Here is a 57671-nt window from a genome sequence, read left to right as displayed (position 1 = left end):
GGCCCGGCGTGCCGCCGCCTCGGCGTCCTTGGCCCGCGGCGCAGTGAGCACCACGCCGCACAGCAGTCCGCGGCCGCGGACGTGGTCGACCAGCGGGTGGGCAAGCGCCTCGATGCCGTGGCGCAATGACTTGCCCAGCACCTCGGCGTGCCGAATCAGGTTCTGCTCGGAAAGCACCCGCAACACAGCGAGCGCCGCGGCGGCACAGATCGGGTTGCCGCCGAAGGTGCTGCCGTGCAGGCCGGGGGTCATCAGGTCGGCGGCCGGTCCGATGGCCAGGCACGCGCCGATGGGCAGGCCGCCGCCGAGCCCTTTGGCCAGGGTCACCACGTCCGGGGTGATGCCGTCCTGCTGGTGGGCGAAAAACGTTCCGGTGCGGCCCATCCCGGTCTGCACCTCATCCAGCACCAACAGCGCACCGTGCCGCGAGGTGATATCGCGTGCCGCGACCAGATAACCCTCGGACGGGACCACGACACCGCTCTCCCCCATGATCGGCTCCAAAAACACCGCGGCGGTTGCGTCGTCGACGGCGGCGGCCAGCGCGTCGGTGTCACCGTAGGGCACATGCGTGACGTCGCCAGGCAGCGGCGCGAACGGCGCCTGCTTGCTCGGCTGACCGGTCAGCGCGAGCGACCCCATGGTCCGGCCGTGGAACGCCTCTTGTGCGGCAACCAGTTTGGTGCGTCCGGTGAGCCGCGACAGCTTGAACGCCACCTCGTTGGCCTCGGTTCCGGAGTTGCAGAAGAAGGCCCGCGCCGGAGCATCGGTGCCCAACAGGTTCACCAGTTCTTCGGCCAGTGCCAGGCTCGGTTCGGTCGCATACAGGTTGGAGGTGTGGCCCAGCGTCGTCATCTGCCGGGTGACGGCGTCGATGATCGCGGGGTGGCGATGACCCAATACGTTGACCGCGATGCCGCCGAGCAGGTCCAGATAGGCCTTCCCGTCCACGTCGGTGACCACGGCGCCGTCGCCGCTGGCCAGGGCCATCGTCGGGGTGCCGTAGTTGTTCATCATCACGGCTTCCCACCGCTGCTTGACGGCATCGGTGTTCGTCACGCGCTCACCACCTTGGTGCCGGTGCCTTCGTCGGTGAAAAGCTCGACCAGCACGCAGTGTTCGACCCGCCCGTCGATGACGTGCGCACTCGGCACCCCAGCGTTCACTGCCCGCAGACAGGCTTCGACTTTGGGAATCATGCCCGCCTCCAGCGTGGGTAGCAGTTGTGACAATGTGGCGGTGTCGATTTCGCTGACCAGCGAGTCGCGGTTCGGCCAGCTCGTGTACAGGCCTTCGACATCGGTGAGCATCAACAGCTTCTCGGCGTGCAGCGCCTCGGCCAGCGCCGCCGCGGCAGTGTCGGCGTTGATGTTGTGCACCACGCCTTCGGCGTCCGGCGCCAGCGTCGACACCACCGGAATCCGCCGTGCGGCAATCAAATCCAGTACTGCGGCGGTGTTCACCCGTTCCACGTCTCCTACCAGGCCGATGTCGGTGGCCACGCCGTCCACCGTGACGCTGCGCCGCACCGCGGTGAACAACTGGGCGTCCTCGCCGGTGATGCCCACGGCATAGGGTCCGTGTGCGTTGATCAGGTTGACCAGTTCGCGGCCGACTTGGCCGAACAGCACCATTCGCGCCACGTCGAGCACTTCCGGTGTGGTGACCCGGAATCCGCCCTTGAAGTCGCCCGCGATGCCGAGCCGGCGCAGCATGGCGGTGATCTGTGGGCCGCCGCCGTGCACGACGACGGGATGGATACCGCAGTTACGCAGAAACGCCATGTCGGCGGCGAAGGCGTGCCGCAACGTGTCGTCGGTCATGGCGTTGCCGCCGTACTTGATGACGACGATCTTGCCGTGCAGTTGCTTGAGCCAGGGCAGGGCCTCGGCGAGCACCTGCGCTTTGACGTCGGTGGGCAGGGCTTCGGTGGCAGAGCTCATGAGCTGTAGGCCGAATTCTCTTCGACGTAACCGTGGGACAGGTCGGTGGTCCGGATGGCGGCCCGGCCATCGCCGAGCTGCAGATCGACCGTGATGTCGATGTCGGCTCCGGAGAGATCCACCTCGCGCGCACCCGGCATCCCCGCCCCACCGGCGAAGACGGCAAAACCATTGAACGACACCGTGATCCGATCGGGATCCAGGGCGATCGGCGCCATGCCGACGGCGGCGAGCACCCGGCCCCAGTTTGGGTCCGAGCCGAAAACCGCCGTCTTGACCAGGCTGTCGCGAGCGATCGTCCGGGCGGCGGCCAGCGCGTCGTCCTCGGAGGCCGCCCCTTGCACGATGACGTTGACGCGCTTGGTGACGCCCTCGGCGTCGGCTTGCAGCTGAGCGCACAGGTCGTCACACACCCGCAGCACGGCATCGTCGAGTTCGGCCTGGCTGGGCGTGATCCCGCTGGCGCCCGAAGCCAGCAGCAGCACAGTGTCATTGGTCGAGCACGCGCCGTCGATGTCGAGCCGGTCGAAGGTGCGGGCGGTGGCGTAGCGCAGCGCGGAGTCCAGCGCCGCCGCATCGACGGCCGCGTCGGTGGTGAGCACGCTCAACATCGTCGCCAGCGACGGCGCCAGCATGCCGGCACCCTTGGCCATCCCACCGACCGTCCAGTTTTCCGGATGGTGCAGCGCAATCTGTTTGGGCACGGTGTCGGTGGTCATGATCGCCTGAGCGGCCTCGTCGCCACCGGACAGGCCGCCGGCCATCTCATGCACGACGGCGCGCACCCCGGCCAGCACCTTGTCCATCGGCAACCGGTCACCGATCAACCCGGTGGAGCACACCGCCACCTCGACGGCCCCGGTCACGGTTCCCCAGTCCGACAGTGCGGCAGCGACGGCTTCGGCGGTGGCATGAGTGTCCTGGAACCCGCCCGGGCCGGTGCAGGCGTTGGCGCCGCCGGAGTTCAAGATCACCGCGCGCAGCGCGCCGGTGGTCAGCACCTGTTGGCTCCACAGCACCGGCGCGGCTTTGATCTTGTTGCGGGTGAACACTCCGGCCGCCGCATAGTCGGGCCCCTCGTTGAAGACCAGCGCCAGATCCCGGTTACCCGAGGCCTTGATCCCGGCGGCGATGCCGGCCGCCCGGAATCCGGCCGGTGCGGTGACGCCCTGTTCGCGCAGCAGCCGCGCCGTCGCGGTGGACGTCACGGCGCCACCCCGACCACCGAAAGGCCTTCCGTCTCCGGCCATCCCAGCGCCAAATTCATCGACTGCACAGCGGCGCCGGCGGTTCCCTTGACCAGGTTGTCGATCGCGGCGATCGCGACGAACGTCTCGGCCGCCTCATCCACCGCGACGGCGATGTGCGCCGCGTTGCTGCCGATCACGGCTCCGGTGCGGGGCAGCTGCCCCTCCGGCATCAAGTAGATGAAAGGCTCTGCATGATAAGCCTTTTCGTAGGCCTCCCGGAGCTGCGCCAGCGGCGAACGGGTGCGTGCGGTGCAGGTGGCCAGGATGCCGCGCGAGGTCGGGATGAGCACCGGGGTGAACGACACCGTGACATCGCGGTCGGTGACGGCCCCCAGGCCCTGAGCGATCTCGGGGGTGTGCCGGTGCGCCCCGGCGATGTTGTAGGCCCGTGCCGATCCGATGACCTCGGCGCCCAGCAGGTCGGTCTTGGCGGCGCGGCCGGCCCCCGAGGTGCCGCTGACGGCGACCACGGTGACGGCGGGCTCGATCAGGTCCTCGGCCACCGCGGGCAGCAATGCCAGCAGCGCCGCGGTCGGATAGCAGCCCGGAACCGCGATGCGGCGGGCGCCGCGCAGCCGCTCGCGCGCTCCAGGGAGTTCCGGCAGCCCGTAGGGCCAGCTGCCGGCGTGCGGGGATCCGTAGAACCGCTCCCAGGCGGCGGGGTCGGTGAGCCGGAAGTCGGCGCCGCAGTCGATGACCAGGGTGTCGGGGCCGAGCTGTTCGGCCAGCGCGGCCGAATGACCGTGCGGCAGCGCCAGGAACACCACGTCGTGGCCGGCCAGTACGGCGAGCTCGGTCGGCTCGACCACGCGCTGGGCCAGCGGCGTCAGATGCGGGTGGTGCTCACCCAGCAGGCTGCCGGCGCTGGCCGCGGCTGTCACCGCGCCGATCGTGAGGCGCCCGTGGGCATAGGCCGGATGGCCGAGCAACAGGCGTAGGACTTCACCGCCCGCGTAGCCGCTGGCACCGGCAATCGCCACCTTCATTCCGTCGGCCATTCCGCCGATTCTGCATGGTTATGCAGTGCTTTGCAAATCCATTCCACTATCCGCGCAACTCCGCACCGACCGCCTCGGCGGCACGGCGCACCGCGGCGTCACGAGCCGCGGTGGCGTCGTCCTCGGTCAGCGTGCGGTCCGGCGCCCGGAACCGCAGCGCGAAGGTCAGCGATTTGCGGTCCTCACCGATCTGCGGGCCGGTGAAGACGTCGAACAATTGAATGTCTTCCAGCAACTCCCCCGCGCCTTCGCGGACGGCGTCGGCCACCGCCTGAGCCGGTACCTGCGCGGGCACCACCAGGCTGACGTCCTGGAACACCGCCGGGAACGGCGACACCCGGGGGGCGGGCAACGCCGACGTGATGGGCATCGCGTCGAGGTTGAGCTCGAGGGCGCAGGTGCCCTTGGGCAGCCCGGAGCGCTCGATCACGGCGGGATGCAACTGGCCGGCGTAACCCACCGAAGTGTCCCCGACCAGCACTTCGGCGCAGCGCCCCGGATGCCACGGCAGGTACTGCGCCGCGCGTAACCGCACATCGATTCCGCTGGCGCGGGCGATGATTCGCACCGCCTCGAACGCGTCGGCGGCTTCGGCGCGACGGCCGGGACCCCAGGGCCCGCGGTGTTCACGCAGGCCGGTCAGCACCGCGGCGACGTGCTCGGGTTGTCGCGGTAACGACGCGTCGAGCACGGCGATCTCGGCGTCGGTGGGCCGGCGGTCGACGGGGATCAGCTGCACCGCGCGGGTTTCCGCGGTCGGCTGGACCACCTGTGCCAGGGCATACAGTGAAACGTCGACGAGGCCGCGAGATACGTTGCGCACCAAGGCTTCCAGCAGGGCGGGCAGCAGGGTGGTAGCCAGCTGCGGACGGTCTGCCTCCAGTGGATTGAGCACGTTGGTGGTGGTGCGGCGCGGGTCGTCGTCAGGCAATCCCCACAGGTCGAACACGCCCGCGGGCAAGAACGGGGTCGGCAAAATCTCGACATAACCGGACAGGGCCAGTGACTTGCCGATGGCGCGGCGACGCTGCTGCCCGGCGGACAGGCCGCGGCCCGCCGGTGCCGAGGGCAACACAGACGGGATGACTTCCAGCCCCTCGAGTCGCAGCACCTCTTCGACGAGGTCGGCGGGTTGCACCAGGTCGGGTCGCCAGCTGGGTGGCGTCACCGTCAAGGTGTCGCCCCGGTCCGCGACGTCGGCGCCGATTTGGCGGAGCCGCTTGGCGGTCGTGCCCGGGGCGTAGCTCACCCCGGCGACGCGATCCGGCAGGTCCGCGGCGATCTCGATCGGGGGTAGCGCCCAGTCGTCGCGTGGCGGGTCGCCGCGCCAATCGGTCAGACCCTCCGCCACGACGCCACCGGCGATGTCGGCGAGCAGTGCGGCGCACCGGTCCAGCGCGGCCACCGAGATCGATGGATCCACGCCCCGCTCGTAGCGGCGGGCGGCTTCGCTGGGCAGGTGGAGTCTGCGCTGGGTGCGCGAGACGGCGGCCGGGTCCCAGACCGCGGCTTCCAGCAGCACATCGGTCGAGTCGGCGCGCACCTCGGTGCTGGCCGCGCCCATCACGCCGCCGATGGCGGTGGTCGCGGTGTCGTCGACGATGAGGACGTCGACCGGCTCGAGCTTGCGCTCGATGTCGTCGAGGGTGACCACGGTTTCGCCGGGCCGGGCGAATCGCACGACGAAGCCGCCGGTGATGCGGTTGCGGTCGTGGGCGTGCATGGGGTGACCGAGCTCGAGCATCACGTAGTTGGTCACGTCGACCGCCGGCGATGTCGGCCGGATGCCGGATAACAACAGCCGGCGCTGCAGCCACCACGGTGACACGGCACCGGGATCTATGCCGGTCACCGGTCGCAGCGCGAATCGCCGCACGCCGGTGTCGGGCTGCACCGTCAGCGGCCAGGCCTCGCCGTTGACCGGCAGCGGCTTGACCACCTGGCTACTGGCGGGATCGACGAAGTCCAGGTCGTAGCCGCAGGCGATCTCGCGGGCCAACCCGCGCAACGACATGCCGTAACCGCGGTCGGGCGTGATCGCCAGGTGGAAGACGACGTCGTCGAGTCCCAATACCGCTGTGCCGCGGGCTCCGGGGTCGGCGGTGCCCGGCGGCAGTACCAGGATTCCGGAGTGGTCGACACCCAAACCGAGTTCTGCTGCCGAGCAGATCATTCCGTCGGAGGTGCGGCCGTAGGTCTTGCGGGAGGCGATTGTGAAGTCGCCGGGCAAGGTGGTGCCGGGCAGCGCCGCGACGACGAGGTCTCCCACATCGAAATTGGTTGCGCCGCAGACGATTTCGCGGTCTTCTTGGTCACCCACGTCGACGTGGCAGAACCGGATCGGTTTCTTGAAACCGGTCAGCTCTTCGATGCCGGTGACCCGGCCCACGGTCAGCGGGCCGTCGACCGGGCCAAGGGCGGCGACCTCTTCGACCTCGTGGCCGATGCGGATCAGCGTCTGCTCGAGCTCGGCGGGGGCGACGTCCCAGTCCGGGGCGCCGGCCGCCACGATCTCACGTAGCCAGCTGTACGGAACCCGCATCAGGCACCCACCCCGAACGGCAGCGAGAAGCGGATGTCGCCCTCGACCATGTCGCGCATGTCGGGAATGCCGTTGCGGAACTGCAGAGTTCGTTCCAGACCCATGCCGAATGCGAAGCCGGAGTAGATGTTCGGGTCAATTCCCGCCGCCCGCAACACGTTCGGATGCACCATTCCGCAGCCGCCCCACTCCACCCAGCCGGCGCCACCCTTCTTGCCGACGAACCAGACGTCGACCTCGGCGGACGGTTCGGTGAACGGAAAGAAATGCGGGCGGATCCGGGTGCGCGCCTGCGGGCCGAACTCGGCTCGGGCGAACGCATCCAGTGTTCCGCGCAGGTGCGCCATCGTCAGGCCGCGGTCCACCGCCAGGCCCTCGACTTGGTGGAACACCGGCGTGTGGGTGGCGTCGAGTTCGTCGGTGCGAAACGTGCGGCCGATCGAAACGATGTAGACGGGCAGTTCGCGGGCCAGCAGGGTACGCACCTGCACCGGCGAGGTATGGGTCCGCAGCAGCTGCCGGGAATCCTCGGGCGCGATGTAGAAGGTGTCCTGTTCGCTGCGCGCGGGGTGGTCGGCCGGGAAATTGAGCGCGTCGAAGTTGAACTGCTCGGTCTCGACCTCGGGGCCCTCCACCAGTTCCCAGCCCATGGCGATGAAGGTGTCGGCGATGTGTTCGGCCAGGATGGTGATCGGGTGCCGGGCGCCGGCAGGTTGCCGGGTCGACGGCAACGTGACGTCGATGCCTTCGGCGACCAGCACCGCGGCGTCGCGTTCGGCGCGCAGGACCGCGAGTCGTTCGTCGTAACCGTGCTGAGCTTCGGTACGGGCGGCGTTGACCCGCTTACCGGCGTCGGCACGCTCGTCCTTGGGGACGCTGCCCAGCGCTTGGCGCGCCAGCGCCAGCGGCGACCGGTCGCCGAGGTGTTCGGTCTTGACCCGCGCCAAGGTGTCGAGGTCGCCGGCCAGCGTGAAGGCCTCCCGGGCAGCGCTGACCGCTGCGGCCAGGGCTTCGGGCGACAGATCGACGGGTTGATCACCCACGCGGCGACACTCTCCTTGCTGACGAGGCTGTTCGGGGTTGCCCGCATCGATGGTGCTTCCGCGCGGCACGGGTCGAGTGCTGATCATAGTGATCGGACGCGTGGCGTCCGGCGGGCGCTTGGTAGTTGAGAGGCCGGGTGGCCGCGCAAGGCCGCCGACCGCCGCGGCGCGGCTCAGCCGGCGACGACTGGCTGCGGACCGGTCAGCGGGTCGGCACCCTCAACGGTCAGCGCAGCCGCGCCACGGTCACGGGCGCACTTCGCCACCCGGTAGGCGACAACAGCACCCAGCAGACCGAACACCGGGGTGGCCGCCATGGTCCCCCAGTGGTGGGCGAGCATCAGGAAGCCGAAGCCCGAGGAGGCCGCCAGCATCAGGTACCGCGCCGGCGTCCAGTGGATCGGCTGCCGGAATCGGGCCGAGACCAGCACGCCCAGGATCACGGCGACGGTGTGGCCGGCGTCGGTGAAGTCGCCGCCGACGATCGCCGACGCGATGCCCGCCGACACCCACCAGCCGACCCAGGCGGCCCGCCAGCGGGAAGGAATCACCGCAGTCATGGCGCCGAGCACGGCCAGCGCGCCATAGCTCATGCCGACATCGCTGGCCCGGGTGATCGACAAGGGCAGCCAGCCGAACTCGACCGACGCGGCCAGCGCGGCGGCCACCAGCAGCGTGGCGCCGATGTGGCCGACCACGAAGGCCACCACCAGCCGGATGGTGCGCAAATGCAGTTCGGCCAGCGCCAGCAAGCAGGTCAGGAACGGGAGCCAGAAGTAGAGCGGACCGGCGTCGACGACCAGGGCGCTGCCCAGCAGCGTTCCCACATGGCCGTGGGACAGGTTGTGCACGTTGGTGCTGGCGCGCTGAACGATGACGTCATGCGCGTGTGGGCCGAGGACCAGGATGGCGCAGCTGATGGCAAGCAGCAGCGCCGCATACCCCACTGTGAATCGGATCCGGGCGAGCCGGGAAATGATGCCCCCTAGCATTGCCATCCATTATGGCTGCGATTTCGTCTCGGCTGCGTCATCAGGGCCTGACAACTCCTTAAGAGTCTTGAGGCGATATATCGCCAAATCTGCCGGAACACCGGTGGGCTTCGCCCCGAAAACCGGCTTCCTGGTGCGTTTGGCCTCGACGCCCAACGCGTCCAACTCGCTTTGCGGTATGAGATCTAACGTTGAACTCGACACCATGATTCCACCCTTGGTGGCTCTTTCCATAACTCGTGCGGCGATATTCACATCGACGCCGAGCCAATCGGCGGCCAGCCGCTGCGGGCGCCCGGTGTGGATGCCCACCCGCATGCGGGGTGTGTAGCCCTCCACCTCGACCGATTTCAGCGCCTGCTTGGCGGCCAGCACGGCCCGCACGGCGACCATCGGATCGCCGAACACCGCCATGAGACCGTCGCCCATCCGCTTGACGATGTGTCCTCCCGCATCGAGCAAGGGTGGCTCGAGGGCCCGCGCCACCTGCCGGAGCAGCGCCAGCGCTGCGTCGTCGCCGGCTTGCAGGGACCACGCCGAGAAGCCGACCAGGTCGGTGAAGACCAGCGTCACCTCGGGATTGGCCGGGCGACGGGACACCCCCTCGGTGAGCGCCTGCCACACCTGCAGCACCCCGAGGCTGACCTCACGAGACACCGCGTCGCGGTCGCCCAGCAGCCGGTCGGCCGCGCGGGCCGCCGCACGGGGGCCTCCATCGCCCGCCGTGGACAGTGGGTCGCCGAACTCGGGGTCGCCTGGCAGCAGCCGGCGCGCACGCCGAATGAGGGCAACCGCCCCGGGGCTGCGGTTGCGGCTGTCCAGCCATTGGGTCGCGTTGTGCACCGACAGTGGAGAACGTCGCGGAGCGGTTTGCACCGGGTGTTCTTCGGGCTCGCCCGGGTCCGGATCGCGACGCGGGAGTTCCACCTGGCCAGGTTATTTGTTTTCGCCAGAAGCGGGCAACGACAGCCGGGGACAGTTCTGCCATCTGCGTCACACCTCGCAGCCGAACAGACTGGTCACCGTGTTGCCACACCGACGTGGAAGCTCGATAACACACCTGCGAACACCACGCCGAAATCGTAGACAACACCCGTTGTCAAAGTTATCGTGAGCGCAATCGGAGCAGGAGGCAGCGATGACTGGCACTGTGAATGCGTGCGGGACTGAATCCGCCGATCCGCTCGGACCAGATTCCCTGACCTGGAAGTATTTTGGTGACCTGCGCACCGGGATGATGGGTGTGTGGATCGGCGCGATCCAGAACATGTATCCCGAACTCGGCGCGGCCGTCGAGGAACATTCCATCCTGCTGCGCGAGCCGCTGCAGCGGGTGGCTCGGTCGGTCTACCCGATCATGGGCGTGGTCTATGACGGCGACCGGGCATCGGAGACCGGCCGGCAGATCACCGGCTATCACCACACCATCAAGGGAACCGACGCCGACGGGCGGCGCTATCACGCGCTCAACCCGGAGACCTTCTACTGGGCGCACGCCACGTTCTTCATGCTGATCGTCAAGGTGGCCGAGTACTTCTGCGGCGGTTTGACCGAGGCCGAGAAACGGCAACTGTTCGACGAGCACGTGCAGTGGTACCGGATGTATGGGATGAGCATGCGGCCGGTGCCCGAATCGTGGGAAGAATTCCAGGAGTACTGGGAGCGGACCGGCCGCGAGACGCTCGAAATCAACCGGGCGACGCTGGACATCTTCCAGATGCGCATCCCGAAGCCGAAATTCGTGTTGATGCCCACGCCCGTCTGGGACCAGCTCTTCAAGCCGCTGGTCGCCGGTCAGCGCTGGATCGCCGCGGGACTCTTCGAGCCCGCAGTCCGCGAGAAGGCGGGACTGCACTGGACACCGGGCGACGAGGTGCTGTTGCGCTTGTTCGGCAAGGTCGTCGAACTGGCTTTTCTGGCCGTGCCCGACGAAATCCGGCTGCACCCGCGGGCGCTGGCCGCCTACCGTCGCGCCGAGGGACGGCTACCTAGCGACGCGCCGCTGGTCGAGGCCCCGCCGTTCATGGCGCCGCCGCGCGATCGCCGCGGGCTGCCGATGCACTACTTCCCACCAGGACCAAAGTCGCCGTTCGACCCCGCGCTGCAACCCGCCCGGGTTCTGATGGAACGCGCCGGCTCCCTGGTGCACACGACGTTGTCGTTGGCCGGCCTGCGCGCCGGGCGGGGCCGCCCGAAACGGCCGGCTAAGGCCGCGTAGGCAGGCTGAGCGCCCGCGCGCTCTGATACAGGCAGATGGCCGCGGCGGAGGCCACATTCAGGCTCTCCGCGCCGCCGGCCATCGGGATGCGGATGCGGTGGTCGGCCGCCGCCGCGATTTCGCCTGGCAGGCCATGTGATTCGGGCCCGAACAACCACGCCGTGGGTGCGCCGAGCAGTTCGGTTGCCTCGTCCAGCCGCGTCTCACCGTCCACCGTGGTGGCCAGCAGCTGCGGGCCCGCTGCGCGCACCGCGTCGACGGCGGCGAGCGCGTCCGGCGCGACGACCACCGGGACCGAGAAGATGCTGCCGGCCGAAGCGCGCAGGCATTTGCCGTTGTACGGGTCGACGCTGTGACCGCCGAGGATCACCCCGGCCGCGCCCATCGCGTCGGCGAGGCGGATGAGGGTGCCGGCATTGCCCGGTTCGCTGATTCCGACGGCGATCGCGACCAGCCGAGGTGAACCGGCCAGCACGTCCTCGAGTCGGGTGGCCGGCAGTTCGCATACCGCGATCAGGCCCGCCGGGGTGACGGTGTCCGAAAGCGCTTTCGCCGCGCGCTCGGTAATCGGGTGGACCGGGCAGCGCGCGGAATCCAACGTCGCCAGCAGCGAAGCATGCCGCTGCCGGGCGACGTCGGTGACGAATAGCTCGCGGACCAGGCCTCGGCGGGCGGCGGCCTCGATGAGGTTAGGTCCTTCGGCGAGGAGCCGGCTGGCCCGCCGACGGCCGACGTGGCGGTGCAGTTTGACCGCCGCGGCGACCCTGGCCGAACGTTCGGTCAGCACCTGGCGGTCCGCACCCGCCGCCGGTTAGGCCGCTTCCCCCGAATCCGAGGGTGCGTTGACGTCCTCGGGCAGTGCGGCCCGGGCGATGTCGACCAGCGCCGTGAAGGCGGCCGGGTCGGCGATCGCGATGTCGGCCAGGTTCTTGCGGTCGACCTCCACACCAGCGGCCTTGAGGCCCTGGATCAGCCGGTTGTAGGTGATGTCGTTGGCGCGCGCCGCCGCGTTGATGCGCGAGATCCACAGTTTGCGGAATTCGCCCTTGCGCGCCCGACGGTCGCGGTAGGCGTAGTTCAGCGAATGGAGCTGCTGCTCTTTGGCCTTGCGGTAGAGCCGGGATCGCTGGCCGCGATAGCCCTTCGAGGCCTTCAGGATGCTGCGCCTCTTCTTGTGGGCGTTGACCGCCCGCTTCACGCGTGCCATGGGATGTTCCTACTCTCGTTCAAAATGTGTGGGTCAGGTCGCCGTGCCAGCTCGCGATGCGGGTCTGGCCGGCGCGGTGGTCAGCCGTTCAGCAGGCTGTTTACTCGCTTGGTGTCGTTGGCCGACACCGTGACGCGGCCGTCGAGGCGCCGGGTTCGCTTCGACGGCTTGTGCTCGAGCAGGTGCCGGCGATTGGTCTGCTGGCGGACGATCTTGCCGGTTCCGGTGCGCCGGAACCGTTTTGACGCCCCACTGTGGGTCTTGGCTTTGGGCATGCTTCCTCTGTTCTATGAAGTGCTCGAGTCTTCTGCGAACACTCGAGCTCTCGGTAGTTCCGCGTTAAGTCAGTTCGCCGAAGGTTCGGCGTCGGGGGCCGCATCGGGATCCGATGCCGCGCCACCCCCGGGTCCTTCCGGGTGCCGCGCCTTGGCGCGAGTCTTCGCGCCGCGATGCGGTGCCAGTACCATCGTCATGTTGCGGCCGTCCTGCTTGGCGGACGTTTCCACGAAGCCGTATTCGGCGACATCCGCTCCCAGTCGCTGCAGCAATCGATAGCCCAACTCGGGCCGGGACTGCTCGCGTCCGCGGAACATGATGGTGACCTTCACCTTCGATCCCGCTTCCAGGAAGCGGATGACGTGGCCCTTTTTGGTCTCATAGTCGTGATCGTCGATCTTCGGTCGCAGCTTCTGTTCTTTGACGACGGTCTGCTGCTGGTTTCGGCGGGATTCGCGCGCCTTTTGCGCCGCTTCGTATTTGAACTTGCCGTAGTCCATGATCTTGCAGACCGGTGGTCTGGCGTTCGGGGCAACTTCGACAAGGTCGAGATCGGCGTCCGCAGCGACGCGCAGTGCGTCTTCGATGCGCACGATGCCTACCTGCTCTCCCCCTGGGCCTATCAATCGGACTTCAGGTACGCGAATGCGCTCGTTGACGCGGGTCTCAGTGCTGATGGGGCCTCCCTTGTTGGCTTCTCTGTCCTGACGACCAGTTGCCTGGGTCGGTCCGGGAATCAGCGGCGGAGACACCACACCACTAGCAAAAAAGCCCTGCACAAGCAGGGCCCAATGCCGACCGATCACGGCTGGAGCCGCCCGCGTCATTCGCGGAACAGACATACGCGATGTCTGTGACCGGACCGCTGAACCTTGGCAAGATCCGCACAGAGATCTCATCGGCTCGCGGTGGGAGTGGGACTCCACTTAACTGTTCCTGGCATTCGCCGGGATGGTCGCAGGCGCTAGTTTAGCAGCCTTGAGGTGGCTTTTAGCACTTCGGCCGGGCGACCGGGCCGCGACGGCCATTCGCGCGGCCTCAATTGCCCAAACTAGTGGCCGCCACACTTAGCGCTTCGACAAGCTTTTCACCGATTCAGGGCATATCCTCGCGGTCTGTGACACTCGCATCTCCTCGTTCGGGGTCCCGTTCGGGGCCTCGCGGCCGGTCGGACTCGCGGTATCGCTGGGTCCCGGCGGCGGCCGGGTGGACCGTGGGCGTCATCGCCACCGTCTCACTGCTGGGCAGTGTGTCCCCGCTGGTCAGGTACCTGATCAGAGTGCCGCGCGAGTTCATCAACGACTATCTGTTCAACTTTCCCGACACCAGCATCGCGTGGTCGTTCGTGCTGGCCCTGCTGGCCGCGGCGCTGACCGCGCGCAAGCGCATCGCCTGGCTGCTGTTGTTGGCCAACATGATTCTTGCCGCGGCGCTGAACGCCGCGGACATCGCCGCGGGTGACAACACCGCCGCCGAGATCTTCGGCGAGAACCTCGGGTTCGCGGTACATATCGTCGCGATCGTCCTGCTGGTGCTGGCCTACCGCGAGTTCTGGGCCAAGGTCCGCAAGGGCGCACTGGTCAAAGCGGCCGCGGTGCTGGTCGCCGGGGACGTGGTGGGGATCCTGGTGTCCTGGGGTCTGGTCGAGTTGTTCCCCGGGACGCTTGCCCGCCAGGATCGTCTGCCGTATGTGGCCAACCGGGTGGTCGGATTCGCGCTGGCGGATCCGGATTTGTTCAGCGGCCGTCCGCACGTGTTCCTCAACGCGATCTTCGGGTTGTTCGGGGCACTCGCGCTGATCCTGGCCACGATCGTGCTGTTCCAGTCCCAGCGTGCCGAGAACGCGCTGACCGGTGAGGACGAATCGGCCATCCGCGGACTGCTCGAGCTATACGGCAAGAACGACTCACTGGGCTACTTCGCCACCCGCCGCGACAAGTCGGTGGTCTTCGCCCAAAGTGGGCGCGCCGCGATCACCTACCGCGTCGAGATCGGTGTCTGCCTGGCCAGCGGCGACCCCATCGGCGATCCGCGGGCCTGGCCGCAGGCCGTCGACGCCTGGCTGAACCTGTGCCAGAGCTACGGGTGGGCTCCCGGGGTGATGGGCGCCAGCACCCAGGGCGCACGGGCATATCGGGAAAGCGGGCTCAACGCGCTCGAACTCGGCGACGAAGCCATTCTGCGGACCTCGGATTTCAAGCTGTCCGGTCCGGACATGCGCGGGGTCCGCCAGGCCGTGACCCGAGCCCGCCGGGCCGGGCTGACCGTGCGAATCCGGCGGCACCGCGACATCGGCGCCGACGAGATGGCCGACACCATCTCCCGCGCGGACGCCTGGCGCGATACCCAAACCGAACGCGGCTTTTCCATGGCGCTCGGCCGGCTCGGTGACCCTGCCGACGGGGACTGCCTGCTGGTCGAGGCGATGGACCGAAGCGACGCCGTCGTCGCGATGCTGTCGCTGGTTCCGTGGGGCACCACCGGGGTCTCCCTGGACTTGATGCGCCGCTCGCCGCAGTCCCCCAACGGCACCATCGAGCTGATGGTCAGCGAGCTTGCGCTCAACGCCGAAAGCCTTGGTATAACCCGTATTTCGCTGAACTTCGCGATGTTCCGGTCGGCCTTCGAACAGGGTGCTCAACTGGGCGCCGGTCCCGTTGCCCGGCTGTGGCGGGGGCTGTTGATGTTCTTCTCGCGGTGGTGGCAGCTGGAAACGCTGTACCGCTCGAACATGAAATACCAACCCGATTGGGTGCCGCGCTTCGCCTGTTACGAGGACGCCCGGCTGGTGCCCCGGGTCGGTGTCGCCTCGGCACTGGCCGAGGGGTTCCTGGTACTGCCGTTCGGCCGGCGCAGGCCGCACACCGGTCATCACCCGGCCGTGCCGGCCCGGCTGGCCGAGTCCGGACTGCTACATCACGACGGGAGCGCACCAGACGTCAGCGGACTGCAGCAACGTCAGCAATCCGCCGACGAAGAAGAGGCGAGATTCCGGCTGCCCGAACAGGTGCGGGTGCGTCTGGCCAAGCTGAAGACATTGCAGCGCAACGGTGTCGACGCCTATCCGGTGGGATCTCCGCCCAGCCACAGCGTCGCCAAGGCGCTCGACGCGGACGACCAGGAGAACATCACCGTCGCCGGCCGGGTGTTGCGGATCCGCGACTACGGCGGGGTGCTGTTCGCCCAGCTGCGTGACTGGTCGGGGGAATTGCAAGTGCTGCTGGACAATTCGCAACTGCAGAACGGGCGGACCGCAGACTTCACCGCAGCCATCGACCTGGGCGACCTGATCGAGGTGTCCGGGCACATGGGCTTCAGCAAGAAGGGGGCCCGCTCCCTGATCGTCGCCGACTGGCGGATGATCGGTAAGTGCTTGCGGCCGCTGCCGAACAAGTGGAAGGGGCTGACCGACCCGGAGGCGCGGGTGCGGACCCGCTACGTCGACCTGGCCGTCAACCCCGAGTCACGTGAACTGATCAAGGCACGCAGCGACGTACTGCGGTCGGTCAGGCAGACGCTGTTCGGCAAAGGATTCATCGAAGTCGAGACCCCGATCCTGCAGCAGATCCACGGCGGGGCCACCGCCCGGCCCTTCGTCACCCACATCAACACCTACGACATGGACCTTTTCCTGCGCATCGCGCCGGAGCTCTACCTGAAACGGCTGTGCGTCGGCGGCGTGGAACGCGTCTTCGAATTGGGCCGGGCCTTCCGCAACGAAGGAGTCGACTTCAGCCACAACCCCGAGTTCACCTTGCTGGAGGCCTATCAGGCCCACGCCGACTACAAGATGTGGATCGACGGATGCCGCGAGCTGATCCAGAACGCCGCCCAGGCTGCCCACGGCGAACAGATTGTGTTGCGGCACGGCACCGACGCGCCCGACGGCCGGCTGGAACCGGTCGACATCTCCGGAGTCTGGGCGGTCAAGACCGTCTATGACGCCGTGTCCGAAGCGCTCGGCGAGCACATCGACCCCACCACATCACTGTCCGTCTTGCGCAAGCTGTCCGACGCCGCGCACATCCCCTATCGAGCCCAGTGGGATGCCGGCGCGGTGGTGCTCGAACTGTACGAGCACCTGGTCGAGGACCGTACCGAGGAGCCGACCTTCTACATCGACTTTCCGACCTCGGTGTCGCCGCTGACCCGGCCGCACCGCACCGAACCCGGCGTCGCCGAGCGCTGGGACCTGGTGGCCTGGGGCGTCGAGCTGGCGACGGCCTACAGCGAGCTCACCGATCCGGTCGAGCAGCGCCGCCGTCTGCAGGAGCAATCGCTGTTGGCCGCCGGCGGGGATCCTGAAGCCATGGAGCTCGACGAGGACTTCCTGCAAGCGATGGAATACGCGATGCCGCCCACCGGCGGGCTGGGAATGGGCATCGATAGGCTCGTCATGCTCATAACGGGCCGCAGCATCCGCGAGACGCTGCCATTCCCGCTGGCCAAACCGCATTAGCGGGGGCCTCGAACGCTGCGCGAGCCCAGGGCGAACAATGGGTGAATATGTTCCAGGCCGATTACCAATAGATCACAATGAGTCACGTGACACCCCCGACGGACAGCGCTGCGGTGCAGTTCTTGGCAAGTAGCCACACCTCGCTGATGCACGGCTGGGTGCCAGTGACGGTCCAGGTACTCGCGGCGATTGTGCTGACGTCGGCCGTTGGCTGGCGATCGCGCCGCTGGCGCACGGTGTGGATGCCGGTGGCCGCGCTGGTCGGCGGGGTGGCGGCCTACCTCACGCACTGGTACATCGTCGACCGCGGGCTCTCCGATGAACCTGCCCCGGTGGCGCTGTGGCTGTGGATCACACTGACCGGCATGGCGGCGGCGGTGCTGGTGCTGGGTTGGCGCACCGCGCGGCACTGGCGGCGTGGTGCCGCCGTGCTGGCCGTACCGCTGTGCTTGCTCAGCGCGGCGCTGGTGCTCAACCTCTGGGTCGGCTACTTCCCCACCGTGCAGTCCGCGTGGAGTCAGCTGACCTCGGGTCCGCTGCCCGATCAGGCCGACCAGGCCACGATTACCGCGATGGCCGCCAAGGGAAGCCGGCCACCGCACGGCACCGTGGTGCCGGTGGCGATCCCCTCGGACGGATCGCACTTCAAACACCGCGGCGAGCTGGTCTACCTGCCGCCCGAATGGTTCGCCAGCAGCCCGCCCCCGTCGTTGCCGACCGTGATGATGATCGGTGGGCAATTCAACACACCGGCGGACTGGACACGGGCGGGCAACGCGGTCAAGACCATCGACGACTTCGCCGCCGCGCACGACGGGAAGGCGCCGGTGCTGGTGTTCGTGGACTCCGGCGGCGCATTCAACAACGACACCGAATGCGTCAACGGCGTTCGTGGTAATGCGGCCGATCACCTGACCAAAGACGTAGTGCCGTTCATGGTTTCGACGTTCGGGGTCAGCCCGCACAGGTCCAGTTGGGGAGTCGCGGGGTGGTCGATGGGCGGCACCTGTGCCGTCGATTTGACCGTCATGCATCCCGATTTGTTCAGCGCGTTCGTCGACGTCGCCGGTGATTTCTTTCCCAACGCCGGCAACAAGACCCAGACCATCGCCCGGCTGTTCGGCGGAAATGCCGATGCCTGGGCGACATTCGACCCGACCACCGTGATCAACCGGCACGGGCCATATCGCGACGTGGCCGGCTGGTTCGCGATTTCGTCCGACGGACCGCCGACGCCGCGCCGTGACCTACAGCTGACCGACACCGGCGCCATCCGTCTCGCCGGACGCGAGGCGGCCGCCAACCCGGGCAATCAGACCGCCGCTGCCTATTCGCTGTGTGCGCTCGGCCGCTCCAACGGAATCGACTGCGCGGTGGTACCGCAGCCCGGCAAGCATGACTGGCCGTTCGCCGACCGTGCGTTCGCGGCCTCGCTGCCCTGGCTGGCCGGAGCGTTGGGAACTCCGGGAATTGCGCGGACGCCGTTGCCTACCGCGTCCGCGCCCGCCGCCGGCACGCGGGTGGTGGTCCCGGCCGAACACTCCAATACCCCGCGCAGATAGCCGCGGCGTCGCCTGAAGTAGTGTCGAAGAGGGCATGTAATGCCGGTGCCAGACGAACTGTGCATTCGCTTGCCGCTGCCCCACTTTCGCGAGCTGAGGCGCTGATTCGTCGGCAAAACGATACGGACGTATGGTATTTCGATAGGTGCGTATCGCCGCACCATTCGGATGTATCGTCTAGCCATGGGATTCCCCAGCGTGTTCTCCTACGAACCGCCCCCGCCGGCCGAACCCACAGCCAAGGAGCGGATTCGCGACGCGGCCCTGAGCCGCTTCGCCGCAGACGGCATTGCCGCCACATCGCTGCGGGCGGTCGCCCAGGCCGCCGAGGTGTCGATCGGGCTTGTGCAGCACCATTTTCACACCAAGGCCAAACTCACTGCCGCAGTCGATCAGTACGTGCTGCAGGTGGTCAGTGAGGCGTTAGAACCGACGGCGCTGCCTCAGGCGCCCTCCGACGGGCTCGAAGAAGCCGGTCGCCGTTTGACCTCGGTGATGGCCGAACGTCCTGATGTGATGACCTATCTCGGCCGCTCACTGGCCGAGGGCAGCGCAATCGGATCGGTCATCTTCGCCGGAATCCTGGGCATCAGCACAGCCCAGCGCGACCATTTCGTCCGACAGGGCAAGACCCGGCCCGACGTCGATCCCGATTGGGCTGCACTCAACCCGTTGATTCTTCGGGTCGGCGCCATCATTCTGCATCCCTACATCGAGCTACACCTGGGAAAGTCGTTCTTCACCGAGCCACAGTTAAGACGCTGGGACGCCGCCGTCACCAACCTGATACGGCATGGCCAATTCCTCGACGAAGCGACACCCTAGCGCTCAGATCGCTCCACTCAAACCGGGTCAAACCCGGTCCGGCGTGCCGCCCAGGTGCTATACACGAAGCACCATGGATGAGCCTGGCGTAATCGCCTACACCGCGCAGATTCTCGACGCCGACAAGGCGGACGACGATGCGCTGCTGCGGCGGCTACGAGCCGATCCCAGCATCGAGTTCATCGACCGGCTCGACGCACAGACGGCCAACCTGCGTAGCCTTCGGCCCACCCCGCATCCTGACCTTCTGGCAGAGCCGGCCCGCTGGGCCTACTACCCGTGGCGGCGCGCCGTCGTTTCGGTGCTGGGCCCGGGCGGGTATCGCGCCGTGCGCCTGGATCGCAATCGCAACAACATCACCCCGGCGGAACAAGACCAGCTCGGCACACTGCGCATCGGTGTGGCCGGCCTGAGCGTCGGCCATGTCATCGCGCACACCCTGGCAGCACAGGGATTGGGTGGCCGTCTTCGGTTGGCTGACTTCGATCACCTCGAGCTGTCGAATCTGAATCGGGTGCCGGCCAGCGTATTCGACCTCGGCGTCAACAAGGCGTGTGTGGCGGCGCGCCGGATCGCCGAGCTCGACCCTTACCTGTCGGTCGAAGTCTTCGACGCCGGGCTCACATTCGACACCGTCGACGCGTTTCTGGACGGGCTCGACATCGTCATCGAAGAATGCGACTCACTGGACATGAAGGCGGTATTGCGGGAAGGCGCCCGCACGCGCCGGATTCCGGTATTGATGGCCACCAGCGACCGCGGACTGATCGATGTGGAGCGTTTCGATCAGCAGCCTCAGCGCCCGATTCTGCATGGCCTGCTCGGCGACCTCGACGTCGGATTGCTGCCTGGCATGAGTAGCCGCGACAAAGTTCCCCATATCCTGCGTCACCTTGAGGCCGAACGGCTTTCGCCCCGAACGGCTGCCTCACTCATAGAGATCGACCACACACTTTCGACGTGGCCACAAGTGGCCTCGGATGTGGTGCTGGGGGCGTCGGCGTTGGCCGAGGGCGTGCGCAGGATTGGGCTCGGCGAGGAGCTTCGCTCGGGCCGCACTCGCATCGATATCGGCTGGGCGCTCAACCAACTCGATGAACCCGACATGGCCCAGCACCGTCCCGTGCCGGCAGACCCGTACGAGCCGCCGGAATTACCGGGGACAGCCGGAATCATCGCCGCCGCGGCGATCCGCGCTCCCTCCGGGGGAAACGTACAGCCCTGGCATGTCCAAGCCGGACCCACCGAGATCACCATTGACATTGCCGCGCAACACACGTCGACAATGGACGTCGGCTTCCGGGGCAGCGCTGTCGCGGTGGGCGCCGCTCTCTTAAACGCCAGGATCGCCGCGGCGGCCCACCATGTTCTGGGCCCCGTCAGCCTTGACGACCACGTCAACGGCTCGCCGTTGACCGCCACCCTGAAATTGAGCGACGGCACCGACCCAGGCCTGGCTGACCTGTATCAACCAATGCTGGAGCGTGAAACCAACCGCCACCACGGCAGCCCCCGACCAATCGACACCGCCACCATCGAGATGCTCTGCGGCGCGGCGAAACAGGAAGGCGGGCAGCTGCACCTGATCACCGATAGAGACGAGATCGCCTATGCGGCAGGCATTCTGGCCGCATCCGACCGTACCCGCTACCTGACGCCACGCCTGCACAAAGAGATGGTCTCGGAGTTGCGCTGGCCTGGTGACGACGACCCCGACACCGGCATCGATGTGCGAAGCCTGGAACTGGACACCGGCGAACTGGCGATGCTCGATATCCTGCGGCGAACCGACGTGATGACCCGGCTGGCCCAATGGAACGCCGGCAGCGCGCTCGGTGAAGACGCCCGCGACCGGATATTAGCCAGCTCTGCGCTGGCTACGGTGAGCGTGCCTGGGCAAGGCCTTCGCGACTACGCCAAGGGAGGAGCGGCCGTTGAGCTGGTCTGGATCATTGCGCAGCAGCGAGGGATATCTGTGCAGCCGGTCTCGCCGGTCTTCCTGTACGCGCACAACCAGGCCGAATTTGACGATCTGTCAGCCCAGTTCGCCGATGAGCTGGCCCAGTTGCAACGCGACTTCCGAGGTTTGGCCGGCATACCGTCCGAACATTCCGCGGTGCTGATCCTGCGGTTCAGTGCCGGGCCGCCGGCATCGGTACCAAGCCGCCGCAGTTTTGACCGGGCTCGGGTGAGGTAGATGAGCGGTTTTTTGCTGGCCCAGCACGCATGGATGCTCAGTCCGTTTCCCGCGCAGATGCGCGACGCGCTAGCCAATGTCCGCGAAGCCCGGCAGTTGCGGTTACGGTAAGACCAATGTCAGGCACTCTGGACTACCTGGTCACCGCTGCTGCTGCAGAGTTGATGGCGGCTACCGCGGCCGACGCTGCCGCGATCAGTCAACGGGTGCTCGGCGACCTGGTCCGCGAATTAGCTGTGGACTTCAGTTTCCTGCGCCACAACGATCACACCATCCATGCCACGGTGCTGGTTGCCGAGTGGCCGCCACGCAACGCCGATCCCGACCCGATCGGCGTGGTCTATTTCGCCGACGCCGACTCGGTGTTCGCCCAGGCCGAGCACCTCAAAGTGCCCGAAGTGGTGCGTCCCGAGCCGGCGAATGCCGATTATCAACGCAATATCGACGAGGGCACCGGGTGGGGCGCCGTGTCGCTGGCCGCTGTGCCGCTGCTGTCTGGCGATGTGACGACCGGCACGCTGGCCTTCGGCAAAGTCGGCGACCGCGAATGGCTACCCGAAGAGCTCAATGCGCTGCAGGCGATCGCGGCGCTGTTCGCGCAGCTGCAGGCCCGCGTGGTCGCCCAACAGCAAATCCACTATCTGGCCGAGCATGACGAGCTCACCGGGCTGCTGAACCGCCGGGCGCTCATCGCCCACCTCGACGACCGGCTGGCTCCGGGACGCCCGGGGCCGGTTGCGGTGGTGTTCCTGGCCCTGGACCGCTTCAAGGTCATCAATGATCGCCTCGGACAGGACGCCGGTGACCGGTTCATCGAGGCCTTCGCCGTAATGCTGCGCGAGGTCACCGAGAACGTCCCGTCCGAGATCGCCCGGTTCGGCGGTGACGAGTTCGTCGTCGTGCCGACTGGGGCGATGGACGTCGACGCCGCTGAAGCGTTCGCTCGGTCGCTGCACAAACGGGTTCACCAGCAAATCGCGATTGACGGCGAGCTGCTGAGTCGCACCGTCAGTATCGGTGTCGCGGCCGGCCTACCCGGACACGAGAGCACGTCGGACCTGCTGCGCCGAGTCGATCAGGCCACCCGGGCGGCCAAGGGGTCCGGCGGCAACAAGCTGGCGACCTTTAATCCGGAGATGTCGATAACGGACATGATCCGCAACGACATCGAACTGCACCTGGAAGGGATGATCGACAACGGAAGTGGCGCCCTGGTGCTGCATTACTTGCCGGAATTCGACATGAACACCGGCTGCATTCTCGGTACCGAGGCGTTAATCCGTTGGCAGCACCCAACTCTGGGGTTGCTGATGCCCGATTCGTTCATCCAAGTCGTGGAATCGATCAACTTGGGAGCCAAACTCGGCCGTCTGGTGATGCGTTCGGCGTGCGCACAGTTCGGGCTCTGGCAATCACGCGGCGTTGGGCACGGCACCGTGTTACGTGTCAACGTATCCCCGGTGCAGTTGGTCACGGACGGTATCGTCGCCACAGTCGCGGCGACTCTCGACGAGTTTGGTCTCGATCCAAGCACCGTCTGCCTGGAGATCACCGAAAGTGTGGTGGTGCAAGATATCGACGCCACACGTAAAACGCTGTTCGGCCTGAAGGACATCGGAGTGCAGATCGCTATCGACGACTTCGGCACCGGGTACAGCGTGCTGACCTATCTGAAATCGCTTCCCGTCGACGGGCTCAAGATCGACAAGGGTTTTGTTCGTAGCCTCGACACCGACGCCGGCGACCTGGCGATCGTGCGTTCCACGATGGCCCTGGCCGAGGCCTTCGGGCTCGAGGTCGTCGCCGAAGGCGTCGAAACAGTGGCCGCGGCCAAGACGCTGCTCAGCCTCGGTTGCCATCGCGCACAAGGCTTTCTGCTGTCCCGCCCGCTGGACAGCGCGGCGATGGAAGCACTGTTGACCGAACGCGTTATCCCGATGGACTTCTCCGACGTGGAGCTTTCCCCAAGCGACGACGTGGTGTCGACCACGAAACGACACGCCCGCTGATCGGTCTTAACTGCGGCGCTGAAACAGGTAGTAGTACGTCGCGGTCTTGTCGTCGAGCTCCCGCTCGTTGCCGCTGGACAACAGCGTCCAGCCCGGAGCGAATCGTCGTTCGATCTCGGCGTGATCAATACCAGGCACGCCGAACCGCCCACCTGGAGGGAAAGCGACGATGAAAAGCCGCGCGTCCGGCGCCGCCACGGCGCTGACCTCACGGACGTATGCCTCACGATCGGCGCCACTCATGTTGTGAATGCACCCGTTATCGACGATCAAGCCAAAGCCCGTACCGATTCCCGACTGACTCAACTGGGTGACGTCAGCACGGACGAAATCGACCTCAACATTGGCGGTGCGGGCCTTGGCCCGCGCCTTTTCGAGCGGCTTTGCGACGTAGTCGACCCCGGTGACTTGCCAGCCCCGCTGAGCAAGATAGATGGCGCAATCACCGGTTCCGCATCCCACGTCCAGGGCAGACGCTTGCGGCAATGCCGGCGTGTCCGGCGTTCCCTCGATCAGATCCCGCAGGCCCTGCGCGATCTGATGGCCCTCCCAAGGCGTGAAGCCGACCCGATAGAACAACCGAAATCGCATGTGTCGAGAAGCCATGGCCGCAATCATGGCATTCGCGGCGACCTGCCGGCCGTCAACCCCGGACTTGCCAAACACGCCCTTGCAACTCGTTACCCGGGAGTAGCATCCGCATACACAGCACAAGCGGCCGCGGGTGGCTCAAAAACCACAGGGAAGGGTTTCGCCGAGTGATGTCACGGCTCAAAGCGTGGTGGAGCCAACCCGACCACTACGAGTGGATGACCATGTTCCTGCGCCAATCCGGAACGCTGCGTCCAGCACGGATGATCTTGGCCGGCATCACCGGATCATCGGCGTTGGTACCGCTCACCATATTGCCGACCCAACAACAGCCCAGCGCCGTAGAGGTGGCCACCGGCGTGGTTGGCGTCACCTTCACCCTGGGTGTGACCCTGTTGTGGCTGACCCGCTGGCCCACGCGTCGCCAGTCGCAGGTTGGCGTCATGGCCGCGATTGTGTGTGTCGGCGGGTGGAGCCTGGTCCAGCCCACGGCGGGCCTCGCCGCCCTGACGTGTACCGGGTTGGCCATCACCGGCTGTTACATCGCGTTTTTGCACAGCCCCAAACTTCTGGTCTTCAACGGGGCCGCTGCCGTCGTGGTCGCCACCGTAGCGGTGCTGCGGCTGGCCCACGAGGCCAATGCGGCAGCCGCGGCCTCTGCGTTCTGGCTCAACGCTTTCCTGAATTTCTTCCTCCCCGTTGGCATTTGGGGCACCTCGCAGGCCATGAAAACCTACGCTGACCGCTCCGAGCAGGACGCGCTGACCGGCCTGCTGAACCGGCGGGCGTTCACCGAGGCGGTCAGTAGCCGGGTGGCGAATCCCCCACCGACGCACACCCACCTGGTGTTGGCGATGACCGACCTGGACAACTTCAAACGCATCAACGACACCTACGGCCATTCGGCCGGTGACCAGGTTCTGCGGACCGTGGCGGACGTGCTGCGCGGGCACACCCCCGCCGACGCGGTCATCTGCCGTGCCGGCGGCGAGGAATTCTTGGTCGCGCTGACCTCCGACAGCCCCGACGTGGGACCCCTCACCGCGGAGCTTTGCACCGCGCTGGCCCAGCTGTCCCCGGAGGTGACGGCGAGCATCGGCACCGCCAGCACCGAACTGCACCTTCTGACCGAAACCGAGGTGGCATGGCGGCTGGTCGACGAGCTCATCATCGTCGCCGACATGGCGATGTATGCCGCCAAACGCCGCGGCGGAAACCAGGTTCAGCACAGCTGGGGACCTAGCACAGCAGGAAGGTCAGCGACGCAACCGTATCCGGGCCCTGATCGGAGCCGCCGCGACCATCGTGAAGGGCACGGCCAGTGGGAAATCATCCGACAGAGACTCGATCCGGACTCGGCGGACGATGGTCGCCAACGCGAGGGTGGCTTCCAACATCGCAAAGTGGTCCCCGATACATGAGCGCGGTCCGCCGCCGAAAGGAAGGTATTGCCAGCGGTCGCGACCCTCAGCGCGCCCGGGGTCGAATCGTTCCGGATCGAATCGCAGCGTGTCGTCCCATAAGCGCGGATCGGTCTGTGCCGCCATCCTTCCGAATGCCAGCATGGTGCCGGCTTTGACGCGGTAGCCGGCAACCTCGACGTCGCGGGTCGCCATCCGGGTTCCGGTCGGTCCCGGTGGACACAGCCGCAGCGCCTCCTGCAGTACCTGGACCGTAAATCCCAGCCGCGCAACGTCGTCGGGAGTAAGCCGGCGATCTCCGATGCCGGCGGCTTCGGCCGCGACGCGATCCTGCAGGTCCGGATGACGACCCAATGCCCACAGCGCGTAGGTCAGAGTCGTCGCCGTGGTGTCGTGGCCGGCGAACAGGAAAATAATCATCTCGTCGCGGATCTCGGCGTCCGACAACGACCGCCCGGTTTCCGGGTCGGTGGCGGCGATCAGCGCGCGTACCAGCGGAGCCTCCCGGTGGGGGTCGGCACGACACGCCTGCAGAATTTCGTCTGCCAGCTCGCGAATCACCCCGGCCGCGACGCGGGCGCGCCGCCGCGCCGGTGTGGGCAGCCAATGTGGTGCGCGAAGCGGCCGCAGCGCTCGCTTGACCGCGTAGCTCGTCGCCACCCGCAGCGGCTCGGCGATCGCGTCGGAGCGCTCAGCGAGGTCTAAACCCAAGACCGAGCGACCCAACGCCCGCAAGGTCAATGTGCGGCACTGCGCATCCAGATCGATCTCGGTGTCCTCGCACCACTCGGCGCAGACGAGCTCGGCGGCCTCGGCCATGTGTCCGCCGAACTGGCGAACGCGCTGACGGGTGAACACCGGTTGCAGGGTGCGTCGACGCGGCAACCACTCGGCGTGGGGCAAGACGAACAGGTTTCCGCCGAGCAGCCGTCGAAGCTCGGTGGCCACCGTGCTGGTCTTGTCGACGGAACCGTCTCGCACGCTGACGATGTCGCGGATCCCTTGCGGCGATGTCGCCAAAACGATCGGCGGGATCAGCCACCTGGGCCCTAAGGTAACCCTGGTGACGGGCCCGCCGGCATCGCGAAGTTTGTTGGTGCCGGTATGGAATTCCCTGATGGCCTTTAGCCGTTCGCGATACGGAAGTGGGTTTTTCGGGGCTAAAGGCAACGTTGCAATGTCACGGAAGGACTCAGCGACGGACACGACTCGACCCTAGAACACTTTCGCGGACAAGCGGAACTGTGACTTCACTGATTTCTGTTAAGCCGAGATGCGACTGAGGATTTCGGAGTTCTCGGCGCACATCAGCTTGAATTGTGCCGGCTCGGCGTGTGTGGCAATGGTGCGACGATCCCACCACATCACCTTTGTTCGGTAGTTTTCGTTGGGATATAACGCCGCCGGGACGCGGTTGGCCACGACGCCACCGGAGGACTGCCACTGATCCAGCACGTGCGCCGCCGCGGTTGCCATGACGAACTGCGCACCCAACAGCGTCATCATGGGCAGTGCCGTGCGGGCCAGCACCGTGGACAGTGTGCGATGTCCGTATTGATCAGAGTCGACCCAGGCGCTTTTCACCTCCACGACGCCGAACGGAAGCCGGTTGGAAATCATGTGGCGCAGCAGGGGAAGGCCTGGATTGCCTCTCCATTCCTCGAGAGCGTGCGAGTCGTCCGGCGAGCGCAGCGGCCCCACGACGCGGGTACCCCCGACAACCCGGCCGTCCGGATCAAGCGCGGCAAAAAACAGTGCCGTGTCGGTACCGTCGCGAATGTGGTCGAGGTTGAGCACCCAATCCAGCCCGTGCCGCCGATAACTGTTCAGAGCACCGTCCAGATACTGATGCCACAGATCCGGCTCCGCCTCGGGGGTGGACGCGGTGACCCAACATCCCGTCGAGTGGTCGCGCCAGCCGAACCCCGTGTCGGACCACGGGCGGTCAATCTCGGTTGCCGTGAGTTGCGCCGCTTCCATAGGTGACCTCCGCTATTACCGTGCCTTCGGGGCAATTTTTTGGTGTGCCTGTTTCTTAATTCGAATCGCGACGAATTACCAAGGGGATTGTTGCATAAGCGGCTAATTAAGACCCCTTTGCGCGGGCAATGAACTGCGAAAGCACGCCGCTTCGTCGCGGCATTTGTTTCCGTGAACAGTCGTTCCCGCGCTGATCGCAGTAGCGTTACGGTATGCCCGACGAACCAGTCAATCCCGGCGCGAACCGGCCCGGCCCGGAATACGACAGCGCCGGCGTTCCGACCTTTGAATCCGTGCGTGACACGATCGAGGGCCGATACTCGACGGCACAAGGTGCCGCCGAACTCGATGCGGAATCACCCGAGGGCCAATCGGTCGAGGCGCAGTACGAGGAACGGCAGCGCGCGGCGGCCGAGCGGCTGGCCCAGATCCGCGAGTCGATGCACCCGGAGCAAGACTAACCGGCGACCATCCGGCTCGCCCTCGAAATAGCCTGTCAGGCAGTGACTTTGCGACGCGTGGCGGACTTCCGCGCAGCACTGGATGGCGCCGGGTTACGGCCGATCACCTCGGCGAGGAACTTGCCGGTGTAGCTCTCCGGCACCGCGGCCACGTCCTCCGGAGTGCCTTCCGCGACAACGGTTCCGCCCTCGGCACCGCCTTCCGGTCCCATGTCGATGATCCAGTCCGAGGTCTTGATCACGTCCAGGTTGTGTTCGATGACGATGACCGTATTGCCTTTGTCCACAAGGCCGTTGATGACCCTCAGCAGCTTGCGGATGTCGTCGAAATGCAAACCCGTGGTGGGCTCGTCCAGGATGTAAACGGTGCGCCCGGTGGAGCGCTTCTGCAGTTCCGCGGCCAATTTGACGCGCTGCGCCTCGCCACCGGACAGCGTCGGTGCGGGCTGGCCGAGCCGCACGTATCCCAACCCGACGTCGACCAGGGTGCGCAGGTAGCGATGAATACCGGTGATCGGCTCGAAGAACTCCGCCGCTTCCTCGATCGACATGTCCAGCACTTCGGAGATGGTCTTGCCCTTGTAGTGCACCTCGAGCGTCTCCCGGTTGTACCGGGCGCCGTGACAGACTTCGCACGGCACATACACGTCGGGCAGGAAGTTCATCTCGATCTTGATGGTGCCGTCACCGGTGCACGCTTCGCAGCGGCCGCCCTTGACGTTGAACGAGAACCGGCCCGGTTGATAGCCACGGACTTTGGCCTCGGTGGTGGCGGCGAACAGCGTGCGGATCTTGTCGAAAACGCCGGTGTAGGTGGCCGGGTTGGATCGCGGCGTGCGACCGATCGGTGACTGGTCCACCCGCACCAGCTTGTCCAGGTGATCCAGCCCGGTGACCCGGGTATGACGGCCCGGAACCTGCCGGGCACCGTTGAGCCGGTTGGCCAGCACCGCCGCCAGGATGTCGTTGACCAGCGTCGACTTGCCGGAGCCGGACACGCCGGTCACCGAGGTGAGCACGCCGAGCGGGAACGAGACATCGATGCCGCGCAGGTTGTGCTCGCGAGCACCGACGACGGTCAGCCGCCGCTTGTCGACGGGGCGACGCTTCGCCGGCAACTCGATGCGCTCCTTGCCGGACAGGTAGGCGCCGGTGATCGAGTCCTTGTTGGCCAGCAGCTCGCTGTAGGTGCCGCTGTGCACGATCTGGCCACCGTGCTCACCGGCGCGGGGGCCGATATCGACGATCCAGTCGGCGTGCGCGATGGTGTCCTCGTCGTGTTCGACGACGATCAGTGTGTTGCCCAAACCCCTTAGCCGAGTGAGGGTTTCGATGAGCCGACGGTTGTCGCGCTGATGCAGCCCGATGGACGGCTCGTCGAGGACGTAGAGCACGCCCACCAGACCGGACCCGATCTGGGTGGCCAGCCGAATGCGCTGCGCCTCACCGCCGGACAGGGTGGCCGCGGCGCGCGACAGCGACAGATACTCCAGCCCGACGTCGAGCAAGAAGCCCAGCCGCGACTGGATTTCCTTGAGCACCTGCCCGGCGATCGCCTTCTCGCGAGGCCCGAGGGTCAGCCCGTTCAGAAAGTCCGCGCAATCCGAGATCGACAGATCGCAGACTTCGGCGATGGATTTCGCGGCCTTCTCCCCGCCGGATTCGCCGGCCAGCGTCACCGCCAGAATCTCCGGCTTGAGCCGGGTGCCCTCACACACCGGGCAGGGCACGTCGCGCATGAAGCCCTCGTAGCGTTCCTTCATCTGCTCGGACTCGGTTTGCGCCATCTTGCGCTGCAAGAACGCCAGCACGCCTTCGAAATCCGCGTAGTAGGACCGGGTCCGGCCGTACCGGTTGCGGTAGCGCACGTGCACCTGGTGGTCGGAGCCCTCCAGAATTGCCTTGCGGGCCTTGGCCGGCAGCTTGCGCCACGGGGTGTCGACGTCGAAGCCCAGCTCGTCGCCGAGGCCGGCCATCATGCGGGTGAAGTACTCCGCGGTGTGACCCGCCGACCACGGCGCCACCGCCCCCTCGGCCAGCGTGCGCTCGGGGTCGGGAATCACCAGGTCGGGGTCGACTTCCTTGCGGATTCCCAGGCCGGAGCACTCGGGGCAGGCGCCGTAGGGCGAGTTGAACGAGAACGACCGCGGTTCCAGATCGTCGACCGCCAGCGCGTGCCCGTTAGGACAGGCGAGCTTTTCGGAAAACCGCTGTTCGCGGTTGTGGGCGTCGTGTTCGTGATCGACGAATTCGAGCACCACGATGCCGTCGGCCAGGTTCAGCGCGGTCTCCACCGAATCGGTGAGCCGCTGCTTGGCGGATGCCTTGACGGTCAGGCGGTCCACCACCACCTCGATGTCGTGCTTCTCCTGCTTCTTCAGCTTCGGCGGATCGGTCAGCGAGTGCACCACACCGTCGACCCGCACCCGGCTGTAGCCCTGGGCGTTGAGCTTCTCGAAGAGGTCGGCGAACTCGCCCTTGCGGGTGCGCACCACCGGGGCGAGCACCAGGAATCGATTGCCCTCCGGCATCGCCAGCACCTGATCCACGATTTGCTGGGGGGTCTGCCGGGCGATCCGCTCGCCGCAGATCGGGCAGTGCGGCGTTCCGGCCCGCGCGTAAAGCAGTCGCAGGTAGTCGTAGACCTCGGTGATGGTTCCGACGGTCGATCGCGGGTTGCGGTTGGTGGATTTCTGGTCGATGGACACAGCCGGGGACAGCCCCTCGATGAAGTCCACGTCCGGCTTGTCCATCTGCCCCAGGAACTGGCGGGCGTAGGCCGACAGGGACTCCACGTAGCGGCGTTGCCCCTCGGCGAAAATCGTGTCAAAGGCCAGCGATGACTTACCCGAACCCGACAGCCCGGTGAACACGATGAGCGCGTCGCGGGGCAGGTCGAGATCGACGCCGCGCAGGTTATGCTCGCGGGCGCCTTTGATGATCAGACGGTCAGCCAACGCTGCCCCTCTCCGGAACTATCTGGCAACTTCTCCGTAGCCGCAAAGCGATCCCGAACCGGGATTGCGCACGGCGCAATCCATGCTATGTGCCCATACCGACAAGCCACGTGTGACCAGTAACGTGGCCGCCAGTGACGGGCGCCGACGACGACGCTGCCGACTCGGCTGGATCAAGGAGTAGCGCACATGACTGCAGTGGACGACAACTACACCGGCCACGTCGACCCCGGTACCGCGGCCCGCCGGACCCTACCCGGCGCCACGATCTTAAAGGTGTCGGTGGGCCCTATGGACAACAACGCATATCTGGTCACATGTTCCGCTACCGGCGAAACATTGCTGATCGACGCCGCCAACGACGCGGACATCTTGATCGACCTGATCCGGCAGAACGCGCCGAAGGTGTCGCTGATCGTGACCAGCCATCAGCACTTCGATCACTGGCAGGCGCTGGAGGCGGTCGCCGCCGCCACCGGAGCGCCGACCGCCGCCAACGAAATCGACGCGGAGCCGCTGCCGGTCAAACCGGACCGTTTGCTGGCCAACGGTGACACCGTGCAGATCGGCGAGTTGACGTTCGACGTCATCCACTTGCGCGGGCACACCCCCGGCTCGATCGCGCTGGCCCTGGACGGACCCGCGACCGGCGGGGTCACGCAGCTGTTCACCGGCGACTGCCTGTTCCCGGGCGGCGTCGGGAAGACCTGGAAATCCGGCGATTTCACCCAGCTGATCGACGACGTCAGCACCCGGGTGTTCGACGTCTATGACGACTCCACCGTCATCTATCCCGGCCATGGCGACGACACGGCCTTGGGCGCCGAGCGCCCCCATCTGAGTGAATGGCGCGAGCGGGGCTGGTAGCCGCCGTCAGGAGGTGGTGTGCACGATCAGCACGTCGGTCTTGGCCCGGCGCGAGACGTTGGCCGGCACCGATCCGAGCAGCCGGCCGGCGATTGTGCTCAAGCCGACGTTGCCGACCACGAGTAGATCGGCGTGTTCCTCCTCGGCGAGGTGCACCAGCGCGTCGACCGGAGCCCCGACGATGGGCCGCTCGTCGATGTTTTTCGCCCCGGCGGCGTGGGCGCGGTCCTTGGCGTCGCGCAGAATCGCGTAAATCGGCGCGGTGCCCGAAACCTTGTAGCTTTCGTCCCGCAGGGCGTCGGCGGCCCGGGCGTCCTCGTGCTGGGGCAGATACGCCGACGCCACGATCAGCTTGGCGTCCTCTCCGGCGATCTGCGCCGCCTTCTCCACCGCGCGCATCGACGAGTCCGAGCCATCGGTTCCCACCACCACAGTCCGATAGGCGCCCATTTACCCTCCCAGTTTCGGTTGGTCAGCCAACCCAAGACAGTAGCGCGTTTGCTCCACGCACAGGAGGAAGATTAGCTACACGGCGTGACGTGGCGCGTCCTCCGAATTGCGGGGTCTGACTGGGCCAACGGACAATATCGCCGATGACAAAACAATCGAATGCGCTCGGGCGGCGTGGAAGGCATTGCATTACGCGGCTTTTCGTGAAGCTGGGCACCATCGGTGAATGCGCCGGATACGGTTTGTGACCCGTTTGATGAACTGCGCCTTACAGTAACAAGCATCATGTCCATGCCGACCCTCGAGCCCACCCTCGAGCCGCGTGACGGGGAGGTAGGCGCCGAGCCCGCGCCCGGCCGCGCGCGCGACAGGTTCCTCGACCCGTCGGCAATCGCCCTGTTCGCCATCGTGCTCAGCGCCGCCTGGGCTTGTCGGCCGTCGCTGTGGTTCGACGAAGGGGCCACAATATCGGCCGCGGCGAGCCGGACTTTGCCAGAGCTGTGGCGGCTGCTGAGTCATATCGACGCCGTCCACGGGCTGTACTACCTGTTGATGCACGGTTGGTTCGCGCTGTTCCCGCCCACCGAATTCTGGTCGCGGTTCCCCAGCGCCCTGGCCATCGGGGCCGCCGCCGCCGGGGTCACGGTGTTCACCAAGCAGTTCTCGACGCGGCCCACAGCGGTGTGCGCGGGCGCGATTTTCGCGATCCTGCCCCGCACGACGTGGGGCGGGATGGAAGCGCGCCCATACGCGTTCGTGGCCGCCGCGGCGGCCTGGCTGACGGTGTTGTTCGTGGCCACCGTCCGGCGCGGCAGGCCGCGCGGGTGGATTTGGTATGCGCTCGGCTTGATGCTGTCGATACTGCTCAATCTGAATCTGGTGCTGCTGGTGCCGGTTTACGGCGCGATGCTGCCGCTGTTAACGCCGAAAGGCGCCCGCAGATCGCCGGTGCTGTGGTGGGCAGCCGGCTCGGCCGTTGCGGTCGCCGCTATGACGCCGTTTGCGGTGTTTGCCCACAATCAGGTGTTTCAGGTCAATTGGATCTACCCGGTCAGCTGGCACTACGCATTCGACATCATCCTGCGCCAGTATTTCGACCACAGCGTCGCCTTCGCCATTGCCAGCGGTGTGCTGATCGTCGCGGCGGGCGTGACCCGGCTGGCCGGCGTGCCGGCCCCGGCCGGTGATTTGCGCCGGTTGCTGATCATCGCCACGGCGTGGATGGTCATCCCTACCGCCCTGGTCGTCATCTATTCGGCCGTCAGCGAGCCGATCTACTACCCGCGCTACCTGATCTTCACGGCGCCCGCGATGGCCGTCGTGCTGGCCGTCTGCATCGTCACCCTCGCCCGACGGCCGTGGCCCATCGCCGGCGTGGTGCTGTTGTTGGCGATCGCCGCGGTGCCGAATTACCTGTTCGTGCAACGCTGGCCGTACGCCAAAGAGGGCTGGGACTACAGTCAGGTCGCCGATTTGATCAGCTCGCACGCCGCCCCCGGTGACTGTCTGATGGTGGACAACACCGTGCCCTGGAGGCCCGGACCGATCCGCGCGCTGCTGGCCACCCGGCCGGACGCCTTCCGGTCGCTGATCGACGTCGAGCGCGGCGTCTACGGCCCCAAGGCCGGAACGCTGTGGGATGGGCACGTCGCCGTGTGGCTGACGACGGCCAAAATCAACAAATGTCCGGCAATCTGGACCATCACCAATAAAGACAACTCGCTGCCCGATCATCAACAGGGCCAATCGCTGCCGCCGGGAAGCGCGTTCGGGCGCGCTCCGGCGTACCGATTCCCGGGCTACCTGGGCTTTCACATTGTCGAACGGTGGCAGTTCCACTACTCGCAGGTGGTCAAGTCCACTCGGTGACTGCCGCGGTCCGGGGCGAGGACGACCCGGACTGAGCTCAGCTTCCCGTGCCGACCGGCTGGGCTTGCCGGGTGGCACGGGTCGCGGCATAGGACACCGCCACGCCGGCCGCGCTCAATGCGGTGAAGACGGTGAACAGCAGGTGTGCGGCCATCCCCTCGCCGCCGGTGGCCGTGTTGACGACGACACCGGCCAAGCCGGCGCCGATCGCCGCAGAGGTCAGCTGGACGGTGTTGATCGCCGCGGACGCCGCGCCGCCTTCGGCCGGGTCGGCAACGGACGCCATCGCGCGAGCCGACAGGTGCGGCCAGGCCATCCCGATCCCGATGCCGGCGACCAGCAGGGCCACCGCCCACAGCGCGGCGGTCCAGGACGACCCGTCGCCACGGCGGGCCACCGCACCCAGCGCCAGGCCTGACGCGGCCACCAGCGGCGCCACCATGACCACCCGCCCGATCGTCCGCGGGTTCTCCAACGATGCGCTGACGATCTCGCTGACCGTCCAGCCGAGGGCCAGCGCCGCTCCCAGGAAACCGGCCGCGATCGGCGTCAGATGCGCCAACCGCTGCCCGAACAGCGGTACATAGGTGTTCACCATCGCGGCGGCCATCAGAACGCCCATGGTCAGGTAGATCCACTTCAGCGGGCCGGGAGAGAACACGCTTGGCGGCAGGATGGCCGCGTGCATTCGCCAGTCGACGATCACGAACACGCCGACCAGCGCGATCCCCACCGCAAGCAGCCCATAGGTTGCGACGGTGTTGCGCGGAATCTGCGCGACGCTGACCGCCAGCGCGGCCACGCCGATGATCAGCAGCGACCACACCGGCACTTTCATCCTCGGGATGCCGTACGTCGGGTCGACCCGGGCCAGCGCCACCGGTACCAGCAGGGCCATCAGCGCGGTCAGCACGGCCATCACGACAAAAGCCCATCGCCAGATCCCGAATTGCGCGAACAGACCGCCGGTCGTGGGTCCGACCACGGTCGCGACTCCCCACATCGCCGACACCAGGGCCGAGCCCCGCGTCCACAACCAGCGGGGCAGCGCGGAGTTGATCACCGCATAGCCCAGGCCGGCCAGCAAGCCCCCCGCCACCCCCTGCATGGCGCGCCCAGCAATCAAAACATGCATGGTGGGCGCCGCGGCGCAAACCAGGCTGGCGATGCCGAACACGGCAAGTCCCAGCAGATACGACGACCGTGCACCGACGCGCAACAGCATCGGATTGACCATTGTCGCCGCAACCACCGACCCGACCAGATACAGCGTCGTCACCCACGCATAGAGCCGGCTGCCGCCGATTTCTGCGATGGTGTTGGGCAACAAGCTGGTGGTCAGGAACTCATTTGTGGCGTACAGCGCTACCCCGCCGGCCAGCAGGATGGAAGTCCTCAGATACCGGGCGCCCAGCAGCTCACGCCAGCCGCCGGTGATAGTCGCCGCGTCGGTCACTCCTCTACCGTATGGGGTCGCGCGGAGACACGAACCGCAGATCGGTTGCCAGCAAACTCATTTCAGGCCGGCGGCATCCATCCCGCGCAGTTCCTTCTTGAGGTCGGCGATCTCGTCGCGGAACCGCGCCGCCAGCTCGAACTGCAAGTCACGCGCCGCCGCCATCATCTGGGCGGTGAGGTCTTTGATCAGGTCGGCCAGTTCGGCGCGCGGCATGCTGGCCGTGTCGCGGCCCTCGAACACCCCGGCGCTGACCGCACGCCCCGGCTCGCCCTGCGCGCGCCGACCACGGGATGCGTTGCGTCCCGACCCGCCGATCTCCACCGTCTCGCTGTCGTCGGCCTCGCGATAGACCTGGTCGAGAATGTCGGCGATCTTCTTGCGCAGCGGCTGTGGATCGATCCCGTGCGCCTCGTTGTATGCGATCTGCTTGGCTCGACGCCGTTCGGTCTCGTCGATGGCCTCTTTCATCGAATCGGTGATGGTGTCGGCGTACATGTGCACTTCGCCGGAGACGTTGCGGGCGGCGCGGCCGATGGTTTGGATCAAGCTGCGCGACGACCGCAGGAAGCCCTCTTTGTCGGCATCGAGGATCGCCACGAGCGACACCTCGGGCAGGTCCAGGCCCTCGCGCAACAGGTTGATGCCGACCAGCACGTCGTACTCGCCCAGCCGCAGCTGGCGCAGCAGCTCCACCCGCCGCAACGTGTCGACCTCGGAGTGCAGATAGCGCACCCGGATACCCATCTCGAGCAGGTAGTCGGTGAGATCCTCAGCCATCTTCTTGGTCAGCGTCGTGACCAGCACCCGCTGGTCGGCCTCGGTGCGCTTGCGGATTTCGCCGATCAGGTCATCGATCTGTCCCTTGGTCGGCTTGACCACCACTTTCGGGTCCACCAGGCCGGTCGGCCGGATTACCTGTTCAACGAACTCGCCACCGGACTGGCTGAGTTCGTAGGGACCGGGAGTGGCCGACAGGTAGATCGTCTGCCCGATGCGGTCGGCGAACTCCTCCCAGGTCAGTGGGCGGTTGTCGCACGCCGACGGGAGCCGGAATCCGTACTCGACCAGGTTGCGTTTGCGCGACATGTCGCCCTCGTACATGCCGCCGATCTGCGGGACGGTGACGTGGGATTCGTCGATGACCAGCAGGAAGTCTTCCGGGAAGTAGTCGAGTAGGGTCGCCGGCGGCGAACCCGGGCCCCGGCCGTCGATGTGGCGCGAGTAGTTCTCGATGCCCGAGCAGAACCCGACCTGGCGCATCATCTCGATGTCGTAGTTGGTGCGCATCCGCAACCGTTGCGCCTCGAGCAGCTTGCCCTGACCTTCCAGCTCGGCCAGCCGCTCGGCCAACTCCTGTTCGATGGTCGAGATCGCGTGGGCCATCCGCTCCGGGCCCGCGACGTAGTGGGTGGCCGGGAAGATGCGCAGCGAGTCGACCTGGCGGATCACGTCGCCGGTCAGCGGGTGCAGGTAGTACAGCGCCTCGATCTCGTCGCCGAAGAACTCGATACGCACCGCCAGCTCTTCGTAGGACGGGATGATCTCCACGGTGTCACCGCGCACCCGGAAAGAGCCACGGGTGAACGACAGGTCGTTGCGGGTGTACTGAACGTCGACCAGCAGCCGCAACAACGCGTCCCGGGGCACCTCGGTGCCGACCCGCAGCTCGACCGAGCGGTCCAGGTACGACTGCGGCGTGCCCAGGCCGTAGATGCACGACACCGACGCCACCACAACCACGTCGCGGCGCGACAACAACGACGAGGTCGCGGAGTGCCTTAAGCGCTCCACGTCATCGTTGATCGAGCTGTCCTTCTCGATGTAGGTATCGGTCTGCGCGATGTAGGCCTCCGGCTGGTAGTAGTCGTAGTACGAGACGAAGTACTCAACCGCGTTGTGCGGCAACATTTCCCGCAGCTCGTTGGCCAGCTGGGCGGCCAGCGTCTTGTTGGGCGCCATCACCAGGGTGGGCCGCTGCAGCCGCTCGATGAGCCAGGCCGTGGTGGCCGACTTGCCGGTGCCGGTGGCGCCGAGCAGCACCACGTCGCGCTCCCCCGCCCTGACCCGGCGCTCCAGCTCCTCGATGGCAGCGGGCTGGTCCCCGGCGGGATCGTGCGGACTGACCACCTTGAAGTCGCCGCCGACGCGGACGACGTCGTCGACCGCGCGATATTCCGAATGCGCTACTACCGGATGTTCCGTGGCGAATGCCATGCCACCAGGGTAGAACCGATCACCGACAAGTGTCGCGGAGCGGCTGCTATGACGCCGTCTGGCACCTTGGCCACACCGGCCACAGCGGTACCTGTCCGAGAGGATAAAGCGAATCCGAAAAGCGCTAGCACCTGCGCTAGCGGGTTCGAGAGTCACCTATTGATACCCCGGGAGGCCAACCCGCGTCGGCTATCCGGCCGGCCGGGTCCATGTCCGGGTGACCGGATCGCACTGCAGCAGGTAGCCATCGCTGGACGTGCTCATGGCGAACACCGAGGTGTTCGGCCGGTCGCACGAGCTGCCTGCGGCGTGCACGCCCATCGTGATCGGCGCTTTGGCCCAGCTGCTCGCCTCGCAGACGATCTGCTCGTTGTTGGTCGGGTCGTAGGCCAGCTTGCCGATGTCGCTGCACAGCCCGCCCAGCACCGGTGGGGTCGGGGCGGCCGCGGTCGAGGTGTTGATGACCTGGGTGGGGTCACCCAGCGTCACCTTCGCGGGCGCATCACCGGTCCGGGTGGCCACCACCGGCACCCGCACCACCGCCCCCTGGCCGCCGCACTCGTTGCTGAGCACGGTCTCCGTCTCGGTGCCGCGCAGGGTTCCGTCGGCTTGCGGTGCCAGCGACCAGGCGATGGTTTCCTGCTGAGTTGCGCGCACCTGCCCATTGGGCTGAGTGCAGCCCACCCGCTGCTGGGTGGGGGCGCCCTGCCAGTAACCACTCACGAAGCGCAGCGTGTCGGTCTGGCCGCCATCGGTGGTATTGGCCACCTGGTGGGTGGCATCGTCCAGTTGGGTGCCGGTGGCCGCACATCCGTTGGTGGTGCACACCGACCGGAATGCCCACCAGCCGGTGGCCGCCCCGCCGTGCCGAATGGAAACGCCGTTGGTGGTGCGCTTGGTCTGGTCGTAGTTCAGTTTGTAGGTCCCGTTGAGCACCGGTCCGCCCGCGGTGGGTGCGGCGCTGGGTGCAGGGACGGATGGTTTCGACGCGAGCGCGGGATTACTCGGCGGCGTCTCGGGCTGAAACGAGTAGAGGATCGACCAGGTCGCCGCGACGGCGATGAGCACCGCGCACAGCAGCGCGGTCGCCCAACGCGTTTTCGACGAAAACCGGTGGCTCAGACCGGCAATGACGCCACCGGGCCCGTGTCGGCGGTGCGGTGCCGACACGGCGGTACCAAGCTGGGCGCCGCGGCCGACGTCGGAGACGCCGTCGAACGACTCGCTGACCGCGGCCGCAAACGCGCGGCACCGATCGAACCTGTCCTCGGGCTGTTTGGCGAGGGCCTTGCAGAACACCTCGTCGAGCTCCGCGAGATCGGGGCGGAAATCGCTGAGCCGCGGCGGGTCCTCGTGCAGGTGCTGGCTGATCACCGCGATGGGGTTGGAATGCTGGAACGGCGGCGCACCGGTAAGCAGATGGAAAGCCGTTGCGGCCAAGGCGTATTGGTCCGCCCGCCCGTCGATAGGCGAACCCGTCAGCTGCTCGGGCGCGGCATACGCCACCGTTCCCACCGCGACGTTCGTCTCGGTGATGCCGCTGATGTCACCAAGGTGACGCGCGACACCGAAGTCCGCCAACAGGATTCGGCGCTCCCCCTCTTCGGGATGGGTGACCAGGATGTTGGCGGGCTTGACGTCACGGTGCAGCAGGCCACGATCGTGGGCATAGTCCAGAGCGCCCGCCACCGCCTGCACGATGGCGCACACCTCGTGGATCGGCATGCCCTCGGCGTAGCTCTCTTTGACCAGCCGCGAGGCGTCGGTGCCCTCGACATAGTCCATCGAAATCCACAGATGCCCATTGAATTCGCCGCGGTCGTGCACACCGACGATGTGCGGGTGCCACAGCGTCGCGGCCAGATCGGCCTCCCGGTTGAACCTTTCGCGAAACTCGGGATCGGCGGTCACCGCCTCGGCCAGCACCTTGATCACATCGCGGCGGGGCAGCCGGGGATGCAGCGCCAGATAGACCTCGGCCATGCCGCCGGCACCCAGCTGCCGCAATATCGTGTAGCCGGCGAACGCCGCGCCGTTGCCGATCGCAAGGCGCGACCCACTGGAATCGTTGTGTTGTTGCGCCACCGCGGGTTCCACGTGTGGGGCCGAATCGACCGGAGGTATCCGGCGGAACAGCTGCCCGATCGGCATGGCGGGCAACGACTGAAAGCCCGCACGCAACGCCTCCCGCGCTTGCCGCGGGTTGCTCAGTAATCGTCGCCCGGCGCCGATGCGCCGGGTAGTTCCCTTGTGCTCGTCCATCAATGCCTTGCCCCCTCGTGTTCCGGCACCACCCAGGTGTCGCCGCACCGTGATGCGGATTGCAGCACCATGGGCATGCGCATCGCGATTGGGCCCTCTACCCCGTCTCGCTGTCTGCCCAGCACCACGCCGTGCTCGGCACGCGGACACAATCGAAGATCGCACCCCTTTCGAACGAATAATGCCGCACACCAGTAGGCGATTCGTCTCAGCAGGCTATGAAAGAGCTATGAGTGGGCGGCTTGACACAAAGCGAAGTCACAGGCGGGTCCAATAGTGGGCACTGGCAACGCGGGCCGATACTTGAGTAGTGACTCGACCCGCCCCGCCCATCCTGACAATTCGGCATGACGGGTCCCAACGATCCTTCGCCGCCGGCCAGGAGGTGGTCGTCGGGCGCGACGTACAGGCCGATGTGCGCATCGCCGATCCGCGGATCTCGCGCGCGCATCTGATCCTGCGGTTCGACCAAGGCCGTTGGCTGGCAATCGACAACGGCTCGCTGAACGGGACCTACCTGAACGGCTACCGGATGCCGGTCGTCGATGTCCACGACGGTCAGAGCATTCATCTCGGAAACCCGCAAGGACCGCGCTTGACGTTCGCAATCGGTCCGCAGCAGGGTCATGCCGGCCATCCGCCCCGAACCAGGCCAAGTCACGATTCCGGACCGCCGACGCTGGCCTGGTCCGCGCTTGCTGAGCAAACAAGTCCGACGCACCAGCCGAGGCCTGCGCAGGGCCGGCCCGGCGGCCAGGGCAGAAGCCCGGCCCGTGGCGGTCCGCAGGGCGCGCCATCGCGCCCGGTGCCGCCCCGGCAGCCGGCGAGACCGCCGAATGCACCGCCGCGACAGCCGGCGGTGCCGCCGCGCGTGCCACCCATGCCGGCGCCGCGGGGCACACCGCCCGAGGAGCTGACCGTCATCGACCCGGGCTCACCGGCAAGGCTGCAGGTCACACCGCCCGGTGCGAGTGACACCGCTGCGCCGCCACCCGCCTCCGCCACGCCCGCAGCGGAATTCACGGTGATCGACACCAAGACGGCCGACGTGTCCAACCTGGCGACCCGTTTTGTGAAGTTGCTCTCGCCGCGCGCGTCGTCGGCCGCCGGCACGGCCGGCGCCATGACCATCGGCCGCGCCGCCGAGAACGACATCGTCGTCTCCGATGTCTTGGCGTCACGCCAGCACGCGACGTTGGTACCCACCCAGCTGGGCACCGAGATCCGGGACACCAGTGTCAACGGCACGTTCGTCAACGGCACTCGGGTCGGATCGGCGATCCTGTCCGAAGACGACGTGGTCACCATCGGCAACGTCGACCTATTATTCCGCGACGGCACCCTGACCGAATACAGCGACGCCGCCAGCCGCACCGGCGGTCTCGAGGTACGCAACGTCAAGTACGTCGTCGACAACGGCAAGCAGTTGCTGGACGACATCTCGCTGATCGCGCGTCCCGGAACGTTGACGGCGGTGATCGGCGGATCGGGTGCCGGAAAAAGCACCCTGGCCCGCCTCATCGCCGGCTACACCACCCCGACATCGGGTTCAGTCACGTTCGAGGGCCACAACATCCACGCGGAGTATGCGTCGCTGCGCAGCAGGATCGGCATCGTCCCGCAAGACGACGTGGTGCATCGCCAGCTGACCATCAATCAGGCGCTGGGGTACGCCGCCGAGCTGCGACTACCACCCGACACCAGCAAAGCGGACCGCGCCAAGGTGGTCGCTCAGGTGCTCGAGGAACTCGATTTGACCAAGCACGCCGACACCCGAGTCGACAAACTGTCCGGCGGACAACGCAAACGCGCGTCGGTGGCACTCGAACTGCTGACCGGGCCGTCGCTGTTGATCCTCGACGAACCGACCTCGGGTTTGGATCCCGCGCTGGATCTGCAGGTCATGACGATGTTGCGCCAGTTGGCCGATGCCGGTCGGGTGGTGCTGGTGGTGACGCACTCACTGTCCTACCTGGATGTGTGCGACCAGGTCCTGCTGATGGCGCCCGGCGGCAAGACGGCCTACTGTGGCTCGCCCGACCAGATCGGTGGAGCGATGGGCACCACCAACTGGGCGAAGATCTTCACCCAGGTCGGCGCGGATCCCGAAGAAGCCAACCGCCGCTTCCTGGAACAGAACGAGGCTCAGAAGCGGCCGCAGAAGTACCTGCCGGACAAGACCGACGAGCCGAGCAGCCTGGGCGAACCGGTCCACACCAGCGTCCGGCGGCAAATCTCGACAATCGCCCGCCGGCAGGTCCGGCTGGTCATCGCCGACCGCGCCTACTTCGTCTTTCTGGCGCTGCTGCCGTTCATCCTGGGCTCACTGTCCCTGACGGTTCCGGGCAGCAACGGATTTCATGTTCCCGGGCCCAATGCGGGGACACCCGACGAAGCCGCGCAGATACTGGCCCTGCTGATGCCGGCCGCGGCATTCATGGGCACCGCCTTGACAATTCGCGACTTGGTCGGCGAACGCGCCATCTTCCAGCGTGAGCAAGCGGTTGGACTGTCCACCAGCGCCTACCTGGTGGCCAAGAGCGCGGTGTTCTGCGGGTTCGCGATATTGCAGTCCGCAATCGTCACGGCGATCGTGGTGATCGGCAAGGGCACCCCGACGCGCGGCGCGGTTCTGTTCGGCCACTCGACCGTCGGCGCGACCCTCGAACTGTTCGCCACTGTGGCGGCGACGTGTGTGGCGTCCGCCATTCTGGGGTTGGCTATTTCGTCGCTGGTCCGCTCCAGTGAGCAGATCATGCCGCTGTTCGTGGTGGCGGTGATGGCCCAACTGGTGCTGTGTGGCGGTATGGTCCCGGTGACCGGCCGGCTCGGTTTGAACCAGCTGTCGTGGGCGATGCCGGCCCGCTGGGGCTACGCCGCGGCAGCATCGACGGTGGATTTGCGCCACGTGGTGCCCGATTCGCTGCTGTCCCAAGATCGTTTCTGGCAGCACACGTCGAAGATCTGGTTGCTCGACATGGGCATGCTGGCCGCATTGTCGCTGTTCTACGCAGGCTTCGTGCGCTGGAAGATCCGGCTACGCCGGTAACCAATCGGCGAGTGGACCGGTAGGGTGAGACCATCCATCCACCGAAGCACGAGACGTTCGACCTTCAAGCGCGCACCAACACCGATCCAAAGGGCATCGTGCGGGCCGTCGACGAGTACGCGGTGCACCCGTGGGGGCTCTACATTGCCCGCCCCACTCCCGGCCGCGTCCAGTTCCATTACCTCGAATCGTGGCTGCTGCCGTCATTGGGCTTGCGCGCCACGGTCTTTCACTTCAACCCCGGGCATGAACGCGACCATGACTACTACCTGGATGTCGGCGAATACCGACCCGGTGCCACGGTGTGGCATTCCGAAGACCACTACCTGGACATCGAGGTACGCACCGGCGCCCGAGTCGAGCTCACCGATGTCGACGAGCTGTTGGATGCGGTCCGCCACGGCCTGTTGACACCCGAGACCGCCGAGCAGGCGGTACTGCGCGCCGTCGCCGCCGTCGATGGCTTGGCCTGCAACGGCTATGACCTGGCGCGGTGGCTGGCGCACCACGGCATGGCGCTGACCTGGCGCTCACGTTAGCGGTTACCTCGATCCACTGGCGGGTATGCCCGGTGCATGCCGATGACGGGGTTTGCCGGCCTGCCCGCGATAGTGCGCGACACGCTGCACGACGAACCAGTACCCGACTGGCACGCCCCCGCTCTGGCCACCCTGACCGACAAACGGTTTTCCGACCCGCAATGGATCTTCGAGCGCAAATTCGACGGCATGCGCTGTCTGGCGTTTCGCGACGGCCAGCGGGTACGGCTGCTGTCGCGAAATCGCCAGCCGCTCAACGGAACCTACCCCGAGCTGGTGGACGCACTCAGCGCCCAGCACACCACTCGCTTCGTCATCGACGGCGAGGTGGTGGCGTTCGAGGGGCGCCGCACCAGCTTCGCCCGCTTACAGGGCCGGCTCGGCATCACCGACCCCGAGGTGGCCCGCGCTTCGCCGGTGCGCATCTTCTACTACGTCTTCGACGTGCTGCACCTCGATGGCAAGTCAACTGTCGACGCGCCACTGATGTGGCGGAAAAAGTTGCTACGCAACGCAATCGAGTTCGGTGGCCCGCTGCGGTTTGCCCCGCACCGGGTCGAGGACGGCATCGGCGCCTACCGGGCCGCGTGTGAGCGCGGCGACGAAGGCGTAATTGCCAAGCGGGCCGACTCGACCTACGACAGCGGCCGCTCGAAGAACTGGCTGAAGTTCAAATGCGTGCGCGATCAGGAGTTCGTGGTCGGTGGCTACACCAGCCCCAAGGGCAGCCGGGTCGAGTTGGGCGCGTTGCTGCTGGGTTATTACGACGGCCGCGACCTGGTTTATGCCGGCAAGGTGGGTACCGGTTTCGACGATGCCACGCTGCACCGCTTACACGAGCGGTTGTCGCCTCTGGTTCGGGACGAATCGCCGTTCTCGCGTGGACTGCTGCGCGAGAACGGCGCACACTGGGTGCGCCCGGAAATGGTGGTGCAGATCGGATTCAGCGAGTGGACCCGCGACGGCAGGTTGCGCCACCCGCGCTACCTCGGCATCCGCACCGACAAGGAACCCGCCGACGTGGTACGGGAGACACGCTGATGGCCCGCATCGATGTGGAGATCACCCACCCCGACCGGGTCCTGTTCCCCGCCGATGGAATTACCAAGGCCGATGTGGTCAGGTACTACGCCGACGTGGCCGACGCCATGCTGCCGCATTTGCGCGGTCGGGCGCTCAACGTGCAGCGGTTCCCCCGCGGAATCGCTCAAACCGGGTTCATCCAGCAGGATTACGCCGATGCGCTACCGCCCTGGATGGGCCGCGTCGCGGTGGCCAAAGAGGGTGGCACCGTGGTGCATGCGGTGGCCGACCGCCCGGAGGCGTTGCGGTGGCTCGCCAACCAGAACGCCATCACGCTGCACGCGTGGCAGTCACGACAGGACCATCTCGATAAACCGGACCGGCTGGTGTTCGACCTCGACCCGTCCGACGGCGACTTCGCAGTGATACGAGCGGCCGCGCACGCGACGGCCGGGGTGCTCCGCGACCTCGGCCTGGCGCACTACCTGCAGACCACCGGATCACGCGGGCTACACGTCGTGGTGCCGCTGCGGGTCGACACCGACTTCGACAACGCGCGCCAATTCGCCCGGGATGTCGCCGAAGTGGTGGTTGCCGACGATCCCACCCACCGCACTGTGGAAGCGCGCAAGGAGAAGCGCGACGGGCGACTCTATCTCGACGTCATGCGAAACGCGTACGCCCAGACGGCGGTGGCGCCATATTCGGTGCGGGCCCGGGCGGGCGCCCCGGTCGCGACGCCACTGGAGTGGGAGGAACTGGACGACCGGCGGTTACGCGCCGATCGGTTCACCATCCGCGATATCCCCAAACGTCTTGCCGGACAATCTGATCCGTGGGCCACCATGTCTCGTCATGCGCGCTCGCTGACCGGTCCGATAAAGCGGCTGGCGACACTTCGTGCCTGAACTCCCCGACGTGGAAGGGTTCCGGCGAGAGCTGGCGAACACATTGCCACGACGCCGGATTCAGCATGTGCGGGTCCACGACCCGGGAATCCTGCGCAACACCTCCGCCGCCGCGCTCGCCCGGCAGCTGGCCGGTCACCGCTTCAGCACCCCGCGCCGACACGGCAAATGGCTGATATTGCCCACCGACGGTCCGGCGCTGGTCATCCACAGCGGCATGACCGGACATCCGTACTTCGCCGCCGCCGGCACCGAGCCGGAAAAGTATGAGCGGCTGGTGGTGTCGCTCGACCACGGTGAACTGCGCTACGCCGACCTGCGCAAGCTGCGTGGGGTGTGGCTGGCCGGCGACGAGGACGACCTCGCGCACATCACCGGCCCGCAGGGGCCCGACGCGCTGGGCCTTGGCCTGCGGGACTTTCGCACCGCCCTCACCGGGCGGAAGGGTCGGCTGAAGACGACGCTGATGGACCAATCCGTGATCGCCGGACTCGGCAACCTGCTGGCCGACGAAATCTGCTGGCAAGCCAGGTTACCGCCCACCCGTTCGGTCGCGGAGTTGGACGATGATGACCTGACGGACCTGCATCAGGCGATGACGCGGGTACTGCGCACCGCGGTGCGCCATGGCCGGGTGCCTGCCCTGCCACGCTGGCTCACCGGGGCGCGCGACGAGCCCGACCCGCACTGCCCGCGCTGTGGCACCCGCCTTCAACATGGCCGGATCGGCGGCCGGACGTCGTTCTGGTGTCCGCACTGCCAGCCGTAGCCCCTAACAGCCTGGAGAAGCCGACGACGTTGGGCGTAATCTCAGCTGCTATGAACTTCCATGGCAGCAGGTGGATTCCGGTCGCCGCGGTGACGGTCATCGCCGCCGGCGCCCCGCTTTATCCGGCAACGGCACGGGCGGATCTGCACAACATCACGTATCGGGCCAGGATCGACGCGCTGACGACCGGCAGCCAGGCCACATTCCTCATCAACGGCGGGCAGACCAATACGACCGGACTGCCTTCGATGCCCGGCAACGTATTCGAAGCCCACACCGTGCTGCCCGACCCAGCGCAAGCGGGCCTGCGGGTGGTGCTTCATTTCCCGTATGCGGCCAACGTGCACTGCGAAATCGACGCCGACGACAACGTTTTCGTCCAATCCGACCAGATGGTCAGACCGGTGGCCGGAAGCGCCGATCCGATGAACGGGGCGCTGCAGTGCGGCGCGCCCTTGCCCTAGGGCTTCCAGCCCGTCGAGTCGGCCCACTCCCAGGCCCGCCGGTAGGCGTCCAGCAACCACGGCTCTTTGGCCTCGACATAAGCCGCGGCGTCTGCGCCGCAGCCCTTTTCGGCGGCTTGCTTGACACTCAGATAGTCGGCGCGGGCGTCGGGATCGGCCGTCAGCCAGTCCACGAACAGCAGGGCGAACTGCTGATTGGGCCAGCCGTCCACTCGGATATGCACGTTGGTGGGCCGGCCGGGATCCGCTGAGGCGTGAATCCGCTTGGACCACAGCGCCGAATCATTCTCCTGGTCGTAACGGCTCAGCGTACTGCGGGCGTCGTCCTTGGCGACATCTTCGCAGATGTGCTCGATGCGCGGGTAACCGGCGGCCAACAACGGTTCGACGAGTTCGTCTGCGACGGCTAGGGATTCGACGGTGATCTGAATGTCGATGACGTCGCGCGCCGGGAAGTCCGGCACCGCGGTCGAGCCGATGTGATCGACGCGTAGCGCCCGGTGGCCGCAGCTGGTTTTCAGGCGGTTCAGGATTCGTTGCGCCTGGTCCGCCCAACTCCGGTCGGGCGGCACCAACCGGGCCGGCGCCCGGGCGATCTGACGCGCGCTCAGGTTGTGCGCGAACGGCACGATGCGGTTATGCCACAGGTCCTCAGCCCGCTGTACCAGCTCCGCCGGGCTGCCCGAGTTGTCCAGCCAGATGTCGGCGACCGCGCGGCGCTGGTCGTCGCTGGCCTGGGCGGCGATCCGGGCGCGGGCATCTTCCTCGGGCATGCCGCGTTGGTCGACGAGCCGCCGCAGTCGCACCTCGGCATCGGCGTACACGATGATGACGAGCGGGAACAGCGGCGCCATCCCCGACTCCACCAGCAGCGGAATGTCCTCGACCACAACGGAATCCTCGGACACCGAGGCGATGATCTCCGAACGGCGATTGCCCACCAGCGGGTGGACAATCCCGTTCAGCGTCTTGCGTGCCCCGTCATCGCGAAAAGCCTTGGCCGCCAACGCGGGCCGATCCAGCGATCCGTCTGGAAGCAGGATGTCGCTTCCGAACGCCTCGACCAGCGCGGCCAGACCCTCGGTTCCCGGCTGGACCACCTCGCGTGCGATGACGTCGCCGTCGACGATGACGGCGCCGTACCCCTCGAACGTGGACGACAGCGCCGACTTGCCGGCGCCAATGCCACCGGTCAACCCGATGCGCAACATCGCGTGGTCAGAAGATCACGCGTTGCCGGCGAGTTTCTCCCGCAGAGCGGCCAATTGGGCATCGCTGGCCAGCGATCCGCCCGCCTTTTCCGGAGGAGCACCGTTACCCGGCGACTGCTCGGCGTGCCCGGCAGCCTCGGCAGCGGCGAACTTCTCCATCTGCGCGGTGTGCATCTTGTGCCGGCGCTCGGCCTCGGCGTACCGGGCCTCCCACTCGGCGCGCTGCTTCTCGAATCCTTCGAGCCATTCGTTGGTCTCGGCGTCGAAGCCCTCGGGGAAGATGTAGTTACCCTGCTCGTCGTAGCTGTCGGCCATGCCGTACTTCGCCGGGTCGAACTCCTCGGTGTAGTCCTCGTTGGCCTGCTTGAGCGACAACGAGATCCGGCGCCGCTCCAGGTCGATGTCGATGACCTTGACCATCGCATCGTCGCCGACGGCAACCACCTGGTCGGGGACCTCGACGTGGCGCTCGGCCAGCTCGGAGATGTGCACCAGACCTTCGATGCCCTCCTCGACCCGCACGAACGCACCGAACGGAACCAGCTTGGTGACCTTGCCGGGCACGATCTGGCCGATGGCGTGGGTGCGGGCGAAGTGACGCCACGGGTCTTCCTGAGTTGCCTTCAGCGACAACGAAACCCGCTCGCGGTCCATGTCGACATCGAGCACCTCGACGGTTACCTCGTCGCCGACCTGAACCACCTCGGACGGGTGGTCGATGTGCTTCCAGGACAGCTCGGAAACGTGCACCAGACCGTCCACACCGCCGAGGTCGACGAATGCACCGAAGTTGACGATGGAAGAGACCACACCCTTGCGGATGGCGCCCTTCTGCAGCTGGTTGAGGAACTCGCTGCGCACCTCGGACTGGGTCTGCTCCAGCCAGGCGCGGCGGCTCAGCACCACGTTGTTGCGGTTCTTGTCCAGCTCGATGATCTTGGCTTCGATCTCCTTGCCGATGTACGGCTGCAGATCGCGCACCCGGCGCATCTCGACCAGCGATGCGGGCAGGAAGCCGCGCAACCCGATGTCGAGGATCAGGCCACCCTTGACCACCTCGATGACGGTGCCCTTGACGGCCTCGTCCTTCTCTTTGAGCGCCTCGATGGTGCCCCAGGCGCGCTCGTACTGCGCGCGCTTCTTGGACAGAATGAGACGGCCCTCTTTGTCCTCCTTGGTGAGGACCAGGGCTTCGACCTCATCACCGACGGTAACGACCTCATTGGGGTCGACATCGTGCTTGATGGAGAGCTCGCGGGCGGGGATGACGCCCTCGGTCTTGTAGCCGATATCGAGGAGCACCTCGTCCCGGTCCACTTTGACGATCGTGCCTTCGACGATGTCGCCATCGTTGAAGTACTTGATCGTTTTGTCTATTGCGGCGAGAAAATCCTCGCTCGAGCCAATGTCGTTGACGGCTACTTGCGGCGAGGTGACGGCGGGACTCGGCATATTGTTGGGTTGCTCCGGACAGGTTGGGTCGTAGGGACAATTCTGGATTTACCTGTCGAGGCTACTCGACTGGGCACACGCTGGCCAAACCAGTGCGGTCGGCCATTTGCGGCTGGGCGGCACGAACTGCGGTTTCAGCGTGGGTCCCTCCGCCGGCTACGCCGCGGATCAGCGGTTTCGCCTTGGTGGACAACGATGTTTGACCAGGTCAAGCGCGCGTGACGAACGCGTCAAATTCGGTCGGCGAAATCCATCGCGTGCGTATTGCTCCTGGCGGAAATAAAAGATTTCTCCCGGCTTCATCAACTGTTCGCTGTCAATGCGTCTCAGCGTGCCCAACGCCTCCGCGCTAGTGCGCGGCGGCGTCCCATGAGCGGCCGTAACCCACCGACACCTCCAGCGGGACGTCGAGCGGGTAGGCGCCGCCCATTTTGTCGCGTACCAGCGCTTCCAGCCGGTCTCGCTCGCCGGGCGCGACCTCGAACAGCAACTCGTCATGCACCTGCAGCAGCATGCGAGAGGAAAGGCCGGCATCTTTGATCGCCTTGTCGACTTCGAGCATCGCCACCTTGATGATGTCGGCCGCGCTGCCCTGAATGGGTGCGTTGAGCGCCGCCCGCTCGGCGGCCTCGCGGACCTGACGGTTGCTGCTGTCGAGTTCGGGAAGATAGCGCCGGCGGCCGAAAACCGTCGACGTGTAGCCGTCCTTGCGGGCTTGTTCCACTACGTCCATCAGGTAGTCGCGTACCCCGCCGAACCGGGCGAAGTATTGCTCCATCTGGTCTTTGGCTTCTTCGGTGGAAATCTTGAGCTGCGCGGACAGTCCGTAGGCGCTCAATCCGTAGGCCAGTCCGTAGGACATCGCCTTGACCCGGCGGCGCAGCTCGGCGGTGACCTCCTCGATCGGCACGCCGAATGCCCGTGAGGCGACGAACGAGTGCAGGTCTTCCCCGGTGTTGAACGCCTCGATCAGGCCTTCGTCCTTGGACAGGTGGGCCATGATCCGCATCTCGATCTGGCTGTAGTCGGCCGTCATCAGCTCGCTGTAACCGTCGCCGACGACGAACCCGTCGCGGATCCGACGGCCCGCCTCGGTGCGGATCGGAATGTTCTGCAGATTCGGCTCGGTCGATGACAATCTGCCTGTCGCCGCGATGGTTTGGTTGAACGTGGTGTGGATGCGCCCGTCGGAGGCCACCGAGTTCAGCAACCCGTCGACGGTGACTTTGAGCCGGGTGGCGTCGCGGTGGGCCAGCAGATGCTGCAGGAACGGGTGGCCGGTCTTGTCGAAGAGCGACTGCAGAGCATCCGCATCCGTGGTGTACCCGGTCTTGGTGCGCTTGGTCTTCGGCATCTCCAATTCGTCGAAGAGCACCGCCTGCAACTGTTTTGGCGAGCCCAGATTGATCTGTTTGCCGATCACCGCGTAGGCCGCTTCGGCCGCGTCACGGATCTGGTGGGCGAAATCGCTCTGCAACTCGCTGAGCAAGTCCAAATCGACTGCGATACCGGCGTTTTCCATTCCGGCCAGCACCGCCTGCACCGGCAGCTCCAAGCCGCTCAACAACGAGGTGGAGTTGATACGGGCCAACTCCTCGTCGAGTGCGTCGGCCAGATCCAGCACCGCCACCGCACGCAGGATCAGCGTCTGCACCGCCTGATCGTCGGTGCCCTCGGTGTCGTCGAGTAGCGAAAGCTGTTGCTGTTCAGGGTTTTCCGCGCGCAGCTCGCGGCGCAGGTAGCGCAGCGAAAGATCGTCGAGTGAGAAGCTGCGCTGCCCCGGGCGCACCAGGTAGGCCGCCAGCGCGGTATCGGAGGTGACGCCGGCCAGCGTCCAGCCACGTCCGGCGAGGTCGTGCATCGCCAGCTTGGCTTCGTGCAGCGCCTTGGGCGGGCCGGGGTCGGCCAGCCAAGACGCCAGCGCCGCTTCGTCTTCGGGATCGAGCGTCGCGGTGTCGATGTAGCGGCCCTCGCCGTCGGCGGAGACGATGGCCAGCGCGGTGGCGTCGGCGTCGTAGGCCAGGTGGGTTCCGACGACGGCCAGGCCGAACCGCTTGCCCGAGCTGTGCTCGGCCAGCCACACCGCCAATTCGCCGGGTTCCAGCGCGCGGCCGCGCACGTCGAAGCCCTCGTCGACCTCGGGCTCCACGGCGGCCAGTGTTTCGAACAACCGGTCCCGCAGCACCCGGAACTCCAGATCGTCGAAGAGCCGGTGAATCTGGTCGCGGTCCCACGGCTGCAGGCGCAGGGTGTCCGGAGTCTGGGCCAGCGGAACGTCTTTGATCAGATCGGTGAGCTCGCGGTTGCGGATGACGCTGGCCAGATGTTCACGCAGCGCGTCGCCCACCTTGCCGCGCACCGAGTCGACGTTGTCGACCAGCGCCTGCAGCGATCCGTATTCACCGATCCACTTGGAGGCGGTCTTCTCCCCCACGCCGGGGATGCCGGGCAGGTTGTCGCTGGGGTCGCCGCGCAGGGCGGCGAAGTCGGGGTATTGCTTGGGGGTCAGCCCGTATTTCTCGACGACGGCATCCGGGGTGAAGCGGGTCAACTCGCTGACCCCCTTGCGCGGGTACAGCACCGTCACGTTCTCGCTGACCAACTGCAATGAGTCGCGGTCGCCGGTGACCACCAGCACCCGGTAACCCTCGTTCTCGGCCTGGGTGGCCAGGGTCGCGATCAGGTCGTCGGCCTCGAACCCCGGCTCGGCGAGCACCGTGATGCCCAATGCCGCCAGGACTTCCTTGGTGATGTCGATCTGGCCGTGGAACTCGTCGGGCGTCGCCGACCGATTGGCCTTGTACTCCGGGTAGCGCTCGGAGCGGAAGGTCTGCCGCGACACGTCGAATGCCGCGGCGATGTGGGTCGGCGCCTCGTCGCGCAGCAAGTTGATCAGCATGGCGGTGAAGCCGTAGACCGCGTTGGTGGTCAGCCCGCCGCGGGTTTTGAAGTTCTCGGCGGGCAGCGCATAGAACGCCCGAAACGCCAGTGAATTGCCGTCCAGCAGCATGAGCGTCGGGGTGGTTTGATCCTCGCCGGCCTTGGTAGCGGTTTTCATCGCGGGCACGGTCTCACTCTAGGCATCCGGTGTGACGAGCTACGCGCCCCAACCGTGCCGGCGGCAGAACTGCAACACGTTTCAGTTTTGGGTCGGGGCTGGGTAGTCTGGCCGAGTGCCAGAGGTCACCAGTCAACAACCCGCGATCGATGGATGGTTCGCCACCGACGACGCCGGAAATTCCCATCTGATCGGCAGTAAATGCCCCGAGTGCGGCACCTATGTCTTCCCGCCGCGGGAGAACAACTGCCCCAACCCGGCCTGCGCCAGCGACGCCCTAGAGTCCGTCGCGTTGTCGACGCGGGGAACGCTGTGGAGCTACACCGAAAACCGGTATCCGCCACCGCCGCCGTATCCGGCGCCCGATCCGTTCGAGCCGTTCGCCATCGCCGCCGTGGAGTTGGCCGACGAAGGCCTGATCGTGCTGGGCAAGGTGGTCGAGGGCACGCTGGCGGCGGATCTGAAGGTCGGCATGGCGATGGAGCTGACCACGATGCCGCTGTTCACCGACGACGACGGCGTGCAGCGCCTGGTGCACGCCTGGAAGGTGGCGTCATGAGCGCTCCGGAACCGCTGTACATTCTCGGCGCCGGGATGCACCCCTGGGGCAAGTGGGGTCGCGACTTCACCGAATACGGTGTGGTCGCCGCGCGCGCCGCACTGGCCGAAGCCGGCCTGGACTGGCAACAGATCCAGCTGGTCGCCGGCGCCGACACCATCCGCAACGGCTACCCGGGCTTCATCGCCGGGTCGACCTTCGCGCAGAAACTCGGCTGGAATGGCGTGCCGGTCAGCTCCAGCTATGCCGCGTGCGCCAGTGGCTCCCAGGCGTTGCAGAGCGCCAGGGCCCAAATCCTTGCCGGCTTCTGCGATGTCGCCCTGGTGATCGGCGCCGATACCACGCCTAAGGGTGCCTTCGCCCCGGTCGGCGGAGAGCGTAAGAACGACCCCGACTGGCAGCGCTTCCATCTCATCGGCGCGATGAACCCGGTGTACTTCGCATTGCTCGCGCGCCGCCGGATGGACCTCTACGGAGCGACGTCGGAAGACTTCGCCCAAGTGAAGGTGAAGAATTCGCGGCACGGCCTGCAAAACCCGAATGCCCGCTACCGTAAGGAAGCATCAGCCGACGATGTGTTCGCCAGTCCGGTGGTGGCAGATCCGTTGCGGCAGCTCGACATCTGCGCCACCTCGGACGGCGCGGCGGCGCTGATCGTGGCCAGTGCCGATTTCGCGCGCAAGCACCTGGGCTCGCTCGACGGCGTTCCGTCGGTGCGCGCGGTCAGCACCGTCACTCCGCGCTACCCGCAGCATCTGCCCGAATTACCGGACATCGCAACGGATTCCACCGCTGCCGTGGCTGCCCCGGAACGGGTGTTCAAAGATCAGATTCTCGATGCCGCCTACGCCGAGGCCGGCATCGGACCCGAGGATGTGAGCCTGGCCGAGGTCTACGACCTGTCCACCGCGCTGGAGCTCGACTGGTACGAGCACCTGGGCCTGTGCCCCAAAGGCGAAGCCGAGCAGCTGCTGCGCAGCGGCGCCACCACCATCGGCGGCCGGGTTCCGGTCAACCCGTCGGGTGGCCTGGCGTGCTTCGGTGAGGCTATTCCCGCCCAGGCGATCGCTCAGGTTTGCGAGCTGACCTGGCAGCTGCGCGGTCAGGCCACCGGCCGGCAGGTGGAGAACGCCACTGTCGGTGTCACCGCCAATCAAGGCCTGTTCGGCCACGGCTCATCGGTGATCGTGGCCCGTTAAGGCGTCAGCCAACCCTCGACCTGGAGCTAGGTGTCTTTGGACGGGTCCAGGGTTTCCAGGACGACTTCGGCGACCCGCTTCATCGTGGTCCTGCGGTCCATGGCGGCCCGCTGAATCCACTTGAAGGCCTCCGGCTCGGTCATGCCCTGTTCACTTTGCAGCAGCCCTTTCGCGCGCTCCACGAGCTTGCGCGTCTCCAGCCGGTCGGACAGCGAGGCCACCTCGCGTTCCAGCTCGGCGATCTCACTGAAACGACTGACGGCCAGTTCGATAGCCGGGATGAGGTCGCTGATGGTGAACGGCTTCACCAGATAGGCCATCGCGCCGGCGTCCCGCGCCCGTTCCACCAGGTCGCGCTGGCTGAACGCGGTCAACACCACGATCGGGGCGATGCGTTTGCTGGCGATCTCCGAGGCTGCATCGATGCCGTCGCGGCGCGGCATCTTCACATCCATGATCACCAGATCCGGCTGATGGCGCTCGGCCAACTCGACGGCTTCCTGTCCGTCGCCGGCCTCGCCGACGATCTGGTAACCCTCCTCTCGGAGCATCTCGGCGAGATCCATTCGGATGAGCGCTTCGTCTTCAGCGATCAGGACCCGGCGCGGCACAGCGGCGTCGGTGTCGGTCGTGGGGCCTGTCATGACGCATATTGTGTCGTGCACGCCTCAGACCAGCGACCTCGGGGGCGGTGAGACAGCTGAGCACTCCTGATCCTCTATGGTGGGAGGCCTGCCTCTTAAGGTAAGAGGCCGCACGCCCTCGTATCCCAACTGGCAGAGGAAACGGATTCAAAACCCGTACAGTGTGAGTTCGAATCTCACCGAGGGCACCAGAACACTGGCAAGTCCAGCGGATACACTTCGTTGATGCACCGACTGCCGAGCCGGCGAATACCGGCCAATGGCATGAATTCGCTGCTTTAAATCCGCACAATTGCGACCGATTGTCTCATTTCAGATGAGCACAGCGGATACGCGATGAATTCATCGCTGTTTCCTCGCAGCCGCGGCGCACAACACAGAACTACTACCAGCAACGTCTGCCATCGCGGTGCCGAAGCTCCATCGAACCGCAGAGGACCAGCACGAAATCTCGCCGTGGGCGCCAATCGACAGGGGCCCAGGCGATTCAGTCGCCGAATGACCGAGTGACGCAGACCTGGCCCGAGGCCGATACCTCAGGCGGGGCGGTGTAGTTACCGATGGAATCGCCCGCTACCCGCAGTAGCCAACTCGGGTCACCACAGGCCGCGCCGCAGCCATCCATCAGCATCGCAGCAAATGCCAAAATTAATACAAAAACGATTCTCCTGAGACCCGCCATCAGGCACCCCTTAGTCGAGGCGAACACGTGTCAAGCAGAGCAGACGTACAGTGCGAAACAACCAACAATGACTCGTAAACCCGATAACAAGATGGTTATCAGATCCGGGAAACTTACGAGGGCGAAAACGGCAATACTGACGCAAAAATCAACGAGATTCAATACTCGGCGCTTACCGGCGCGCCGTGGCCGCTAGGAAAGGTGGGGCCCACCGATAGCCAGACGGCTCATCAAAGCGTCGGGACTGTGTGGTCGCTGTGGCGACCGGTGGCGAACAATGCCGCAGTAGCGGCGCCGGCAGTACCGGCTTTCTAGCACCGCAGTGTGAACTGTTAGCGTGCGGTACGCGTATGGTGAGGAGGCTCGGTGCGGTCCATTCTCAAAAGATTGCTATCGGGTCTGCTTGACCCTGTCGTATTCGGCTTGTTGGTGTTTTCGGCAGCCGGCACTCTCAATTACTGGCAGGCATGGGTTTTTCTGGCGGTCCCTTTCTTTACGACGTCGATTCCGGGCATCTACCTGTTGCGCAAGAATCCCGTTGTCTTTCAACGGCGGACGCGTGGCGGACCCACAGCGGAGACCCGAAGTGCACAGAAGGTCATTATTGTCGGCTGGTACCTGACGGTCGCTGCAACGGTCGCGCTCAGCGGCCTTGACCATCGCTTTGGCTGGTCGGCCGTGCCAACCGCAATCTGCGTGGTCGGCGACGTTCTGGTAGTCGTCGGACTGACCGTGGTGATGCTGGTGGCCGTTCAGAACAGCTACGCCGCGACAACAGTCCAGGTGGAGGAAGGCCAGACGCTGAGCTCCACCGGTCTGTATGGCCTGGTGCGGCACCCCATGTACAGCGGCAACATGATCATTGTGGTTGGCATCCCCCTTGCGCTCGGTTCCTACTGGGGACTCGTCTTCCTCATACCCGGTGTGATCATGCTGGCCCTGCGCATCCGCGACGAAGAAGAGCTTCTGCGAAAAGAATTGGATGGATACGGCGCGTATACGCAGATGGTTCGCTATCGCCTGGTGCCACATATGTGGTAACCGGCGATCGCCGGCTTATAGCGGGGATTTCTCCTTGCCGACGCGCCTGCCCGCCTGCTGACAAAGGCCTCGAATCGACGGGGCATCGAACAGATTAGAGACCGAGAGGTCGATATCCAAGGCTGCGTTGATCGCGGCGATCGCCCGCATCGCCGAAATTGAATCGCCGCCCAGGTCGAAAAACGACTCGTCGATTCCGACATGGTCTATTCCCAGCACTTGGGCGTAGATCTCGGTGAGGAGATCCTCGACTATGGTTCCCGCGACGCCATGCGCCTCGCTGGCGTGGTGGTGAGGCGGTGCCGACACCGCCGTGGTCGCCGCCCGTATCAATGACCGCACGCTGCCGTCAGACAGGTCCATGGATGACACGGGCTGGGTGGGATCGGTGGTCATCGCCACCAATACCTGGTTGAACCATTCGATGAGGGTGTCGATGCCGGCCGCGTCGAACACGTCGGTGCGGAATTGAACTAGAAGTTGCAACTCGCGACCCGGCCCGGCCTGCATCGTCAGCGGGTAGTGATAGTAGTCGCGAGTGGTGAATTCGGTTATGGCCCACTGGTGGTCGGCCGCGACCGTGGCCGGATCGGTGGGGTAGTTCTCATAGACCAAGACCGTGTCGAACAGCGGGGCATGACCGGTGATGCGGTGCACGTCGGTCAGCGGCAGGTGTTGGTGCTCAAGGGTTTTGGTGTGGGCGTGTTGGAGTTGGTCGAGTAGCTCGGCGGTGGTGGTTGCCGGTGTGATCTGCGCCCGCACCGGCACGGTGTTGATCAGCAGGCCCACCATCGACTCAACGCCGGGCACCTCGGCGCCCCGCCCGGAGACCACCGCGCCGAAGACGACATCATGCTGACCGGTCAGCGAGGTCAGCAGCAACGCCCAGGCGCCCTGCAGCACGGTGCTGACCGTGGTGTGCTGCGAGCGGGCCAGTTCGCTGACGGCGCGGTGGTCTCCGGGCGGGGCGCCGAGGTGCCCGGCGTTGAGTCGATGGTGGGCCTGCTGATCAACACCGTGC

The 57671-nt window shown here is 66.3% G+C and carries 42 protein-coding genes, 1 tRNA gene and 2 pseudogenes (1 of these 45 running past the window's edge); 20 read left to right on the top strand and 25 right to left on the bottom strand.

Features of this window, described 5'->3' with window-relative positions; genetic code table 11:
• From A5625_RS21875 to A5625_RS21840, 8 genes and pseudogenes are all read right to left on the bottom strand, one after another.
• Positions 1-1059 carry the 5' portion of an acetylornithine transaminase gene (locus tag A5625_RS21875; RefSeq protein ID WP_082984505.1) on the bottom strand. Its footprint begins 135 nt before the window's first position, so the window shows 1059 of its 1194 coding nt (coding positions 1-1059); it begins with the start codon at positions 1057-1059; its stop codon lies off the left edge, out of view.
• A complete protein-coding gene (gene argB, locus A5625_RS21870; protein ID WP_066998869.1) occupies positions 1056-1943 on the bottom strand; it encodes an acetylglutamate kinase in 888 nt (295 codons plus the stop codon). The genes A5625_RS21875 and argB overlap by 4 nt, the downstream gene beginning before the upstream one ends.
• The gene (argJ, locus tag A5625_RS21865) at positions 1940-3151 is read right to left on the bottom strand and encodes a bifunctional glutamate N-acetyltransferase/amino-acid acetyltransferase ArgJ (protein ID WP_066998866.1); all 1212 of its coding nucleotides are present in this window, start codon (positions 3149-3151) and stop codon (positions 1940-1942) included. Before argJ ends, argB begins: the two co-directional genes overlap by 4 nt.
• Positions 3148-4207, bottom strand: a pseudogene (gene argC / locus A5625_RS21860) (N-acetyl-gamma-glutamyl-phosphate reductase). The gene argJ and the pseudogene argC overlap by 4 nt, the downstream one beginning before the upstream one ends.
• 30 nt (positions 4208-4237) lie before the next feature.
• Positions 4238-6733, bottom strand: a complete 2496-nt coding sequence (gene pheT / locus A5625_RS21855) for a phenylalanine--tRNA ligase subunit beta (protein ID WP_066998860.1) — start codon at positions 6731-6733, stop codon at positions 4238-4240.
• Positions 6733-7776, bottom strand: coding sequence for a phenylalanine--tRNA ligase subunit alpha (gene pheS / locus A5625_RS21850; protein WP_066998894.1), 1044 nt, complete (start codon positions 7774-7776; stop codon positions 6733-6735). The genes pheT and pheS overlap by 1 nt, the downstream gene beginning before the upstream one ends.
• A 173-nt stretch (positions 7777-7949) precedes the next feature.
• Positions 7950-8768, bottom strand: a complete 819-nt coding sequence (locus A5625_RS21845) for a rhomboid-like protein (RefSeq protein ID WP_066998856.1) — start codon at positions 8766-8768, stop codon at positions 7950-7952.
• Between the two features lie 9 nt (positions 8769-8777).
• Entirely contained in the window at positions 8778-9695 is a 918-nt protein-coding gene (locus tag A5625_RS21840) for an adenylate/guanylate cyclase domain-containing protein (RefSeq protein WP_066998853.1), read from the bottom strand.
• Positions 9696-9906: 211 nt separating this feature from the next.
• Here A5625_RS21840 and A5625_RS21835 point away from each other — a divergent pair, with 211 nt between their 5' ends.
• Complete coding sequence (locus tag A5625_RS21835) at positions 9907-10986, top strand: oxygenase MpaB family protein (RefSeq protein WP_066998850.1); 1080 nt, start codon at positions 9907-9909, stop codon at positions 10984-10986.
• On the opposite strand, the gene A5625_RS21830 is transcribed toward A5625_RS21835, so the two are convergent.
• The 4 genes from A5625_RS21830 to infC form a co-directional block, all read right to left on the bottom strand.
• Positions 10973-11773, bottom strand: coding sequence for an RNA methyltransferase (locus tag A5625_RS21830; RefSeq protein WP_066998848.1), 801 nt, complete (start codon positions 11771-11773; stop codon positions 10973-10975). The two genes, A5625_RS21835 and A5625_RS21830, sit on opposite strands and share 14 nt — an antisense overlap.
• A gap of 24 nt (positions 11774-11797) precedes the next feature.
• A complete protein-coding gene (rplT, locus tag A5625_RS21825; protein ID WP_066998845.1) occupies positions 11798-12193 on the bottom strand; it encodes a 50S ribosomal protein L20 in 396 nt (131 codons plus the stop codon).
• 80 nt (positions 12194-12273) lie between these two features.
• Entirely contained in the window at positions 12274-12468 is a 195-nt protein-coding gene (gene rpmI / locus A5625_RS21820; RefSeq protein WP_066998842.1) for a 50S ribosomal protein L35, read from the bottom strand.
• Between the two features lie 69 nt (positions 12469-12537).
• The gene (gene infC / locus A5625_RS21815; RefSeq protein ID WP_082984508.1) at positions 12538-13146 is read right to left on the bottom strand and encodes a translation initiation factor IF-3; all 609 of its coding nucleotides are present in this window, start codon (positions 13144-13146) and stop codon (positions 12538-12540) included.
• 440 nt (positions 13147-13586) lie between these two features.
• Here infC and lysX point away from each other — a divergent pair, with 440 nt between their 5' ends.
• The 5 genes from lysX (at position 13587) to A5625_RS21790 (ending at position 23521) form a co-directional block, all read left to right on the top strand.
• Positions 13587-16928 (top strand): bifunctional lysylphosphatidylglycerol synthetase/lysine--tRNA ligase LysX, encoded by a 3342-nt coding sequence (gene lysX, locus A5625_RS21810; RefSeq protein ID WP_082984504.1) that lies wholly within the window; start codon positions 13587-13589, stop codon positions 16926-16928.
• A gap of 77 nt (positions 16929-17005) precedes the next feature.
• Positions 17006-18490 carry an alpha/beta hydrolase family protein gene (locus A5625_RS21805; protein ID WP_197516183.1) on the top strand — a complete coding sequence of 495 codons (1485 nt, stop codon included), beginning with the start codon at positions 17006-17008 and terminating at the stop codon, positions 18488-18490.
• Between the two features lie 183 nt (positions 18491-18673).
• Entirely contained in the window at positions 18674-19315 is a 642-nt protein-coding gene (locus A5625_RS21800; RefSeq protein ID WP_066998834.1) for a TetR/AcrR family transcriptional regulator, read from the top strand.
• Positions 19316-19388: 73 nt separating this feature from the next.
• A complete protein-coding gene (locus A5625_RS21795) occupies positions 19389-21512 on the top strand; it encodes an Rv1355c family protein (protein WP_066998831.1) in 2124 nt (707 codons plus the stop codon).
• 116 nt (positions 21513-21628) lie between these two features.
• Entirely contained in the window at positions 21629-23521 is a 1893-nt protein-coding gene (locus tag A5625_RS21790) for a bifunctional diguanylate cyclase/phosphodiesterase (protein WP_066998828.1), read from the top strand.
• 6 nt (positions 23522-23527) lie between these two features.
• Here A5625_RS21790 and A5625_RS21785 read toward each other — a convergent pair whose 3' ends face one another.
• Entirely contained in the window at positions 23528-24127 is a 600-nt protein-coding gene (locus tag A5625_RS21785; protein WP_066998888.1) for a bifunctional 2-polyprenyl-6-hydroxyphenol methylase/3-demethylubiquinol 3-O-methyltransferase UbiG, read from the bottom strand.
• Between the two features lie 155 nt (positions 24128-24282).
• Between A5625_RS21785 and A5625_RS30795 the strand changes: the two are divergent.
• Positions 24283-25326, top strand: a pseudogene (locus A5625_RS30795) (GGDEF domain-containing protein); the annotation flags it as partial.
• A gap of 42 nt (positions 25327-25368) precedes the next feature.
• On the opposite strand, the gene A5625_RS21780 reads toward A5625_RS30795, so the two are convergent.
• Both A5625_RS21780 and A5625_RS21775 read right to left on the bottom strand, forming a co-directional pair.
• On the bottom strand, positions 25369-26739 hold the full coding sequence (locus tag A5625_RS21780) for a cytochrome P450 (RefSeq protein ID WP_066998825.1): 1371 nt from the start codon (positions 26737-26739) through the stop codon (positions 25369-25371).
• A gap of 57 nt (positions 26740-26796) precedes the next feature.
• Complete coding sequence (locus A5625_RS21775; RefSeq protein WP_066998822.1) at positions 26797-27513, bottom strand: hypothetical protein; 717 nt, start codon at positions 27511-27513, stop codon at positions 26797-26799.
• Positions 27514-27725: 212 nt separating this feature from the next.
• Between A5625_RS21775 and A5625_RS21770 the strand changes: the two genes are divergently transcribed.
• On the top strand, positions 27726-27974 hold the full coding sequence (locus A5625_RS21770; RefSeq protein ID WP_066998820.1) for a hypothetical protein: 249 nt from the start codon (positions 27726-27728) through the stop codon (positions 27972-27974).
• A gap of 35 nt (positions 27975-28009) precedes the next feature.
• On the opposite strand, the gene uvrA is transcribed toward A5625_RS21770, so the two are convergent.
• Positions 28010-30931 (bottom strand): excinuclease ABC subunit UvrA, encoded by a 2922-nt coding sequence (gene uvrA / locus A5625_RS21765; RefSeq protein ID WP_066998818.1) that lies wholly within the window; start codon positions 30929-30931, stop codon positions 28010-28012.
• Positions 30932-31120: 189 nt separating this feature from the next.
• On the opposite strand from uvrA, the gene A5625_RS21760 reads away from it, so the two are divergent.
• Entirely contained in the window at positions 31121-31798 is a 678-nt protein-coding gene (locus A5625_RS21760) for an MBL fold metallo-hydrolase (protein WP_066998815.1), read from the top strand.
• A 6-nt stretch (positions 31799-31804) separates the two neighbouring features.
• Here A5625_RS21760 and A5625_RS21755 read toward each other — a convergent pair whose 3' ends face one another.
• Complete coding sequence (locus A5625_RS21755) at positions 31805-32248, bottom strand: universal stress protein (RefSeq protein WP_066998812.1); 444 nt, start codon at positions 32246-32248, stop codon at positions 31805-31807.
• Positions 32249-32533: 285 nt separating this feature from the next.
• On the opposite strand from A5625_RS21755, the gene A5625_RS21750 reads away from it, so the two are divergent.
• On the top strand, positions 32534-34117 hold the full coding sequence (locus A5625_RS21750; RefSeq protein ID WP_066998809.1) for a glycosyltransferase family 39 protein: 1584 nt from the start codon (positions 32534-32536) through the stop codon (positions 34115-34117).
• 37 nt (positions 34118-34154) lie between these two features.
• On the opposite strand, the gene A5625_RS21745 is transcribed toward A5625_RS21750, so the two are convergent.
• The 3 genes from A5625_RS21745 to A5625_RS21735 all read right to left on the bottom strand — a co-directional run bounded on the left by A5625_RS21745 (position 34155) and on the right by A5625_RS21735 (position 40052).
• On the bottom strand, positions 34155-35573 hold the full coding sequence (locus tag A5625_RS21745) for an MFS transporter (RefSeq protein ID WP_066998806.1): 1419 nt from the start codon (positions 35571-35573) through the stop codon (positions 34155-34157).
• A 57-nt stretch (positions 35574-35630) separates the two neighbouring features.
• Positions 35631-37790: an excinuclease ABC subunit UvrB gene (gene uvrB, locus A5625_RS21740; protein ID WP_066998803.1), complete on the bottom strand. Its 2160-nt coding sequence runs from the start codon at positions 37788-37790 to the stop codon at positions 35631-35633.
• A 189-nt stretch (positions 37791-37979) separates the two neighbouring features.
• A complete protein-coding gene (locus A5625_RS21735; protein WP_066998800.1) occupies positions 37980-40052 on the bottom strand; it encodes a serine/threonine-protein kinase in 2073 nt (690 codons plus the stop codon).
• Positions 40053-40362: 310 nt separating this feature from the next.
• On the opposite strand from A5625_RS21735, the gene A5625_RS21730 reads away from it, so the two are divergent.
• From A5625_RS21730 to A5625_RS21705, 6 genes are all read left to right on the top strand, one after another.
• A complete protein-coding gene (locus tag A5625_RS21730) occupies positions 40363-43101 on the top strand; it encodes an FHA domain-containing protein (protein ID WP_197516182.1) in 2739 nt (912 codons plus the stop codon).
• A gap of 98 nt (positions 43102-43199) precedes the next feature.
• Entirely contained in the window at positions 43200-43640 is a 441-nt protein-coding gene (locus A5625_RS21725; protein ID WP_066998794.1) for a DUF402 domain-containing protein, read from the top strand.
• A gap of 42 nt (positions 43641-43682) precedes the next feature.
• Positions 43683-44681: a non-homologous end-joining DNA ligase gene (ligD, locus tag A5625_RS21720; protein WP_066998886.1), complete on the top strand. Its 999-nt coding sequence runs from the start codon at positions 43683-43685 to the stop codon at positions 44679-44681.
• Complete coding sequence (gene ligD / locus A5625_RS21715; RefSeq protein WP_066998790.1) at positions 44681-45571, top strand: non-homologous end-joining DNA ligase; 891 nt, start codon at positions 44681-44683, stop codon at positions 45569-45571. The genes ligD (A5625_RS21720) and ligD (A5625_RS21715) overlap by 1 nt, the downstream gene beginning before the upstream one ends.
• A complete protein-coding gene (locus tag A5625_RS21710) occupies positions 45564-46340 on the top strand; it encodes an Fpg/Nei family DNA glycosylase (protein WP_066998788.1) in 777 nt (258 codons plus the stop codon). The genes ligD (A5625_RS21715) and A5625_RS21710 overlap by 8 nt, the downstream gene beginning before the upstream one ends.
• Before the next feature lie 50 nt (positions 46341-46390).
• Positions 46391-46804, top strand: a complete 414-nt coding sequence (locus A5625_RS21705) for a hypothetical protein (RefSeq protein ID WP_066998785.1) — start codon at positions 46391-46393, stop codon at positions 46802-46804.
• Here A5625_RS21705 and coaE read toward each other — a convergent pair.
• The 3 genes from coaE to polA form a co-directional block, all read right to left on the bottom strand.
• Positions 46801-48015, bottom strand: a complete 1215-nt coding sequence (gene coaE, locus A5625_RS21700; RefSeq protein WP_066998782.1) for a dephospho-CoA kinase — start codon at positions 48013-48015, stop codon at positions 46801-46803. The genes A5625_RS21705 and coaE overlap by 4 nt on opposite strands.
• Before the next feature lie 15 nt (positions 48016-48030).
• A complete protein-coding gene (gene rpsA, locus A5625_RS21695; protein WP_066998779.1) occupies positions 48031-49467 on the bottom strand; it encodes a 30S ribosomal protein S1 in 1437 nt (478 codons plus the stop codon).
• 349 nt (positions 49468-49816) lie between these two features.
• Positions 49817-52525 carry a DNA polymerase I gene (gene polA, locus A5625_RS21690; RefSeq protein WP_066998775.1) on the bottom strand — a complete coding sequence of 903 codons (2709 nt, stop codon included), beginning with the start codon at positions 52523-52525 and terminating at the stop codon, positions 49817-49819.
• A 115-nt stretch (positions 52526-52640) separates the two neighbouring features.
• Here polA and A5625_RS21685 point away from each other — a divergent pair, with 115 nt between their 5' ends.
• Positions 52641-53084 carry a Zn-ribbon domain-containing OB-fold protein gene (locus A5625_RS21685; protein WP_066998772.1) on the top strand — a complete coding sequence of 148 codons (444 nt, stop codon included), beginning with the start codon at positions 52641-52643 and terminating at the stop codon, positions 53082-53084.
• Positions 53081-54283: a lipid-transfer protein gene (locus A5625_RS21680; RefSeq protein WP_066998769.1), complete on the top strand. Its 1203-nt coding sequence runs from the start codon at positions 53081-53083 to the stop codon at positions 54281-54283. The genes A5625_RS21685 and A5625_RS21680 overlap by 4 nt, the downstream gene beginning before the upstream one ends.
• 26 nt (positions 54284-54309) lie before the next feature.
• Here A5625_RS21680 and A5625_RS21675 read toward each other — a convergent pair whose 3' ends face one another.
• On the bottom strand, positions 54310-54927 hold the full coding sequence (locus A5625_RS21675) for an ANTAR domain-containing response regulator (protein ID WP_066998766.1): 618 nt from the start codon (positions 54925-54927) through the stop codon (positions 54310-54312).
• Positions 54928-55041: 114 nt separating this feature from the next.
• On the opposite strand from A5625_RS21675, the gene A5625_RS21670 reads away from it, so the two are divergent.
• Together A5625_RS21670 and A5625_RS21665 are read left to right on the top strand one after the other, a co-directional pair.
• Positions 55042-55118, top strand: a tRNA-Leu gene (locus A5625_RS21670).
• An 857-nt stretch (positions 55119-55975) separates the two neighbouring features.
• Positions 55976-56650 carry an isoprenylcysteine carboxylmethyltransferase family protein gene (locus tag A5625_RS21665; RefSeq protein WP_066998763.1) on the top strand — a complete coding sequence of 225 codons (675 nt, stop codon included), beginning with the start codon at positions 55976-55978 and terminating at the stop codon, positions 56648-56650.
• A 15-nt stretch (positions 56651-56665) separates the two neighbouring features.
• Here the strand turns inward: A5625_RS21665 and A5625_RS21660 are convergent.
• Positions 56666-57671, bottom strand: a 1006-nt coding sequence (locus A5625_RS21660) for a condensation domain-containing protein (RefSeq protein WP_232003783.1), incomplete at its 5' end; no start/stop codon positions are given.

The sequence above is a fragment of the Mycobacterium sp. 1465703.0 genome (assembly GCF_001672975.1).
Lineage (GTDB): Bacteria > Actinomycetota > Actinomycetes > Mycobacteriales > Mycobacteriaceae > Mycobacterium.
Note: the sequence above shows the minus strand (reverse complement) of the source record. Positions and strands in the feature narration are given on the sequence as shown.

Coding starts and splice junctions, on each gene's coding strand:
- A5625_RS21680 (WP_066998769.1), top strand. CDS start 53,081: ATGAGCGCTCCGGAACCGCTGTACATTCTCGGCGCCGGGATGCACCCC.
- A5625_RS21675 (WP_066998766.1), bottom strand. CDS start 54,927: ATGACAGGCCCCACGACCGACACCGACGCCGCTGTGCCGCGCCGGGTC.
- A5625_RS21805 (WP_197516183.1), top strand. CDS start 17,006: ATGAGTCACGTGACACCCCCGACGGACAGCGCTGCGGTGCAGTTCTTG.
- rpmI (WP_066998842.1), bottom strand. CDS start 12,468: ATGCCCAAAGCCAAGACCCACAGTGGGGCGTCAAAACGGTTCCGGCGC.
- A5625_RS21800 (WP_066998834.1), top strand. CDS start 18,674: ATGGGATTCCCCAGCGTGTTCTCCTACGAACCGCCCCCGCCGGCCGAA.
- A5625_RS21790 (WP_066998828.1), top strand. CDS start 21,629: ATGTCAGGCACTCTGGACTACCTGGTCACCGCTGCTGCTGCAGAGTTG.
- ligD (WP_066998790.1), top strand. CDS start 44,681: ATGGCCCGCATCGATGTGGAGATCACCCACCCCGACCGGGTCCTGTTC.
- A5625_RS21760 (WP_066998815.1), top strand. CDS start 31,121: ATGACTGCAGTGGACGACAACTACACCGGCCACGTCGACCCCGGTACC.
- ligD (WP_066998886.1), top strand. CDS start 43,683: ATGACGGGGTTTGCCGGCCTGCCCGCGATAGTGCGCGACACGCTGCAC.
- uvrB (WP_066998803.1), bottom strand. CDS start 37,790: ATGGCATTCGCCACGGAACATCCGGTAGTAGCGCATTCGGAATATCGC.
- A5625_RS21785 (WP_066998888.1), bottom strand. CDS start 24,127: ATGGCTTCTCGACACATGCGATTTCGGTTGTTCTATCGGGTCGGCTTC.
- A5625_RS21775 (WP_066998822.1), bottom strand. CDS start 27,513: ATGGAAGCGGCGCAACTCACGGCAACCGAGATTGACCGCCCGTGGTCC.
- pheT (WP_066998860.1), bottom strand. CDS start 6,733: ATGCGGGTTCCGTACAGCTGGCTACGTGAGATCGTGGCGGCCGGCGCC.
- A5625_RS21750 (WP_066998809.1), top strand. CDS start 32,534: ATGTCCATGCCGACCCTCGAGCCCACCCTCGAGCCGCGTGACGGGGAG.
- A5625_RS21770 (WP_066998820.1), top strand. CDS start 27,726: ATGCCCGACGAACCAGTCAATCCCGGCGCGAACCGGCCCGGCCCGGAA.
- A5625_RS21835 (WP_066998850.1), top strand. CDS start 9,907: ATGACTGGCACTGTGAATGCGTGCGGGACTGAATCCGCCGATCCGCTC.
- rplT (WP_066998845.1), bottom strand. CDS start 12,193: ATGGCACGCGTGAAGCGGGCGGTCAACGCCCACAAGAAGAGGCGCAGC.
- A5625_RS21845 (WP_066998856.1), bottom strand. CDS start 8,768: ATGCTAGGGGGCATCATTTCCCGGCTCGCCCGGATCCGATTCACAGTG.
- polA (WP_066998775.1), bottom strand. CDS start 52,525: ATGAAAACCGCTACCAAGGCCGGCGAGGATCAAACCACCCCGACGCTC.
- A5625_RS21705 (WP_066998785.1), top strand. CDS start 46,391: ATGAACTTCCATGGCAGCAGGTGGATTCCGGTCGCCGCGGTGACGGTC.
- argB (WP_066998869.1), bottom strand. CDS start 1,943: ATGAGCTCTGCCACCGAAGCCCTGCCCACCGACGTCAAAGCGCAGGTG.
- A5625_RS21755 (WP_066998812.1), bottom strand. CDS start 32,248: ATGGGCGCCTATCGGACTGTGGTGGTGGGAACCGATGGCTCGGACTCG.
- A5625_RS21735 (WP_066998800.1), bottom strand. CDS start 40,052: ATGGACGAGCACAAGGGAACTACCCGGCGCATCGGCGCCGGGCGACGA.
- A5625_RS21795 (WP_066998831.1), top strand. CDS start 19,389: ATGGATGAGCCTGGCGTAATCGCCTACACCGCGCAGATTCTCGACGCC.
- coaE (WP_066998782.1), bottom strand. CDS start 48,015: ATGTTGCGCATCGGGTTGACCGGTGGCATTGGCGCCGGCAAGTCGGCG.
- rpsA (WP_066998779.1), bottom strand. CDS start 49,467: ATGCCGAGTCCCGCCGTCACCTCGCCGCAAGTAGCCGTCAACGACATT.